We start from the raw sequence: 54,902 nt of genomic DNA, 5'->3' as shown, positions 1-54,902 counted from the left end.
ATCACGGTCGCGCCGGGCTTCACCCAGTCGCCCGGGATCATGCGCGGGCGGCCCACGGCGGCCACGAGGATATCGGCGCCCCGGCAGACATCGGCGAGATCCTTGGTGCGGCTATGCGCGATGGTGACGGTGCAGCTGTCGCGCAGCAGCAATTGTGCCATCGGCTTGCCGACGATGTTGGAGCGCCCCACCACGACGGCGTTCAGCCCCGAGAGGCTGCCCAGCTGGTCGCGCAGCATCATCAGGCAGCCCAGCGGCGTGCAGGGCACCATCGATTTCTGCCCGGTGCCCAGAAGGCCCACATTGAGGATATGGAAGCCGTCGACATCCTTCGCGGGAGTGATCGAGTTGATCACCTTCTCCTCGTCGATGTGATCGGGCAACGGCAGCTGCACGAGGATGCCATGCACCGCCGGATCGGCGTTGAGCTTCTCGACCAGCGCCAGCAGATCGGCCTCGGAGGTCTCCACGGGCAGCTTGTGCTCGTAGGAGTTCATCCCGGCTTCGAGCGTCTGCTTGCCCTTGTTGCGCACATAGACCTGGCTGGCCGGGTCTTCGCCCACCAGCACCACCGCGAGGCCCGGCGTGATACCGTGTTCCTCTTGCAGCCGGGTGACATGCTCGGCCACTTTCTCGCGCACGCTCGCTGCGAAGGCCTTCCCGTCGATGATCGTCGCCGTCATTTCATTCCTCCGTCACTCCGCCGCCGCGAAGGTCGTGCGGTAATGGTCCATCTGCATGCGGGTCGCGCGGACCGCGTTGTTCATCAGCGTCGAGACCGTGACCGGCCCCACCCCGCCCGGCACGGGCGTGATCCAGCCCGCCACCTCGGCGCAGCTGTCGAAATCGGCGTCGCCCACGGTGCGCCCCTCGACCCGGTTGATGCCGATATCGATCAGCGCCGCACCGGGTTTGAGCATCTCTCCATGCACCAGCCCCGGCTTGCCCACCGCGACGAACACGGCATCGGCCGCGCGCGAATGCACCGAGACCTGCCGCGTCATGTGGTGGCACACGGTGACTGTGGCGCCGAGCCCCATCATCAGGAAGGCGATCGGCTTGCCCACGATCTCCGAGTGGCCGATCACGCAGACATTGAGCCCTTCGGTCTGGAGCGGCAGGGATTTCAAGATCTCCACCGCTGCGACGGCGGTGCAGGGGCCCAGCTCCAGCTCGTTATAAACAATGTTGCCGATCGAGGCGGGGTGCATCCCCTCCACGTCCTTGAGCGGATGCACCGCCTTCTGCAGGACCTTGACCGGGATATGGGCGGGCAGCGGGCGCTGGATGATGATGCCGTTGACGCGCGGATCGGCGTTCAGACCGGCCAGCACGCCCTGAAGCTGTTCGAGGCTGATCGTCTCGGGGTAGTTGCGCACCTCGAAGGCCACACCTGCTTTCTCGGCGTATTTCTTCTGATTGCGGACATAGAGTTCGGCCGCCGCGACATCGCCGACAGAGACCGAGACGAGGCACGGCGCCCAGCCTGCCTCCGACAGCCTCTGAGCTTCGGCATAGGTCTCGTCCAGCTTGACCTGCGCAAGCGCCTTTCCGTCAATGATCGTGGCGCTCATCGGGGTCTCCCTTGCCCAGAACCTGTTCTTCCTGCGCGATGAAATGCTCGATCATCTCGCGCCACAGACGGTCGGCGAGATCGGGATCGAGCCCGGCAGGACCGGCGGCGGCGCGCACTTTTGCCACCACGTCCTCGACCCGGTCGGGGATGCGCGCGGGCCAGCCATTTCCCTGTTTGAGTTCCGCCGCACGGGCGATCAGCCGGGTGCGCGCACCGAGCATCTCGACCAGCTCCCGGTCGAGCGCATCAATGGCGACGCGCAGCTCTTCCATCGTGTGCAGGTCTGACGGAGATTTCATCGACAAGGCTCCCGGAACACTCGCGCCCCCTATCGCAGCTTGGCCCAACAAGCTCAAGACCGCGCGCCTAGAACAAACCCGTGATGCGGCCTTCGGCATCGAGGCCGATCGTCTCCGCAGCCGGGTGCCGGGGAAGGCCCGGCATGGTCATGATCTCACCGCAGATCACCACGACGAACCCCGCCCCCGCCGAGAGCCGCACCTCGCGGATCGGCAGCGTATGGCCCGAGGGCGCCCCGCGCAGCGTCGGGTCGGCGCTGAAGGAATACTGCGTCTTGGCCACGCAGATCGGCAGGTTTCCATAGCCCGCCGCCTCCCAGTCACGCAGCTGGTTGAGGATCTTCTGATCGGCATAGACGTCGCTCGCGTGGTAGATGCGCGTGGCGATGGTCTCGATCTTCTCAAACAGCGGCATGTCATCGGGATAGAGCGGCGCGAATTGCGACGGGCTCTCGGTCAGCGCGACGATCTTCTCCGCCAGCGCCTCGGTCCCCGCGCCGCCTTCGGCCCAATGGGTGCACAGAACCGCCTCCACGCCCTGCGCTTCGGCCGCGTCGCGCACCGCTGCGATCTCGTCCTCGGTGTCGGCAGTGAAGCGGTTGATCGCGACCACGACCGGCACGCCGAATTTCTTCATATTCGCGATGTGACGCGCGAGATTGGCGCAGCCCGCCTCGACGGCGGCCACGTTCTCCGCGCCGAGATCCGCTTTCGCGACACCCCCATTCATCTTCAACGCCCGCACCGTCGCCACGACCACCGCAGCATTCGGGCTCAGCCCGGCCTTGCGGCATTTGATGTCGAAGAATTTCTCCGCCCCCAGATCGGCCCCGAAGCCCGCTTCGGTCACGACGTAATCGGCCAGCTTCAGCGCGCTTTGCGTCGCAATCACCGAGTTGCAGCCATGCGCGATATTGGCGAAGGGGCCGCCATGCACGAAGGCGGGCGTGCCCTCCAGCGTCTGCACGAGATTGGGCTGCAGCGCCTCTTTCAGCAGCACGACCATCGCGCCATCAGCCCCGATCTCGGCGCAGGTCACGGGCGAGCGGTCGCGCCGATAGGCAACGACGATCCGACCCAGCCGTTCCTGCAGATCCGTCAGATCGCGGCTGAGGCAGAGGCAGGCCATGACCTCGGAGGCCACGGTGATGTCGAAGCCGGTCTGGCGCGGGAAGCCGTTCGAGACACCGCCAAGGCTGACGACGATGTCGCGCAGCGCCCGGTCGTTCATGTCGAGCACACGCCGCCACGTGATCCGGCGCGCGTCGATCTCGAGCGCGTTGCCCCAATGGATGTGGTTGTCGATCATCGCCGAGAGCAGGTTATGCGCGGCCCCCACGGCGTGGAAATCGCCGGTGAAATGGAGGTTCATCGACTCCATCGGCACGACCTGCGCGTAGCCGCCCCCGGCGGCCCCGCCTTTCATCCCGAAATTGGGCCCCAGCGAGGCTTCGCGCAGGCAGATCGCGGCGCGCTTGCCGATCCGGGACAGCCCGTCGCCCAGACCCACGGTCGTCGTCGTCTTGCCCTCGCCCGCAGGGGTCGGCGAGATCGCGGTGACGAGGATCAGCTTGCCGGTCTCGCGCTCGTCCAGCCCCGCGATGAACTCCGCCTCCAGCTTCGCCTTGTCGCGGCCATAGGGGATCAGCGCGTCTTCGGGAATATCCAGCTTCGCCGCGATTTCCGGCATCGGGCGCAGCGTCGCGGCACGGGCAATCTCTAGATCACTGGTCATCGGGTCCTCCTGCTGAGGGAGGGTAGCCATTCGACGGCGCAGTAGAAGGGAAAGAAGCGACCGTTGCGGGATTAAATCGCCTCAGCGGACCTCGTCCATCAGCTCCCAGGCGCGCTGATCGGGGATATGCAGCCGCAGGGTTTCGTCCACGACCAGACGGCCGGGACGTTCGACCCATGCGGTGACGCCGCGCCGACCTTGGGCTGCGGGTTTGTAGCGTTTGCCCTTCTCGGGATGGTGCTCTTCGATCACCCGTCCCGGCAAGACACAGGGACGGTTCTCCATATCCACCACGAAGGTCAGCCCGGTCTCGTTCTGCAGCCGCGCCGAGGGCGGGATATGGGTCAGGTCCGGCAAGCCGCGCAGCACGATCGTCGCGCCGACCCAGGAAGGGTCGATTTCCGGAACGCCCATCGCGAAGGCGGTCTCGGCCAGTTCCTCCGCCGACAGGATCGTCAGCTGGCGGACATTGGCGATCTCGGTGCCCTTGGGATGCTGATCGGTCACCCGCGAGCAGGAAGGGCGCGTGCGCCCGCCATGCAGCTCTCCCACGGGACCGTCGAAGGTGAAGTCGATCTCTTCGACCGGGGTCGAGGTCAGTTGTCCCTCGGTGGTCACCAGCCCGAGCCAGACGACCTCCCCTTGATATTGCGTGGGTTTCAGCGCGGCCATCAGCCCCTCTTTGACAAGACGACAAACAGACGACGGAACGGGAAAAAGACGCTGCCGTCGTCCCGCAAAGGATAAACCGTCTCGAGCGCGGTTTCATAGCGTTCGATGAGAACCTGCGCTTCAGTGTCGCCTAGGAGCCGCAGGAAAGGACGCATCGCCGTGCTTTCCGTGAAGCGACGCACCGGATGCGCGCCCGGCGTGGGTTCCAATTCCTGCAGATATTCGGTGTGCCAGATGTCGACCTCGCCCAAGGGGCTGAGCATCTTCGCGTAATCGACCGCCGGGGCCACCGGCGGCACCCAGCCCGCGAAGTTGAACCGGTCGGGGAACATCTCCTGCGACAGCTCGCGCAGGATGCGATGCGACGGCGCGCCATGCTGGGCGGGCATCTGCACCGCCAGAACGCCGCCCTCGCGCAGTTCTCCGGCCAGACGCGGGAAGAGCGTGGCGTGGTCGGGCAGCCAATGCAGCGCGGCGTTCGAGAAGATCATCGCGGGCGGCTTGTTGGGCACCCATTCGGAAATGTCGACCAGATCGCAATGGTGATAGGCGCCGGTCGCCGCGGCGCGCTTCAGCATCGCCTCGGAATTGTCGACGCCCACTATCTTGCGCTTGGGGTAGTGGTGGTTCAGCGCCTCGGACACCGCGCCATTGCCGCAGCCCAGATCGATGATCTTGCCGCGTTCGGGCAGTTGCGGCACCCGCGCCAGAAGGTCGAGTGCCGGGCGCAGCCTCAGATTGCGGAACCGCGCATAAGCGTCTGGGTCCCAATCGGCTGCGCCCGGCACTGAAGCGTCACGCGTGACCATTCTCGCGAACCTTCGCGGTCAGGCCGAAGGCTCGGGGGTGGTTTCCGCCCCGCCGTCGCCCTGATCCTTTTTCTTGGACGTTTTGGGCAGCGCGGTCACCGACGGCAGGCTTCCCGAGGAGCTGTCGTCATCGTCACCGCCCAGCGGCTCTCCGGAGAGGACCTTCTTGATCTCGTCGCCGGTGAGGGTCTCGTATTCCAGAAGGCCCTGGGCCAGACGTTCCCAATCCTCGATCCGGTCGGTGAGGATGCGGCGCGCCTCTTGGTAGCCCTCTTCGATCAGGCCGCGCACCTCTTCCTCGATCAACTCTTTCGTCTTGGTCGAGACCGAGAAGCCGGCGGTGTTGCCCTGATAGCCCTCATGCGCCTCGGCATAGTCGATATTGCCGACCTTCTCGGACATGCCCCAGCGCATCACCATCGCGCGGGCAATCGCCGACGCCTGCTGAATGTCGCCGGCCGGGCCGTTCGAGACATGCTCTTCGCCCCATTTCAGGATCTCGGCCGCCTTGCCCGCCATGGTCATGGCGATCTTCTGCTTGGCCTCGTCCTTGTGGTAGTTGAGCTTGTCCATCTCGGGCAGCGAGACGACCATACCCAGCGCCTGACCGCGCGGAATGATCGTGGCCTTGTAGACCGGATCGCATTTCGGCAGCGACAGGCCGACGATGGCGTGACCGGCCTCGTGATAGGCGGTCATTTCCTTCTGCTCGGGGGTGAGGACCATCGAGCGGCGCTCGACGCCCAGCATCACCTTGTCCTTCGCGTTCTCGAAATCTTCCATCGAGACGAAACGGCGCCCGACGCGGGCCGCCATCAGCGCGGCCTCGTTGACGAGGTTCATCAGGTCGGCCCCCGAGAAGCCCGGCGTGCCGCGCGCGATGGTGCGCAGGTCGACATCCGGCCCCACCGGCACTTTGCGCGAGTGAACCGTCAGGATCTTCTCGCGGCCCTTGATGTCGGGGTTCGGGACGTGGATCTGACGGTCGAAGCGGCCCGGACGCAGCAGCGCGGGGTCGAGCACGTCTTTACGGTTCGTCGCCGCGATGATGATGATGCCTTCGTTGGCCTCGAAGCCGTCCATCTCGACCAGAAGCTGGTTGAGGGTCTGTTCGCGCTCGTCATTGCCGCCGCCGATGCCGACACCACGGGCACGGCCCACCGCGTCGATCTCGTCGATGAAGACGATACAGGGCGCGTTCTTCTTGGCCTGCTCGAACATGTCGCGGACACGGGATGCACCGACACCCACGAACATCTCGACGAAGTCGGAGCCCGAGATGGTGAAGAAGGGCACGCCCGCCTCGCCCGCAATGGCGCGGGCCAGAAGCGTCTTACCGGTACCCGGAGGGCCCACCAGCAGCGCGCCTTTCGGGATCTTGCCGCCGAGGCGCGAGAATTTCTGCGGGTTGCGCAGGAATTCCACGATCTCTTCGAGTTCTTCCTTGGCTTCGTCGATGCCCGCCACGTCGTCGAACGTCACGCGGCCATGTTTCTCGGTCAGCAGCTTCGCCTTGGACTTGCCGAAGCCCATCGCGCCGCCTTTGCCGCCGCCCTGCATCCGGTTCATGAAGAAGATCCAGATGCCGATCAGCACGAGGAAGGGAAGCCAGACGCCCAGCAGCGACATGAAGCCCGATTGCTGCTGTTTGACGACGGTCACCGCGATGCCCTTGTCGATCAGCTTCTCTGCGATCTGATCTTCCATCGGCTTGATGGTGGTGAAGCTTGTGCCGTCGGCGAGCTGGTAGCGCACCTCTTCGCCATCGAGTCGGGCGTTCTTCACCTCGCCTTTATCGACGGCGTCCATGAACTCCGAGTAGGTCGCTTGGGACGAGTTCATCGAAGATTGCCCATCACCGAAAAGGTTGAACAGGGCTAAAATCAGCAGGAACAGCACCGCCCAAAAGGCCAGATTGCGCGCATTACCCAAGGAATATCCTCCAATCGTATCGGGCGACTGACCTGCGGTCGCCGCCTCTTCCTCAGTGAAAATAGGCATTACGCGCCGGGGTTCAACGTCGAATTAGCCAAGTGGCGAATGCGTCGCGGGAAATCCACGCCTGCCAGCCCGCGCCAAAGCCCGCGATCGGCGCCGCGACAAGCGCCTCGCCGCGCCAAATGGCGGGGCTTGCGGCAAGCGAGGCACGCGGAAGGCCGGTGTCGCGCCACTCGGGGCATTGGCGCAATCCCGCCTCCCCCAGCGCCGCGACTTCCGCGACGTCCACTGCGGGCCCGGTGATCTCCCAGCGGTCCCAAAGCACGGCGCCAGCTTCGACAGCCACGCGCAGGTCGGCCACGGCCTGCGCCTCGCGGGTGATGCGGATCGCGTCTTTGCCGGAGGTGATCCGGCAGCCATGCAGGGTGCGGTCGCCGGGCAGCGCGATCTCCGACAGCAGGCTCTGCACCTTCGCGGCGCGCGGCGCGTAATCCGCCCCGGAGACCCAGCGCAGCGCAGCCACGATCAGGCGACGTTGCAATTCCGGGTCCATCGCGGCGAAGCCCGTGGCGTCGATCAGCAGATCGCCCGACGGCTCGGAGACGTGGCGTGCGACCTCCGCAATCAGCAACCGGTGCAACGCCGCATTCGCCGCCGAGAGGTTCTCCGTCACCCCGGCGATCGCCTGCGCATCGACACCCAAAGGCGCGAGCGCCCCGAGCGCCTGACGCGCCTTGACCCGGTCGAAGCGGTCATTCGCGTTGGAAGGGTCGTCGATCCACGTGATGCCTTCCGCGCGCAGATGGTCGCGCAACGACTCGCGGGTCTGGCCAAGAAACGGGCGGTGCCATGTCACGCCTTCGGCCTCGAACCGCGGACGCATGCCCGAGAGCCCCTCCAGCCCTGCCTCGCGGGCGAGCCGCATCAGGAAGGTCTCGGCCTGATCGTTGGCGGTATGCCCCAGCGCGACATCGGCAATCCCGTTTTCGCGTGCCCAAGCGCCGATCAGCCGCAACCGCGCCCGGCGCGCGGCATCCATCAGGTTGCCCTCGGCAGAGGCTCCGTCCCAGCGCAGGACGGTATGCGCAATATCGCGATCCGCGCAGAACCGCCCGACAAAGGCAGCTTCCTCGGCGGCCTCGGGGCGCAGCCCGTGATCCACCGTCACCGCAGCGACCTCGAAATGCGCAGCCAGCAGCACCAGCGTCGCCATCGAATCCGACCCCCCGGAAACGGCAACCCCGACGCGCCGGGGCGCATCGGGGTCAAAACCGTGTCTTGCGATGTCGTCCAGCGTCACCGGACCGCGCTCACTGGCATCCCAGCGATTGCTGCGCGCTCTGCGCCTCGCCCGCCGCCGACGAACCCGGGAAGCGTGCGCTCACCTGACCCAGCGTGGTGCAGGCCTCGCTCTGCTGGCCAAGCTGCCCCAGCGCCTTGCCGAGCGACAGCAGGTTGTCCGCCGCCCGCGACCCTTTCGGATCGGCGGAGAACCCGTCGAGCCATGCGCGTGCAGCACCCGCCTCGTCGCCCTGCTTTTGCAGCGCGAGACCGCGATAATACATCGCGTCGCTGGTCAGCGGGGAGCCGGGATAGGTCTGCCGGAAAGTGGTGAGAAGATCGGCCGCCGAGGCGTAATCGCCATCCTCATAAGCTTTCTTGCCCGCTTCGAAATCCGATTTCTCGTTGATCGCGAGATCGGGGCCGGGCGTGGAATCCGGCGCAGGGCCGGTGACCGAGGGCGCATTGGTCGGCGCGTCGCCTCCCAGCGGCTTGGCCATGCCCAGCTTCGAAATGTCGCAGTTCTCTTCCATCTCGCAGACCCGGAAATTCAGATCGCCGATCCGCTTCGTGCCATCGGCGACGACGCGGTTGATCTTGTTTTCCAGCTCTTCGACGCGGTCGGTCATATGCGACAGCGACAGCTCCATCGAGTCCATGCGCTGCAGAGCGGAATCGCCGCCCGCTTTCTGCAGCCCAGCCTGGCCAGAGGCCTGCAGCTCCTGACGCAGGCTCCCGATCTCGGTCTGAAGCTGTCCCAGTTCGGTCTTGATATCCGCCAGCGTCTGGGCGCGGTTCGCGTCCTGAGCCAGCGCGGGCGCGGCTGCCAGAACAGCCGCGCCGAGAAGCAAAGCTCTCAGCATCGCGATCAGCTCCCGACCGCCGATTGCGAGATCACCGTCACGGCGCGACGGTTCTTCTTGTAGCACTCTTCGGTGGAGCAGATCGCCAGCGGGCGTTCCTTGCCGTAGGAGACCGTGCGCAGACGGTTGCCGGCCACGCCCTGGCTGATCAGGTATTCCTGCACGGCCGAGGCACGGCGTGCGCCGAGCGCGAGGTTGTATTCGCGGGTGCCCTGCTCGTCGGCATGGCCTTCGATGATCGCAGTGTAGCTCGGGTGGCTCACCAGCCAGCTTGCCTGCTGGGACAGGATGCCGCGCGCGGTGTCGGTCAGGGTCGACTGGTCAACCTGGAAATGCACCATGTCGCCGATGGTCTGGCTGAAATAGGCCGGCGAGTTCGGATCGTTGATCCCGCCCTGGGTGATGCCGCCCGCACCGCCCGGGCCTAGCGCGCCGCCGGGGCCGGTCGCACCGGAGCCGTATTGATCGGGGTTCGAACAGGCCGCGAGGCCCAGCATCGAGATGGCCAGAACGGCCTTCACTGCAAAATTCATGGTTTCCGCCTTTGTTGATCTGCCCTTTTCGGGCGAGCCTACCAGTTTCTCTAACGCTTGTTAATCCGCTCTCATGGCAGAAGCGGCGACCAGGCCGGGTCCGATGCGGCGCCCGGCGTGGAGACTTTCTTCAGGTTGCGCCCGGAGATATCGACCGAATAGAGCGAGGCCGACCCTTGGGCGCCGGGGCTCTCCCGGGTGAACATGATCACGCGGCCGTTGGGCGACCAGGTCGGGCCCTCGTCGAGGAAGGACGAGGTCAGCAGACGCTCTTCCGAGCCATCGGTGCGCATCACGCCGATATGGAAACGGCCCTGGTTCTGCTTCGTGAAGGCGATCATGTCGCCGCGCGGCGACCACACGGGGGTCGAATAACGCCCGTCGCCAAAGCTGATCCGCGTCGCGTCACCGCCGCCCGCCGGCATGATATAGAGCTGCTGCGTGCCCGAGCGGTCGGATTCGAACACGATCCGCGAGCCGTCGGGCGAGAAGCTGGGCGAGGTTTCGATCGCAGGCGAGGTCGTCAGGCGCTGGGTCTGGCCCGAGCTGATATTCATCATCCACAGATCGGTATTGCCGTTCTGCTCCATCGAATAGACGATCTTCGTGCCATCGGGCGAGAAGCGCGGCGCGAAGGTCATCGTGCCGGGCACTTCCGGCAGAAGCCGCGCCGAGGCGGTGGCCACGTCGAGCATCTTGATGCGCGGGAAACCGGTCTCGAAAGTGGTGTAAAGGACCTTGGTGCCGTCACGCGAGAAGCGCGGCGCAAGCACGATGGTCGAGGCATCGGTGAGATAAGTCACGTTCGCGCCGTCGTAATCCATCACGGCCAGACGCTTCTGGCGGTTGTCCTTCGGCCCGCTTTCCGAGACGAAGACCACGCGGCTGTCGAAATAGGGCCCCTCACCCGTGATGCGCGAATAGATCACGTCCGAGACCTTGTGCGCCAGACGCCGCCAGCTTGCCGGCGAGGCCGCAAGCTGCTGCCCGTCGCCCATCTGCTGACCGGAGAACACGTCGAAGAGGCGGAACTTCACGACCACCTTGCCGCCCTGCATCCCGACCGAGCCCACGACCAGCGCCTGCGCGTTGATCGCCTGCCAGTCGGAATATTTCACCGGCGTATCGAAGCTCGACACGTTCTGGATATAGGCGGATTTCGGGATTTCGCGGAACAGACCCGTGCCCGTCAGATCGCTCGAGATCACCTGCGTGATCTGGCTCGCCATATCGGCGGCCTGAGGGCTCTCGGGGATGAAGCCCGCGATCGCGAACGGCATCGGCTCGATCACGCCATCGGTGATCTCGATATGCAGCGGTTCGGAATCCTGCGCGGTTGCGGCGATGGGTGCCAGCATCACAGCCGCCAGCAAACTGAGAACGAAACGCATCATGTCACACACTCCCTTTCCGGGTCTTGCCCGGTTTGTAACGCGCTGCGGCACGATCGTGCATCACAACCCCATGACACCGCGCGGAAATTCGCCGATACACCATCATTTCATCCTCATTTTTTCGGGATTGAAGTCGATGGTGATCGTTTTCCAGCGGTCGTATTTCTCCGGCGGCAGCGGGAACCCGTCCGAGCCGCACAGAACGATGGCGCGCCGCCCGGCTTCGAAGGCCTGATCGACCGCGTTGCCGGTGCCGCCGGTCGCCCCGACCAGCTTGATCGAGGAGATGATCGGGTGGCCGTCGGGCTGCATGTCGACCGACAGCGTCACTGTGGTGCGCAGCGCATCCGAGCTGAGCGCGCCGGTATTCCAGCATTGCTTGATGTCGACGATCAGCGCGTCTTTCTCGCCCGCGGTGATCGGCGGGCCCGTCGGCGCGGAGCCGGTGCCGCCCGTGCCCTCGCCACCCAAGGCTGCCGCCAGAGCATCGTTCACCGAAGCGCTGTCGACTTTCTTGGGCTCGCTCGGCGCGGGCTTGGTCTCTGCCGGTTTCGGCTCGGCGGGCTTCTTCTCTGCGGGCGCTGCGGCCGTCTGCGTTTCTTTCGGCGCAGGCGGCTTGGGCTTGGCGCTCGGACGCGGCGAAGCCAGCGGCGCAGAGCTTTCCGGCTTGTCTTCGGTCTTGTTCGCTTCGGTCACGATCTCCGTCGAGGCTTCCGGCGGCGCGGTCGCCTCCTTCGGCTTCTCGACTGGCTGATCGGGCGTATCGGCGGGTTTGGGCGCCTCTTGCGGCTGGGCCTGCGGATCGACCTTCGCTTCGGGCGGCGGCTCGGGCGCAGGGGTCGGCGCAACCCGCGGCGCCTGTTTCGGCTTCGGCGCGGGAGAGATGTCGGGCGTAACCATCGGCGAGGGCTCCTCGACCGGCGGCACGATTTCGGGCGGCGTGTCGCTCACCTCGGCGGGCGGCGTCGGCTCTTGCAGCGCCGAGACGTCGGGCTGCGCATCAGGGGCCGGATCGGGCTGCTGCATCGCCTGCGGCTCGGGTTCGGGCTTGGCCTGCGGCTCGAGCGCGGGCGTCTCGGGCGGCGGCGCCGTCTCGTTCGGCGTATCGGGCGCCGTGGGCGCGACCGGGTCCGGCGTCGGCTGCGGCGCGTCCTTCGGGGCCGAGGCCATCATCGTGTTGAAGTCCTGCTCGGACATCACCGCGACCTGGCTGATCACCACCGGCTTGTTCGGCTTCGGGAAGAACCACTGCCCCCCGGCAATGACCCAGAAGAGCACGCCCACATGCAGCGCGCCCGACAGGCCGTAACCGATCTTGTCCGCACGGTTCATGCGATGCCCCCTGGGCTCAGTTCCCCGCAGGCGCCGTCAATTGCGGCCCTCCGGTATCGGTGACGAGCGTGATGTTCGAGAACCCCGCGCCGTTGAGCGCGCCCATCACCTGCACCACCTGAGAATAGGAAATCTTGCCATCCGCGCGCAGGAAGACCTTGTCGCTGTTGCGCTCTGCCGCGATCGCCTTGAGGCGGTCGATCAGCTGATCCTGCGGCACTTCCGAGTTCATCAGCGAGACCTTCCCGTCCGCCTGGATCGAGACCGTCAGCGGCACTTCCTGCTCGGTCGGCACGGCCTTGGCCGCCGTCTTCGGCAGCTCCAGCGGCACGCCCACGGTCATCATAGGCGCAGCGACCATGAAGATCACCAGCAGCACCAGCATCACGTCGACCATCGGCGTGACGTTGATCTCGCTCATCGCGGCGTGACGCCCGCGCCCGCTCCTGCGGCGCCGCGATCCGCCCGATCCGCGTTTTGCAACACCCGCGCCCATGATCAGCTATCCAACTGGCGCGACAGGATGGTCGAGAACTCGTCCGCGAAGGCCTCGTAGTTGCCCGCGATGCGATCGGCATCGGACGACAGCTTGTTGTAGAAGATCACCGCCGGGATTGCCGCGAGCAGACCCAGCGCGGTCGCGACGAGCGCTTCCGAGATGCCGGGCGCCACGACGGCGAGCGAGGTGTTCTGCGAGATCGCGATCTCCTCGAAGGCGACCTTGATCCCCCAGACCGTGCCGAACAGGCCCACGAAGGGCGAAATCGAGCCCACGGTCGCAAGGAAGGTCAGCCCGTAATTGAGGTTCTCGGTGGCTTTCTGGATCGCGACATCCATCGAGCGTTCGATCCGCGCCTGCGCGCCGGTGATCAACGCGCCGTCCTGACGGTGCGACCGACGCCATTCCAGCATGCCGGCGGCGAAGATCTTCTGGCTCGCGCCATCGGGCGCAGGGCCGATCTGGTCGAACAGCTCATCGAGCGGCTCTCCTGACCAGAACGCCCGGTCGAAGGCTTCCGCCTCGGAGCGCGCCGCGCGGTAGGCGATGAATTTGCGGATGATGATCGCCCAGGACCAGAAGCTGGCCACAACAAGGATGATCATCACGAGTTTGACGGTCAGCGATGCGCGCAGAAAGAGCGCCAGCAGGGAGAAATCGATCTCCTGCGCCATCGCAAGCGAAGAATGGTCCATAGGTACTGCTCGCCGGTTGGGGCCACGTTATCGGGCCTCTGATTACCAGCGATTCTATATCAGCAGTAAGGGGAACGCCATAACAACAATGTAACCGGCGAAACCCCGCCGCTTTTCAGTGCAGTTTCGGGGCCAGTTTCCGGCGAATATCGGCGGGAAGCCGCTGAGCCGCCCCCGCTTCGTTGAGACAGACGATGGTGACCTGCGCGGTGAACAGCACTTCGCCGTCGCGCTGCACGGTCTGCTCCATCACGAAACGCGCGCCGGTTTCGGCCACCAGATCGGTCGTGACCACCAGCTCGTCGTCGAATTTCGCGGGGCGCAGATAATCGGCCTCGACCCGGCGCACCGCGAAGACCACGCCGTGATCGGCCTTCAGCGCGACCTGATCCACGCCCAGCGCGCGGACGAATTCGGACCGCCCGCGCTCGATGAACTTCAGGTAATTGGCGTAATAGACGATCCCCGCGAGATCGGTGTCCTCGTAATAGACCCGGATCGGAAACTCATGCGCCATTCTCGTTCTCCTGATCGTCCGGCTCCGCCTCGCCCACTTCGCGCGACAATTCCCGCACCGCCTCTGCGGCCTCTCCCTGACGCAGACCTGCGCGAGCGGCAAGGCGCAGCGCGTGGCTCGGATCTTTCGCAACCGCCGGCATCGTCGGATCGTAGCCTGCCGCGATCACCGCCGCGATCTCGGGGCGCAGCACGGTCACGCCGCGCGCCACAGCCAGCGGCGAGCGCTTCACGAAAGCCTTGTCGGACCACAGCAGGATCATCTGCACCGCCTGGCTCAGCGCGATCACCTCGGCGGGCACCTCGTCGAGCCCCGCATCCATCCGCACGAAGGCGAAACAGGCCCGGATCGCGCCCTCCTTGTCGAAGCGGAAGACGCGATACTGGTTTGCGCCTTGATCGTCGAGCCGGATCACCAGATCCTGCAGACCGTCGATCAAGTGATCGAGATTGGGCACCTCGAGCAATTCCTGCCAGTCGCGGAAGAAGAAGATCATCAGGTTCGCGCCAAGCTCGGGATCGGTCTCGGCCATCTTGTGCCCGGCCAGCGCGACCACCGCCTCGACCGCGCCTTTCACGGTCGCCAGCGTCGCAGCCTCCACCCCGAACACCACCGGCACGACCGGACGCCCCCAGCGTGCGAACAGATACTCGTCGGAGGAACGCCGGAAGAGCTGCTCCACCATTTCGCCCGTGATCTCTGCCTGTTCCGACATGCCGCCTCCCTCGCTTCGCCCTGACCCTAAGAGATCGCGACGGAGGGGGAAAGGGGCCAACCCCTCTGCCGCGCCTCCCCGGCTCTTGCCTGCAGCGGCATTTCGGCTTGGCACAAATATCCCGGGGGAGCGCCCGACAGGGCGTGGGGGCAGCGCCCCCCTCTTCTTCGGCATCTGCGCCCCCACAGTGACGGGCGGCAGCCCTCCCTGATCTGCGCTTGCCGCCCTGCGGTCGCACGCCTATAAGGGCGGCATGTTCTTGCTGGCTGCATATCCGCGAATTACCTGCCCGGCGCTCTGACGCGTCAGGGTAGCCGGGATATTGCGCCAAGCCCCGAGGCGTGCGCGCGCACGCCCTTCCCTTTCCCAAGGACGACAATTCCATGAGTTCCGACCAGACCACCGAGACGACCGCCCCCGATTATCGTGGCACCGTCTTCCTGCCGAAAACCGACTTCCCAATGCGCGCGGGCCTGCCCATGCGCGAGCCCGACTGGCTGGCACGCTGGGAGAAGATCGGCGTCTACGACCGCCTGCGCGAGAAGGCCGCGAAGGACAACCGCCCGAGCTTCGTGCTCCATGACGGCCCTCCCTATGCGAATGGCCATCTCCATATCGGCCACGCGCTCAATAAGATCCTGAAGGATTTCATCACCCGCTCGCAGCAGATGATGGGCCGCGATGCGCGCTACGTGCCGGGCTGGGACTGTCACGGCCTTCCGATCGAGTGGAAGATCGAAGAGCAGTACCGCGCCAAGGGTCTCGACAAGGATAATGTTGACGTGGTGGCCTTCCGCCGCGAATGCCGCGCCTTTGCCGAGAACTGGGTCGACATCCAGCGCGAGGAATTCAAGCGTCTGGGCGTCTATGGCAACTGGGCCGATCCTTACCTCACGATGAACTACCATGCCGAGGCGGTGATCGCCGAGGAGTTCATGAAGTTCCTGATGAACGGCACGCTCTATCAGGGCTCCAAGCCCGTGATGTGGTCGCCGGTCGAGAAGACCGCGCTGGCCGAGGCCGAGGTCGAGTATCACGACCACACCAGCCACACGATCTGGGTGCGCTTCAAGGTCCGCCGGGGCGGCAACGCGGCGATGCCGACCGAGGATGCGGTCGAGTATGACGCGGCCGATCAGGCGCTGCTGGCCGATCAGCTGCATGAGGCGAGCGTCGTGATCTGGACCACGACGCCGTGGACGATCCCGCAAAACCGCGCCGTCTCCTTCCACCCGACGATCGGCTATGGCCTCTACCGGGTCGATACGCTGGACGAGAAATCGACCGCCGAGGAAGGCGAGCTGCTGCTGATGGCCGATGCGCTGGCGCAATCGGTGATGGATCAAGCGAAGGTCGAGAGCTTCACCCGCGTCCGCGACGTGACCGCTGCGGAGCTGGAAGGCCTGACCCTGTCGCACCCCTATGCCGGCGTCGACGGCGCGAATGGCGAATGGGATTTCGACGTGCCGCTCCTGCCGGGCGATCACGTGACCGACGAGGCGGGGACGGGCTTCGTGCACACCGCGCCGTCGCATGGTGACGACGACTATCAGATGGGCCTGAAGTTCGGCCTGCCGATGACCTACAACGTCGAGCCCGACGGCACGTACCGCAAGGATCTGCCGCTGTTCGGCGGCGAGGCGATCGTCGCGGCGGACGGCAAGGACGGCCCCGCAAACGTGTCGAACATCAAGCAGCTCGCTTGGGCCGGTGCGCTTCTCGCCAAGGGCAAGATCAAGCACTCCTACCCGCATAGCTGGCGCTCGAAAGCGCCGCTGATCTATCGCAACACGCCGCAATGGTTCGCCGCGATCGACCACACGCTCGACGATGGCATGGGCACCTATGGCGACACGATCCGCAAGCGCGCGCTGACCTCGATCGAGGAGCTGGTGACCTTCACGCCCGAGAAGGGTAAGAACCGCCTGCATTCGATGATCGAGAACCGTCCCGACTGGGTGCTGAGCCGTCAGCGCGCCTGGGGCGTGCCGCTGACCTGCTTCGTCAAGAAGGGCGCCAAGCCCACCGACGAGGACTTCCTGCTGCGCAATGCCGAAGCCAACGCCCGCGTCATCGCCGCCTTCGAGACCGAGGGCGCGGATGCGTGGTATGAGGACGGGTTCAAAGCGAAGGTTCTCGAAGGTCTGGTGAACCCCGACGAATATGAGCAGGTCTTCGACGTGCTCGACGTGTGGTTCGACAGCGGGTCCACCCACGCTTTCGTGCTGCGCGACCGCGCGGACGGGGCCGAGGACGGCATCGCCGATGTCTACCTCGAAGGCACCGACCAGCACCGCGGCTGGTTCCACTCCTCGCTGCTGCAGGCCTGCGCCACGAAGGGCCGCGCGCCCTATCGCAACGTGGTGACGCACGGGTTCACGCTCGACGAGAAGGGCATGAAGATGTCCAAATCGCTGGGCAACACGATCGTGCCCGAGGAAGTCATCAAGCAATACGGCGCGGATATCCTGCGTCTCTGGGTCGCGCAGACCGACTTCACCGAAGATCAGCGCATCGGCCCGGAGATCCTGAAAGGCGTCGCGGACAGCTACCGCCGCCTGCGCAACACGCTGCGCTTCATGCTGGGCAATCTCGACGGGTTCTCCGACGCCGAGCGCGTCGATCCGGCGGAGATGCCGGAGCTGGAGCGCTGGGTGCTGCATCGTCTGGCGCAGCTCGATGTGGAGGTGCGCAAGGGCTATGACGCATTCGACTTCCAGGGCGTGTTCCAGCAGCTGTTCAACTTCTGCACGGTGGATCTGTCGGCCTTCTATTTCGACATCCGCAAAGATGCGCTCTATTGCGATCCGGAAGACGGCCTGCGCCGCCGCGCGGCGCGCACGGTGCTGGACCTTCTGTTCCACCGCCTGACGACCTGGCTCGCGCCGATCCTCGTCTTCACAATGGAAGATGTGTGGCTGTCGCGCTTCCCGGGCGACGATGCCTCGGTCCACCTGCAGGACATCCCCGAGACGCCCGCGGACTGGGCCGACGCGAGCCTTGCCGCGAAATGGGACGGCATCCGCCGCGCCCGTCGCGTGGTGACGGCGGCGCTCGAAGTGCAGCGCTCGGCCAAGGTGATCGGAGCCTCGCTCGAGGCAGCGCCTGTCGTGCATGTCGAGGATGAGGACGTTCTGGCGGCGCTGAAATCGGTGCCCTTCGAGGATCTCTGCATCACCTCGGATATCGCGCTGACCGCTGATCCGGCTCCGCAGGAAGCTTATCGCCTGCCCGAAGTCTCGGGAATCTCGGTAGTCTTCGAGAAGGCGGATGGAGAGAAATGCGAACGCTGCTGGAAGATCCTGCCCGATGTCGGCACGCATAAGCATCCCGGCACCTGCAAACGGTGCGATGCGGCGCTGGACTGAGCAGACCGCTTCCAACGACAGAATGAAGGGCACCCCGCGCGGGTGCCCTTTTTCATGTCACATCACGACGGCATCTGATGCGGCGGCAGAGCCGGAGGCCCGAATCGGTTGCCGCCCGTGGAGCCGCGCTGGACGGTGAAGAAGAGCAGGACCAGCGTCCCGATCACCGGGATCAGCGTGATCAGGGCCCACCAGCCGGTCCGGTCGATATCGTGCAGTCGCCGCACCAGCACCGCGAGCGCTGGCAGGAACACGACGAGAGAGAAGATCCCGCCGAGCAGCGACGCGTCGTGCCGCATCATCATCGGACCGAAAAGGATACGGTCCAAGATGCCGAAGACGATGTTGCCGAGAAAGATGAACAGAACGAACCACCAGAATTCGGGCCGGGCCGCGCGGCCCGTGAAGGTCACGTAGTTCGAGAAACATTTGCGGATTGCATCGCTGAACTCCATCGGAGCGTCTCCCTCTGTTTATGTGCCGTAGGGAAAGCTTAGCCGCAGGATGGGATGTCAGGCCAGCCCGAATGCGGCGGAGACGGTTCACGCCAATCGAGGCGAGCTTTCGACGTCAGATGGCATCCCTGTCGCGCAGCCAGCGTTGCAGCGTGCGCTCCTCGGCCTGTGCCTGCTCGCGCTTTGCCAGCTCCGCCGCGCGTTCGGCGCGGGCGCTGTCGAGAAGCGTGTCGTAGGTCTTCGCCTCTCGAAACAGCTCTCGCATCCGGTCTTCGAGCGGCACGCGGCGCTCGTTCAGCGTGCCGATTTCCTGATCGAGCCACGAGACCGTCTCGCGCACCGCCTCGCGAAACCCGGCCGCATAGGGCGCGGTCTCGGGCGAGGTGACGTGAAGCTCGGCGCGGGCGCGCTCTGTCAGCGTATCGCGCTCGCCTTCCAGCCGCGCGACCTGCGCATTCAGTTTCGAGAGCTCGCCAGCCTGCTCTTCGAGCTCGCGTCTGCGCAGCCGCCCGATCACCTCCAGAGCCGCGATCCGATTGCGCGCCATCGCCTGTTTACGCCGCCTGCGGCAGTTCTTTCTGCGCCTGTTCGACGGCGTAGAAATCGGGCTGATAGACGGTGGGGATGCTGCCGCGACCGATCTCGATGCAGATATTCGGCGGGTGGTCGCTCACCAACGCCACGAAGATATCGCGGATCACGGCATAGAATGCGGAATCCTCTTCCTCGATCTGGCGCAGGCGGCCGGACATCGGCTGCACGAAGCAATAGGCAAGGAACACGCCGAGGAAAGTCCCGACGAGCGCGCCGCCGATCATGCCGCCCAGAATTTCCGGTGGCTGGTCGATCGCCCCCATCGTTTTGATCACGCCCAGAACGGCCGCGATGATGCCGATGGCAGGAAGCGCGTCAGAGACGGTCTGCAGCGCCGATGCCGGCGCCATGACCTCGCGGTGATGCTTCTTGAGCTTGCGGTTGATGACGTCCTCGGTCTGGTATTTGTCATCGAAGTTCATCGCCAGCATCCGGAAGCTGTCGGTGATCAGCTGGATCGCGAAATGGTCCTTCAGGATACGCGGATAGCGACCGAAGATTTCGCTCTCTTCCGGGGTCTCGATATGCGAGTCGAGCGCGATGATCCCCTTGTTGCGATACAGCCGCGACAGCTCATAGAGCAGGTTCAGGAGGTCGGTGTAGTCCGCCGTCTTCCACTGGCTGCCCTTCATCGCCTTCATGAGCCCGCGCCCTGAACGGCGGATCATGCTGAAAGAGTTCGCGATCAAGAAAGAGCCCAAGGCGGCGCCGCCGATCATCATACCTTCGAAGGGCAGTGCGTGAATGAGAACGTCCATGCTGCCGCCGGAGAGAAGGAAGCCGCCGAACACGAGGCCCACGACGGCCAACAGGCCAAGGATGATCGTCATTGTTCTTTGTCCGTGTGTTTCGCGCCCTGCGGTCTTCGACCGACAGCCGCCGTTTCCTGAAATTCTTGGCCAAATCTCCGGTGACGCCTCCGTTAAGTCAAGTATAAATGCCGATTTCGCCAGCATTATTAAGCATAGATTCCAAATACCGGGCGCTTAACAAGGAAACTTGACCGGCTATTCATGAATAGATAGGCTCATTTCAACACGGATCTTGCATTCAGGGCATTTCATGAGCGCCAGCGCGGAAGCCATAGCCTTTCTGCTCGAAGAGCAGGACCTGCGCCATCTGTTCCAGCAATGGCCGCAGCAGATGTGTCTGGCCGTGGGCCTCGACCCGGAAGGCGGCTGTGCGATGCTGGTCTTTCACGCAAGCGAGGCCGAGCGCGTCCTGCCCCGGCTCGCGCGTTCGATGAACTGGCGCGCGGATGAGTTCAGCGTCATTCCGAAGATCGACGGTTACCGGACCCGGCGGATGCTGTTTTCCGACGAGCAGAAGATCCTCTCGCTCGTGCATGAGACTGACGATCTGCCCGAGATCGCGCGCGATTACGCGATCAATTTCGCCTATGCCGCCGATGAGGGGCTCGACCCGGAAGCGCTGACCGATGCGAAATCGGCCTCGGTCTCGCCCGCGATGCGCGAGGTGGAGCGGCTTCTGTCGGAGCTGAACCCGGAGCAATCCGCAACCACGCCGCCCGCGAGCAAGATCGCCGCGCCCCCGCCACGTGCCAGCACGGAGGCCGCGCGCCCCACCGGCGAGGATGGCGGCCCGCCCGGCTTCCGGCGGTTGAGCGATACGCACCGGGCCGAGGCGCTGATGGCAACTTGCGAAATTAGCCTCAGCGGCGACACCGTGCGCATTTCCATCGAAGATGCTGGTGCCGATGCGCAAAGCTTCGGGGTGCGGGACGTCTATTTCCGTGACGACCTGCACAGCTTCGCCATTCCGGTCGCCGAACTGGCGCGACAGGGCGCGACCGCCATGCCCGGTCAGATTCACACCCCCGCAGACCATTTCCCCGCCTCGCTTCTTGCGACCCTGCGGCGGACCCCGCTTTCGGCGCGACTGACCGCGCTCGACCACTTCATCTTCATCGCCCCCGAAGCCGCGAAGTCGCAGCCTACCCCCCTCGCCGCCCCGCCGCGCGAGGCCACCGGCAAGCTCCCGGCGAAGAGCGCGGGCGCGAAGCCGCAGATGCGCACGATGCTGGGTGGTGCGGCGTTGATCTTCTTCTCGGCGCTGGCCCTGCAACTCGGCCTGACGCCCGCGCTCAGCCACGGCGAGGCGCGGAAGGTCTCGCTCGATACGATCCGCGAATCCGTCTTCCAGTCGCTTGCAGATCAACAAACCGGCGAGGAGCGCTGAGCCATGGATTGCGCCATCATCACCCCGATCGGCCCCGGCCACCGCGCGCTGTTCGAAGAAAGCTGCGCGCCTTCCGTCGAGACCGCGATCGGCTTCTCCAAGGGCCCGTTCGACCAGATCCATCATTACGCGATGGACGACACGCAAGGGCTGCACGGCCGGTCTGCGCGCCGCAACGCCGCGATCCGGCAGGCGCAGGAGGCGGGCGTCGCGTGGATCTTCTTCCTCGATGCGGATGACGTGATGACCCCGAACGCCTTCGAGGCATTCGGCGCGCGTCTTGCGGCGGAACCTGATCTCGACGCGCTTTGGGGTCTGATCTGCGAATTCGACGCGGCTGGCGAGCCGCAACTGCGCGACGGCCAACCCGCCGAGATTTCAGCCTATGCGGAGTTTCTCGCCACGCCGCCCTTCTTCGCGGTTCAGATCGGCGCCTTCATCCGCACCGATTTGGTCGCGCGCTTCGGCTTCGATGAAGCGATGGACACGGGCGAGGACTACAAGCTCTACCTGCAGCTTTGGCAGACCGGGAATTGCGCGAAACGCCCGGAGATTTTCTTCGTCAATCGCCGCGATCAGCACTCCACCGGTCCGCGCTCTGCGACGGGAGCCGATTGGGCCCGGCAGGTCGAACGGATGTGGGCCGACGCGGTTGAGCGCGATCCGGTCTGGGCGCAGCTCGAACATCGGGGCGTGGCTGCGAAGATGCAGATCACCAATCCGCTCGACATCATCCAGAACACCCATCTTCAGGGGCGGTTCTTCGAGGATAGCTCGCTCGAGAAGCTGCGCGATCTGATCGGCGTGGCGCATCCGCATATCGTCGAGGTCGGTGCGAATATCGGCAATCACGTGGTCTGGTATGCGCAACATCTGGACCCGGCGCGGATCTATCCGGTGGAGCCGAACCCCGCGGCGCTGACCCTTCTGGAAGGCAATATCGCCGCGAACGGGATCGGAGACCTGATCGACCGGCGCGGCATGGGCTTCGGCGTCGGACGCGCGGAGGGCAGCTTCCGCGCCGAGACGACGCAGGAAAACAACCTCGGGGCCACAACGCTGATCGCCGATGACGCGGGCGAATTGAAAGTCGTGACGCTGGATGCGCTGATGACCGATGCCCGCGCCGATTTCCTCAAGATCGACGCCGAAGGGATGGAGCTCGATGTGCTCGCCGGGGCCGAGGCGTTGATCGCGCGCGACCGCCCGCTGATCTGGGTCGAGACCCGCCGCGACAATCTCCTCGCCTTCGCGCAGGAGTGGTGCCGCGCGCATGATTACGTGCTGATCGACAGCGTGTTCTACGTCCACTCGATCGACTACTTCGCCATTCCGAGAGAACGCGCATGACCCAGACCACCCTCTCGCGCAGAGACCGGCGCGCCCGGGCCGCGAAAGCCGCGAAGTATTACGGCATCGCTGACGGCGCCGCGGCGCTGACGATGCACGAGGCCTATGAGGCTCTGGCTGAAGCCGATGGCCCGAAGGCCGCACGCTTGGCACATGAGGTCAGTCAGAGCCAACCGGTAAACCGCCACCCGTGGCTCGTGCTGGGCACCGTCGCGCTGGATCGCCGCGAGGCAGAGGCGGCAGCGCAATTCTTCGAGCGCGCGCTGCTGATCGCCCCCACCGATGCGATGGGTCTTGCGGGACTGGGCAAGGCGCGGGTTCTGCAGGCCGATATCTTCGCCGCGGTCGATCTGTTCGCGCGGGCGATCCAGCATGGCAGCGAAGATGTCTCGATGGCGCGTCTCTACTCCGATCTGATGGGGCGGCTCGACCGTTCCACCACCGCGGGGCAAGCCCTGCGCAAGATGGCCGAGCGTGTGAAGACGGCCGAGCTGTGGCTGCTCACCGCTGAAGCCTTTGCGCGCGGCGAGAGCAATGCCGAGGCTGCGCCCGCCTTTGAGGAAGCCGCCCGCCTCGCGCCGAAGCCAATCACTCACCGGATCGGCCTGCTCAAGGCGAAACTCTTCCGGCAGGACTATACAGGCGCGCTCGCCCATGCCGACGCGCTGCGGAGCGACCCCGAGGTGACGCCCGCGCAGTTCGATGAGATCGCGACGCTGCGCATGGCGGCGCTGCGGGCGAGCGGCGCGTCGTCGCGCGCGCTCGACACGCTTTCGCACCGGTTTCAGGATCCGGTCTATTACCAGCGTGCGCTCGGGTTTGCCGCCCAGTGCCATCTCGATCTTGATGAGTTACACGAGGCACGCATCGCCTTCCGCGAGGCGCGCCACATCCTCGACGGGGCCGGGCCTTGGGTCAGCCGCGCCTATGGAACCTTCCTGATGGGCGAGGGCGATTTTGCGACAGGCGCAATCGAATATGCGGGACGCCAGCCCGATGCCAACCGCCGCCGCATCCCCTATGAGAATTCAGCGCCCGAACGGCTGGCTGCGCGCGAGCGCCTCTTTCTGATCGACGAACAGGGGATTGGCGATCAGCTGGCGCTGTTGCCGATCATCGACCGCGCCCCCCTGCCCGCCGGAGCGAAGGTGACCTTCGTGGGCGAGGCGCGGATGAAACCGCTGGTCCAGCGCTGTCGCCTCGATGTCGATTTCGCGGAGACCTCCGTCAGCGACAAGCTGAACCTTGCGCCGGAAGAGATGATCTTCGTGGGCGATCTGGTGCGCTATCTCAGCGTCGAGGCGCTCGCGGAACAGTCGCTGGGTGGCTATCTGCGCGCGGATGCCGCGCGGGTCGAGGCGATCCGCGCACGGTATCGCGAGATGGCGCAGGGCGGCCCGGTCGTGGGCATCGCCTGGCATAGCAGCGATCCGATCACCGGCGCGCATCGTTCCCTCGCGCTCGAGACCCTGCTGACGGCGCTGCCCGAGGGTACGCTGGTGGTGAACCTGCAATATGGCGCGCGGGAGGCGGAGCTTGCACAGGCCGCCCGGACCCGCCCCGATCTGACGCTTTTCGACGATCCAGAGATCGACCAGCTCGCCGATCTCGACGGGTTCTCCGCGCAGATCATGGCGCTCGACCGGGTGGTGAGCATCGACAACACCACCGCCCATGTCTGCGGCGCGCTGGGGCATCCCGACAGCCATGTGCTGATCCCGAAAGGGGCGGCTTGCATGTGGTATTGGGGCCGTCACGGAAGCCCGGATCGCTGGTACGGCAATCTGCAGCTTCATCGCCAGACGCAGCTTGGCGACTGGAGTGGTCCACTCTCCGAGATCGCCAAGCTTTAAGGGCCGCTCAGGACTGAGGACTTAGGCGCCCTCGCCATCCACCTCTTCGGGAAGCGGCACGTCGAACCCCGCCTCCAGAAGCAGCCTGTAGGTTTCCGCGAAGGCCTGCATCGATCCAAGCTGCTCGGCTTTGCGCTGCGAGAAGAACACCGTCGCGCTTTGGTGGAAACGGATCGCCGCATCGGTGTCCGGATCGGCGCCGGAGCGATAGGCGCCCACCCGGATCAGATCCTCCATATCCGCATATTTCCCGAGCGCGCGCCGGGCCGCCTGCATGATGCGATACTCGGCATCGGTGTGGCAGTCAGGCAGCATCCGCGAGATGCTTTTCTGCACGTTCACCGCTGGGTAGCGGTCCTGCTCGGCGATGTGGCGGTCGAGCACGATATGGCCATCCACGATCCCGCGCACGGTGTCGGCAATGGGTTCGTTCATGTCATCGCCATCCACTAGAACCGTGTAGAGCCCGGTGATATCGCCCGTCCCCTCGACGCCGGGCCCGGCCCGTTCCAGCAGATGCGGCAGTTCGGCAAATACGGTCGGCGGGTAGCCCCGGGTGGTTGGCGGCTCGCCCCCGGAGAGGCCGATCTCGCGCTGCGCCATCGCGAAGCGGGTGACGGAATCGATCAGCAGCAACACCTGCTTTCCCTGATCGCGGAAATGCTCGGCCACCGCGGTGGCGGTCCATGCCGCCTGACGGCGCAGCAAGGGCGGCTCGTCGCCCGTCGCCACCACGACGACCGCGCGCGCCATCCCCTCGGGGCCCAGATCGTTCTGGATGAAGTCCTGCACCTCGCGGCCACGCTCGCCTACCAGCCCGATCACGATCACATCCGTATCGGTGTTGCGCGCGAGCATCGCCATCAGCGTCGATTTCCCGACGCCCGAGCCGGCGAAGACGCCCATGCGCTGACCGCGGCAGATCGGGGTGAAGATGTCGAAGACCTTGATCTGCGTCTCCAGCTTCGCGCCGACCCGCTTGCGGTCGAAGGCGCGCGGCGGGGCGGCCTTGAGGTCGCGGGCCGTCTCGCCCGGGGTCCAGCCGGTGCCGCTGCGCACGGGGCGGCCCAGCGCATCCACGACCTGACCGATCCAGCTTTCATCGGGATGGATCAGATCGCCGTGCTGATCGAGCTCGACCCGATCCCCCACCGAGACGCCATCCCAGCTGCCGAACGGCAGAACGCGGGTTCCGGCCTCGTTCAGCCCGACCGCCTCGGCCAGCACCGGGCCGCGCCGCCCGTGCACGATGCACCGCTGACCGATTCCCATCGCGCGTTCGAGCCCGACAACAGTCAGCGACAGGCCCGTGACCGAATGGACATGACCGACAATTCTTGCCTCGTCGGCCTCATCAACCGCATAATTCAAGGAAGAAAAAATCGTATTCACAAGTATAAACCCTACCAATCCATTCTCATACCGATATACTATCCATGAAAACGGAGCGATCCAACGTGAAACTTGATACGATATCCTTTTTTAACCTCGCCTCGGATCGGATGCATTGGCTTGCGGCCCGCCAGAAGGTGCTGGCCGAAAACATCGCCAATGCCGACACGCCGAATTATCGCGCGCGGGATGTGACCGACTTCCAGAGCTTCCTCGAGAAGAGCGACGCGAACCGCTCGGCGGGCGGCCCGCTGCACGAAACCACGGTCGAAACCGTGGGCGGCAGCGGCGCGTGGGACAGCAGCCTCGACGGCAATAACGTGGCGCTGGAGCAGCAATCCGTGATGGCGAGCGAGAATGCCGATCAATACCGGCTGGCGGCGAACCTCTATCGCAAGGCCTTCCAGCTTCTCAATGCCGCCAGCGGCAAGGAATAACCCGGGGAGACGACCATGAGCATGGACCCTCTGAAATCAATCGGTGCGATCGCGGCAAGCGGGCTGCGGGCGCAGGGGGAGCGGCTGAAGGTCGTCTCCGAAAACGTGGCCAACGCGGATTCGACCGGCTCGACGCCGGGCGCGGATCCGTATCGCCGCAAGACCATTTCCTTTGGCGAGATGGTTGACGACGCCTCGGGCGCCTCGATGGTCGATGTCACCGAAGTCGGGCGCGACACGTCGGATTTCGTCCTGAAATACGACCCCGCCCATCCGGCCGCCAACGCCGACGGCTTCGTGAAGATGCCGAACGTCAATCCGATCATCGAGATGAGCAACATGCGCGAAGCGGCGCGCAGCTACGAAGCCAACCTGAACATGCTCGAGACCGGCCGCCAGATGCGCCGCGAGATGATCGACCTCCTCAAATAGGTGAAGCATGAGCGATCCAGTCCTCTCCAATGCAGCGATCCGGGGCGCCTATGGCGCGTCGCGCAGCCTGAGCGGCGGCCCGGCCTCCGCACATGAAGCCAAATCCGCCGGGCAGAGCTTCGGCGACATGCTCAAAGGCGCCGCCGAAGAGGCGGTGCAGACCATGCGCACGGCGGATACGACCGCGCAGGCAGGTTTGACCGGGCAGGCCAGCACGCAGCAGGTCGTCGAGGCGACCATGGCGATGGAATCCACCGTCAAGGTCACGGTGGCGATGCGCGACAAGCTGGTCGAGGCCTATCAGGAAATCATGCGGATGCCGATCTGAGGCAGGCGGGGGCGACATGGAAGAAGCCGATGTCTATGCGATCATGTCGGACACGATCTGGACGATTCTTATGGGGGCCGGCCCTATTCTTGCGCTCGCGCTGCTCGTCGGGCTCGGCATCGCGATCTTTCAGGCGCTGACGCAGGTTCAGGAGATGACGCTGACCTTCGTGCCGAAGATCGTCGCGATCTTCGTCGGGCTCGTCCTCGCCCTGCCCTTCATCTACGCAACGCTCTCGCATCTGTCGGACACCGTCTTCGATCTCATCATGAACGGGCCCGCGTGATGGCGCGGGCGGGGTGGCTTCAGGCCTTGGCGGCACTTGCGGTCGCGAGCCTCGCCGCGACAGGCCCCGCACGGGCCGAAGGATGGGCGGGGTTCTACACCTCCAGCCGCCCGAGCGTGCCCGCGACGACTACCCCCCTTCCCGCCACCCTCGGCAATGACCAGCAATGCCTGCGCCAGATTTTCGCGGCACAGGACCGCTACGGCATCCCCGACAACCTGCTGCTCGCGATCGGGCTGCAGGAGGCGGGGTTTCGCAACAAGGGGCGCCTGACGGTCTGGCCGTGGAGCGTGAATGCCGCGGGTGAGGGCCGGATTTTCGACAGCCGCGAGGCCGCGATGGCGTGGGTCCATCAGAAGCAGGCCGCGGGCGTCTCCTCGATCGATACGGGTTGCATGCAGGTGAACCGCAAATGGCACCCCGACGCCTTCGACTCGCTGGCCCAGTCCTTCGATCCGGCGGCGAATGTGGATTATGCCGCGCGGTTTCTGGTCGATCTGCATCGGCGGACGGGGGATTGGTGGCTCGCGGCGGGCTCCTATCACTCGTTCACCCCGGAGGCGCGCCAGACCTACCTGACCGCGCTCAAGCGCAATCTCGCGGTGGCGCAGAAACGCGGCGATTATTTCGTCCAGCTCGCCGGCGCCGCCCCCGTGGACACGCCCGCGCCGAGTACCTCGCCGCGCCCTGCGCGCCGGAAACTTCCCGTATTCTGGTCGGCCGATCTGACCGCGGATCAGGAGATGCGGCTGTCGATCTATTCGACCAACGACCTGCAACCCGTGCTTCCCAATTTCACGCGAACGAATTGAGCGACGGATGAGCCAAAATCAGACCAGTTTCGGCAAGAACCTCGTAGGGCTTGGCATCAAGAACCGCGATATCGGGTTCGCGATTGGCGTGACGCTGATCCTCGGGATGCTGTTCGTCCCGCTGCCACCGATCATCCTCGATTTCGGCCTCGCGATCTCGCTGTCGTTGTCGGTGCTGATCCTGATGGTGGCGCTGTGGATCCCGAAGCCGCTGGAGTTCAACTCCTTCCCGACGTTGCTGCTCGTGGTGACGATGCTGCGGCTGTCGCTCAACATCTCCTCGACGCGCCTCATTCTCAGCCAGGGCCATACCGGGACCGATGCGGCGGGCGGCGTCATCGAAGGGTTCTCGCGATTCATCGTCGGCGGGGATTTCGTGATCGGGATCGTGATCTTCGCGATCCTCGTGGTGATCAACTTCGTCGTCATCACCAAGGGCTCGACCCGGATCGCCGAGGTCTCCGCGCGGTTCTCGCTCGATGCGATGCCGGGCAAGCAGATGGCAATCGACGCCGATCTCGGCGCGGGGTTGATCGACGAGGTGGAGGCCAAACGCCGCCGCAAGGAGCTGGAGGACGAGAGCGGCTTCTTCGGCGCGATGGACGGTGCCTCGAAATTCGTGCGCGGCGATGCGGTCGCGGGGATCATCATCACGCTGATCAATGTCGTGGGCGGCATCCTAATCGGAGTCGTCCAGCACGGGCTGAGCGTCTCTCAGGCGGCGGGCAATTACACCGTCCTGACGATCGGCGACGGGCTGGTGACGCAGATCCCGGCGCTGGTGGTCTCGCTGGCGGCGGGCCTGATCGTCACGAAAGGCGGCACCGAAGGCGCAGCGAACGAGGCGGTGCTGGGGCAGCTGTCGAACTTCCCCAAGGCGCTCTACATGGCGGCGGTGCTGCTGTTCGGGATCGGTTCGCTGCCCGGCTTCCCGATCGTGGTGTTCTTCGCGCTGGCCGGGCTGCTCGCCGGGCTAGGCTATGTGATGCAGGAGCAGGCCGCGCTACGCGCGAGCGACGAGGCGGCGGCAGAAGCCCGCGCGGCCCAGATGGAAGAGACCTCGGCCGAGACCACGCAGCAGCAACTCAAGCTCGACGAGCTGCGCCTCAGCCTCGGGGCGGGGCTGGTGCCGCTGATCTCGAGCATGGATGCCGCCCTGCCCGGCAAGGTCAAAAGCCTGCGCAACCTCTTCATGAAGGATTATGGTTTCGTCCTGCCCTCGGTCCGCATCAAGGACGACCCGATGCTGCCGACGAACAGCTATTCGATCCTCGTGCAGGGCGTCGAAGCGGCGAAAGGCGAGCTGCGCCCCAATCTGGTGATGGTGATCGACCCGTCCGGCGATCAGGTGAAGCTGCCCGGCGAACGGATCAAGGAGCCCACTTTCGGGCTGAGCGCGGTCTGGATCGACCCGGCGCGCGCCTCCGAGGCCGAACAGCAGGGCCATACGGTCGTGGACCCCGAGAGCGTGATCACCACCCACCTCACCGAGATCATCAAGGAGCATATGTCCGAGCTTCTCACCTATGGCGCGGTGAAGAAGCTTCTGGCCGAACTGGACCGGGACTACCAGAAACTCGCGAGCGATATTTCCAACTCCGCGCCGGAAATCCTGCTGCAGCAGGTGCTGCAATCGCTGCTGGCCGAGCGCATTTCGATCCGCAACCTGCCGCTCATCATCGAGGCGGTGGCCGAAGCCGCGCCGTCCAGCACCAACCCCGCCGTCATCACCGAGCGGGTCCGCGCCCGCCTTGCGAACCAGATCTGCCGCGCGCTGGCGGATGGTTCGGGCTTCGTGCCGGTGCTGACCATGTCGGGGGCGTGGGAGCATGAATTCGGCGAGGCTGTGAAGATCAACGGCAAGGAGCGGACCTTCCTGATGTCGCCGCAGCGCGTGCAGGAATTCGTGCTGGAGGCGCGGCAGGAAATCCAGCGCCACGCGGCGCGCGACGAATGGCCCGCGCTGATGGTCGCGCCGGAAGTGCGTGGCTATGTCCGTTCGATGCTCGAAAGGGTCAGCCCGATGACGCAGGTGATCTCGCATAACGAGGTGCACCGGAAGGCCGCCATGAAGACGGTCGGGACGATCGGGGCCTGAGGGGTGAGCGGGCTCAGCGCATTTCTCGACGGGCAGCTCTTCGGCTATCTCATCGTCTTTGCCCGGCTGGGCAGCGCGCTGATGTTCATGCCGGGCTTCGGCGAAATGCAGGTGCCGACCCGCAGCCGTTTGGCGATGGCGGTGGTGTTCAGCCTCGCTCTTTACCCCGCGACGCCGGTGATGCCGATGCAGCCCGACAATCTCGTGACCTTCGCGGTCTATCTCGGGCTCGAGGTCACGACGGGCCTCTGGATCGGACTGACCGCGCGGGTGCTGTTCAGCGCACTGCAATTCGCGGGCCATCAGGCCGGGCAGGTCTCGGGCCTCGCCAATGCTTTCGCGCCCAGCCTCGGATCGTTCGAGGGCTCCACCATGGTCGCGAGCTTCCTGCTGATCTCGGGCGTTGCGCTGATTTTCGTCACGAATACGCATCACATTATCATCCGTGCGCTGCTCTATTCCTACGACGTCTTCCCGCCGGGCACGCTGCTGCTGGGAGACATGGCGAAGCAGATCGTCAAAGCCGCGTCGGCGAGCCTTTATATCGGGGCGGCCATCGCGGCGCCGTTCTTCGTCATGGGGCTGATCTTCAATCTCGGGATGGGGCTTGCGAACCGGATGATGCCCGCGCTGCCGGTCTTCTTTGTCGCAGCGCCCGCGCTGATCGCGTCGGGCCTGCTGATCCTCGCGGCGGCGTCGCCCAGCATGCTGCATGTCTTCCTCGGCCAGTTCACCGACTGGCTCGGCACTTTCGTCATACCCTAAGGAGCGCGCGGTGGCCGAAGGCGACGAACAGGACAAATCCTCCAAGACCGAAGAGCCGACAGACAAGCGGCTGAAATCGGCGCGCGAGAAAGGCGACGTGCCCTCCTCGCGCGAGACCGGCAACATGATGTCGGTCTTCTCGCTGCTGCTCATCGTGGTGTTCGTCCTTCCGGTCGTCGCGGGCCGGGCAATGACATCGCTCGGTCAGGTCTTCTCCGGGGCGGGCCAGGTGAAGATCGGCCAAGGGTCGGCAGGCGCGCGCGACATCGGCGACATCCTCAGCCTGCTCTTCGGTGAGATCGCGGGCTGGGCCGCCCCGATCTTCGGCGTGATGCTTCTGGCCGCGCTGTTCGGCGTGTTGATCCAGGGCGAAACCGTGGTCTCGTCCGAGCGGATGAAACCGAAACTGTCGAAGCTCTCGCCGCTCGCCGGGCTCAAGAAGATGTTCTCGCCCGGCGCGCTGGTCGAATTCGCGAAAAGCATCACCAAGGTTCTTGTCATCGGGGCGCTCGCGCTCTGGGTGGCGAAACGCGCGGTCACCGGCATTTGGCAGGGCGAGAATTTCCTGCCCGAGCATATCCCGAGCTATGCCGCCCATTGGGCGAGCTGGCTGCTGAGCGCGGCGATGGTGTTTCTCGTGCCGATCACCATCGGCGACATCATCTGGAAGCGGTTCGAGTGGCGGCGCAAGCTGCGCATGTCGCTCAAGGAAATCCGTGACGAGATGAAGGATTCCGAGGGCGATCCGCAGATAAAGGGCCGCCGCACGGAGATCGCACGCCAGCGGGCCCGGCAGCGCATGGTGCAGGCGGTGCCGACCGCGAGCGTGATCGTGACGAACCCGACGCATTACGCCGTCGCGCTGAAATACGAACAGGGCAGCGACGCCGCGCCGGTCTGCGTCGCGAAAGGGGCCGATGCGGTGGCCGCGCGCATCCGCCAGATCGCGCGCGAGAATGAGGTACCGATCGTCGAGAACAAGCCCCTCGCCCGCACGCTTCACGCCACGATCGACGTGGACGACACGGTGCCGGTCGAGCATTGGCAGGCCGTCGCGGAGATCATCGGCTACGTCATGGACCTGCGCCGCAACATCCGGCGCGCGCCCCCGAAGGGCTCGGTGTTGCGGGTCGACGAGGACTAAAAAAGGGGGCTGCGCGCCCCCGTTCCCCAATCAGCAACAACTGCGCCGCGATGCACGTACCATCACGCCCGTGCGGAATTAGTTGAGCTTGACGTTCACCAGCTTCTGGTCGCCCGGCAGCTTCGAGCGCTCGAGAATGATCTTGGAGACCGCCCGCGCGCGCACCGGGTTCATCTCGGCCATGATCGGGGCGACCTCGCGCTCCTTCATCGTGGCCAGAACCATGACCGTCACCTCGATATCGAGATCGTTCATGATCGACGCCGCCGCCGCGGGCTTCATGTTCTTGTAGATCGACACGAGGCGATCGACGTCGTCGCTATGCGATTTGTCGACCTTGTCGAGCAGCTTGGTCACCTTGTCCTTCAACTCGGTCAGATGCTGCGACTGGGTGTCGAGACCCTGCTTGGCAAGCTCGATCTCGGCGCTGCGGGCGTCGAGTTTCTTCTTCTGCTCGGCGAGGAGATCGCGTTCCTGCCGCACGGACATCAACAGCTCTTCCGGCGTCGGACCGCAGCCGCCGGTCGCATCGGCGGAGGCATCGCTCGCCGGCGTCGCGGCGGCATCCTTCTCCGCCCCGCTTGCAAGCGCGGCCTGCAACAGCGAATCCGGAAACGGGATCATGTCGGAGGGAAGGCTGGTCGCGAGCTTCGCAGCGCCCGAAAGCAGCAATACGCCCACGAGAACCTGAAGCGGACGGCCCTTCACCATTGGCCCTGCGCCTCCCGGCGCACGCGGGTTTGCTCGAAGAAGCTTTTGACCAGTTCGGCCTTGCCGGTCACACGGGTCAGCCCCATCGGCGCTTTCGGCGCGGCCCGGCGCGAGTTGAAGGTCAGGGCGGGCGCGGCCTCTTGCGCAGGTGCCGGTTCGGGCGCGGGCGCTTTCTGCGCCTCAGCGACGGCGTCCTTCATCTCCTCGACGGAGAGTTGCGACTTGTCCACGGCCGCGGAGAAGGCCGCGACGAGCGGCTCCATCTCTTCGAGGACGAGCATGAGCTTTTTCACCCGCCGCGTGATCACCACGCCATAGGCCATCAGCCCGACAAGAGACACGAGAATAATCGCGTTAATCAGCATCGACATCATTGCTCCACTCGTCCTTTCCCATGAGGTTCGCGGTCACTTTCAGTGCCATCGACCCGTTTTGCTTCTTGCCCATTTCGCCTTCGAGAACCGGGCTCCCGGCACAAAGCAACAGGACCGGATGGCTGTCGTCGATCCGCAGATCGAGCGTGTCCCCGACTTTCCAATCCAGGATCTCGCGCATCGGCACCACCAGCTCGTGCAGCTGCGCGGTAAGCGCCACCGAAGAGCCTTCGATCTTCTGCTTCAGCTGCGTGCGCCACGAGCTGTCCGCACCGAGCCGATCCCCGAAGAAGATCTTGGTGAGCAGCGGGCGCACCGGCTCGAGCGTGGCATAGGGCAGGATCAGGTGGACCTCGCCATCATAACCCTCGAGACTGACCTTGAGAGGCACGCGGACCGTGGGGCTGTTGGGCTGGGCGATATTGGCGAATTGCGGATTGCTCTCCATCCGGTCGACCTGGAAGGAAACTTCGCAAATCTGCCGGAAACCTACCGCCATATCGGCAAGGATACGTTCGGCGACCTGCTCGCCCATCCGGCGCTCGATCGTGGTGAAACCGTGCTTGGCATCCTTCGCCCGGCCCGACGGCTGGCCGCCCAGCATCAGTTCTAGCGCGGAGAACAGGAAGACCGGATCCTGCGAAAGGATAAACTGGTCGTCCCAGGGATCGGCCTGCGCGACCGCGATCAAACCATGCTTGGGCAGGCTTTTCATCGCGTCGGCAAAGGGCAGGTATTCGACCTCGCCCAGCGTCACGTCCAGCACCGAGCCGGTCAGCGATTTGAGCGAGCTGGAGAAGGACAGAACGAAGCGCTCAAAGATCACGTCCAGCATCGGCAGACGCTCGTAATTGAGCATCGACATGCGGATGATCTCGTCTTCGACCTCCGCGGTCGTTGTCGCCGTCGCCATGTCCGCCTGTTCCGCCATCGTCACTGCACCACCAGGTCGCTGATGAGAATTTCGCTCGGCGTGTCATCGCCCACGACCGCGCGGGCGCGCTTGAGCAGTTCCGCCTTGAGCTTGATGAGACCGATGCTGCCGCGCAGATCCTCGACCGTCATCTGACGCAGGAACCCGGTGAAGGTGTCGCGGATGAAGGGCTTCTTCTCGGTCATCTTGGCCTCGGCATCCGGCGATTCGGGATAGACCAGCGCGAGGTGAATCTTGAGGTAGCGCGCGGCGGGCGTGCCGTCTGCGGTGGTCTCGGTGATGTTCACCACGATGTCGTCGAAATCCAGCAGCGCATCCGCGCCAGCTGCGCCCGAAGCGCCATGCCCGGCCGAATCCGCCGCGCCGCCCCCGGTGAGCGCCGAGACGCCGCCGAAAGCCACGAAGCCACCGCAGAACATGGCCACGACCGCGAGCGCACCCGCCGCCATGACGAGACGCTTATGGTCGCGCAAGGTCCGCCAGCGCGTTTCGGGCGCCTCGGCAACCTCTTCTTCATCAACGGCCGCATCAAACATCGGCTATCACGCCTCTCTTCGTCGAATTTAAAGATAAAATCCGATCTTAACTGGATATCATGAAGTATATACATCCGCACTTTACTTGCAATACAAAGATAGAATAGCCTCTACAGGATCAATTAAGAATAACTGGTGTTCGCCGTGCAGCAATTCTTGCAGAACCTTCAATCCTTGGGACGGCGCAAGCTCCTGATGCTTGGGGCTGTCGGTGTCATCAGCGTTCTCGCGCTGGTCTTCGGCCTCTCGGTCGTGACGGCCCCGAGCTACAAGCTGCTCTACAGCCAGCTTTCGCCCTCCAGCGCCGCGGGAATCGTCGACGCGCTCGATCAGGCGGGGTTCAAGACGCAGCTTTCCGCAGATGGCAGTGCGGTATCGGTTCCCGAGGGCGATATCGCCCGCGCCCGCATGGCGCTGGCCGAGAAGAACCTGCCCGTGGATGGCGAACCCGGCTGGGAGCTGTTCGACAATGCGAGCGGCTTCGGCATGAACACCTTCATGCAGCATGTGAACCGGCTGCGCGCGATGGAGGGCGAGCTGGCGCGCTCGATCCAGACCATCGACGGGGTGCGCAGCGCCCGCGTCCATCTGGTTCTGCCCGAACGCGAAGCCTTCTCGCGCACCAGCCCCGATCCGAGCGCCAGCGTCATCGTGCGCGCCGCCTCCACCCGCGGCATCAGCCGCAAGGAGGCGCTGGCGATCCGCAACCTGATCGCGGCGGCGGTGCCCAATCTCGACGGCAACCGGGTGACGGTGCTCTCGGCCAGCGGCGAGACGATCCTCGCGGAGAATTCCGACGCGGCCGGGCAAGCGACGCTGCAGTCGAACAAGGCCGCGACCGAGGACCGGATGGCGCGCTCGATCGAGCAGATCCTGACGGCGCGTGTCGGTGCGGGCAACGCCCGCGTGCAGGTCAATGTCGATCTGTCCAACCAGCGCGAAGTCGTGGTGCAGCAAAGCTTCGATCCCGATCAGCAGGTTATCCGCTCCACCCAGAACAATGCCGAGCAGCAGAAGGGCGTGAAGAACGGCGATTCCGGCGTGAACACCGGCAACAACATCCCCGGCGCGCTCGGCGGTCCCGGCGCGGGCAACACGACCGACAGCCGCAGCAAGAACGGCGAGTCGGTGCAATACGAGATCGGCAACACCCGGCGCGAGACCACGACCGAAGCCGGTGCGGTCAAGCGCGTCTCGGTCGCCGTGCTGGTGAACGGCATCTACAACGTGCAGGACGACGGGTCGCTGAAATACGAACAGCGCTCGCCGGAAGAGATCGCACGCCTCACTGCGCTGGTAAAATCGGCGATCGGCTATGACCAGAACCGCGGCGACACCGTCTCCGTCGATAGCCTGCGCTTCATCGATTATTCGATGGAGGTCGGCGGCCCGGTTGGCCCGACGCTGATGCAGCGGCTATCGAACAATATCGTCTCGATTCTGCGCTGGGTCTTCGCCCTTCTGATCGTGGTCGCGGTGCTTGTCTTCGGTCTGCGCCCCCTGCTGAACCGGGCCGACCGCGAACGCGCCCGGCTGAGCGAGAAAACCGGCGCCGGGGCGCTCGCAGCCCCGGAAGGCGAGACGGAGGCGGAGGCGCCTGCCGGCAACAACCTGCCCGCCGCGCCCGCCAACGCCGTCGCGCCCCGCACGCAGGAGGCCGCCGAGCCCGAAGCCCCCGTCCAACGTGCCGAGCGCTACGACCCCGCCGGGGATGATGAGCTGATCACCAATTTCGCGATCAGCGGTGCGATCCTGAAGCGCAAGGTCTCCGCGATCCAGAAGATCGCCGAAGACGAGCCGCAAGAGGCCCTCAAGGTCCTGCGCGGCTGGCTGTTGAACGAGGCGTGAGATGACGGTCTTCCAGCGAGACTTCGATGAAGAGATGCAGGCGGAAGATGCCCGCCGCGCCGCCGAACGGCTGAAGGTCTTCACCCAGGCCGACCTCGATGCGGCAGCGGCGGCAGCGCGCGCCGAAGGCTTCGAAGCGGGCCGTGCGCAGGGACGCAACGAGGCCACCACCGAGATCACGGAATCGCTCGAGGCGCGCCAGACCGAGGCGCTGGAGAAATTCTCCCCCGAGATCGCGACGCTTCTGGGCAATCAGCTGGCCCATCAGGCCACGCTGGAGCGGCACCTTTGCGGTTTCGCGCTGCGCGTTTGCGAGAAGGTCTTTCCCGAATTCATCGAGAGCTGCTCGACCGCGCGGGTCGAGACGCAGATCCGGCGGGCGATGGAAATCGCGCTGCGCAAACCGAGCCTCACGATCCGCCTCTCCCCCGCCAATGTCGCGGGACTGACGCCGGTGATCGAGGCCAGCGCCGGGCCGAACAGCCCCGCCCTGAACATCGTCGCGGACCCGGCGCTTGCCGATGGCGACATCCATGCCGACTGGGATGACGGCGTGATGGATTACAGCTTCGAGACGGTCTGCCGCAGCATCCTCATCGCTTTGCGTCAGACCGTCTCGCCCCAAGCCACACCAATCAGGAAAGCCGTGTAAATGTCCGACAACGATACGCCCGAATCCACGCAACCGCCTGAGACGCCGGAAACCGAAGCGGAGCCGACGCAGGACGAAGCCCGCGCGGCTGCGGCGGAGACCCTGCTGCACAGCCTCGCCAGCAAGCAGGCCACAAGCGACGGTGACGGACAGAACGTCAACGCGATGCTCAATGTCGGGCTCTCGGTTCAGATCGTGCTGGGCCAGAGCCGCATCCCGATCTCGCAGCTTCTCAACCTGAGCCGCGGCTCGGTCATCGAGCTGGAGAAGAAGATCGGCGAGCCGGTGGACGTGGTGATCAATGACCGGCTCGTCGCGCGCGGCGATCTGGTGAAGGTGGGCGAGAACCGCCTCGGCGTCACCCTGACCGAGATCGTCAAAGACTACGTCCCGACACGATGACCACCCTCGCGAAGCGTTCCTTGACGGCGAAGGCTGGCTTGCCGCTCTTCGTCCTGACCCTCGCCGCGTCGCTCGCGTTCAGCGGCAGCGCCGAGGCGCAGGAGGCGGGCGGCCTGCTTGGCGATCTGGCGCAGGGGCTCAACAATGCCGCCCCGGGCAGCGACGCCGCGGCCAGCCTGAGCGGGCGGATCATTCAGCTGATCGCGCTGATGACCGTGCTGAGCATCGCGCCGGGCGTCCTCGTCGTGATGACCAGCTTCACCCGCTTCGTGATCGTCTTCTCGATGCTGCGCTCCGCTCTGGGGCTGAACCAGACGCCGCCGAACATGGTGCTGAGCGCGATGGCGCTGTTCATGACCTTCTTCGTGATGCAGCCGGTCTTCGACGATGCCTGGACCGGCGGGCTGCGGCCGCTTCTGAACAACACGGTGACCGAGGAACAGGCGATCGTGCGGATCGGCGCGCCGTTCAAGGCTTTTATGTTCGCCAATACGCGCCCGAAGGATCTGAAGCTGTTCGCCGATCTCGTCCGCAACAACGAAGCAGGGCAAAACGCCGAACCCGCGCCCGAGACGCCCGCGCCTGCCACGGCGGAGGAGGCGAGCTGGCGCACCCTCGTGCCCGCCTTCATGATCTCCGAACTGCGGCGCGCCTTCACGATCGGCTTCCTGATCTACCTGCCCTTCATCGCGATCGACCTCATCGTCGCCTCGGTGCTGATGAGCGCGGGCATGATGATGTTGCCGCCGGTGATGATCTCGCTGCCCTTCAAGGTGATCTTCTTCGTGCTGATCGACGGCTGGTACATGCTCGCAGGGAGCATGATGCAATCCTATGTTGCCTATGGCGGGGGCGGCTAAGCCTCGGCGCCGCCCCTATCCTTAGAAAACGCCTCAAGCCAAAGAATAGCGCGCGATCCTGATTGAGAATACAAAGATAGACTGCTATTCTTGCCGAGACTTCAGAACAGATCGAGCGCCGACGATGAAAACCTCCCGGGATTACAAGAAACTCCGCGGCCCCGAGAAGGCGGCGATCCTTTTCCTCTGCCTTGGGGAGAAGCATGGCGCCGGGCTGATGCAGAGGCTCGACGATTACGACATCCACTCGATCACCCACGCGATCTCGTCTCTCGGCACGATCCCCGCCGATGTCGTGGAAGAGGTGATGAGCGAGTTCATGGAAACCGCAGGCGATGGCGGCGGTATCGTCGGGTCGATGGAAATGGCGCAAAGCATGCTCAAGGGGTTCCTGCCCGAGGATCGTGTGACCGACATCATGCACGAGATCCAGGGCCCGCTGGTGGGGCGCAATATCTGGGAGAACTTCTCTGCGCTCAACGAACAGGTGATCGCCAATTACCTCAAGGATGAGCACGATCAGACGGTCGCGGCGATCCTGAGCAAGGTGAAGCCCGAGGTGGCCTCGAAAGTGCTGCCGCTTCTGGGCGAAGAGCGCATGATGGAGGTGCTGGAGCGGATGATCGGCATCGACACCGTGCCGCGCTACGTCTTCCAGAATATCGAGGAGACGCTGCAGAAAGAGTTCATGAGCTCGGCGACGCGCAACACCGGGCCGGACCCGCAGCAGCGCATGGCCGATCTCTTCAACAAGCTCGACAGCAAGCTGTTCGACGACATCACCCAGCGTCTGGAGACGCGCATTCCCGAGGCGTTCGGCGCGATCAAAGCGAAGATGTTCACCTTCGACGATCTGTGCAAGCTCGACCAGCAGAGCCTCGTCAAAGTCATGCGCGGGGTCGAAGGGCAAACGCTTCCGCTCGCCCTGCGCGGGGCGAAAAAGGACGTGCGCGATTACTTCCTGAGCGCCCTGCCCGCCCGCTCGCGCGACATGCTGAACGAGGAAATGACCGCGATGGGCCCGGTGCGCGGGCGCGAAGTGCAAGAAGCGCAATCCGCGCTGGTGGACTATGCGCTCGAACTGTCGCGCGATGACGAGATCCGCATCCCGCTCGACGATGACGACGTGATTATCGACTGAGACCGGCCGCGATCTGAGGGCCAGTTTACCGGTAGCGCGAGGCCGAGAAGGTCGCGATCGCGGTCAGATCGAAGGTCGCGGGCACGAACTGGCCCGAGCCGCCCTGAACCGCGCCCTGCATCAGCGTCACCGCAGCATTCCCCGCAGCCCCACCGGTCGAGAAATTGTTCGCATCGGACACGGCGACGAAATGGGAGACCAGATTGTCGACCTCCTTCGGGTCCTTGAGCTTCGTGATGTCGAACTTGTCCTCGAAAATCTGTTTCTGCCGTTCGACATCGAGCTTCACCACGTCATTCGGGATGCCCAGAGCCGTGCGCATGAACTGCGCCGTATCCTTGTCTTTCAGGACCGAATACCACGTTTTGAGGCCACCGACCTTTTGGCGGAATTCAAGAACGGACCCGACGGTCGGATTTTGATCATTCTCGCCATTGATGAACTGCTGGCTGATATATTGATCGACGATCTTGTCCTGCCACGCGGTCGAGGAGGTGTTCGTATTCGTCGTTCCGCCATTGGTGAACCCGAGCGCATCGTAGAGCTTGCGAAACCGCGGATCGGTGAGCCTGTTCACCAGAGAGGTCTTGTCGGCGGAATCGCTCGACAGGATTTCGCGCATCATCGCCTTGCCGAACATCTGGTCTTTCAGATCGAAGGCTTTCATCACGAAACTATAGGTGTCGTAATCGCCGACCAGGTCGGCCGCAGTGTGGATATTGGCGATCTTTTCGCGGAAGCGGCTGATCGCGCGGGCGTGCTGCGGCTCTTGCGCCAGTTGGTCCAGCTGCTTGGCCTGCGTCCGGTCGATCAGTTTCAGCGCGAGGCGGCTGCTCATGCCCGAAATCGTCAGCATTCTTCCCCCTCGAGCGCCGCAGCCGGGCTCGCAGTTTCGGACAGGCGGGCGAACAGTTCCTCTTCGCGGCGCATGACCGGGCGCAGCGCGCTCAATGCCTTGTAGTAATCGCCCTGAGACACCCAGTTCGCGGCCTCGAAGACGCCGCCGACAACGGGAGAGCTGAAGATCGTGACAAGATCGGCGAGCTGCTCCTGAATGACCGGCACCAGTGTTTCGCGCGTGTCGGCGCGGATCAGCGCGGTCTGGATCAGGAAATAGGCCTGCTTCACCGGGGTCGGCTCGCAGTTTTCATCCAGCAGATCCTCCGCCCGGATCACGTCGGCGGTGTTCTCGATCTGAAGCGTCTGGCGACGGTTGGCATTCCGGATCACGCATCCATTGACCACGATCCGCTCGTTCGGTTTCAACGTCAGTCGTAATGCCACAGCCCGCGCCCCTTCTTATTCCGCAGCCACCGGCTCACCAGCGTCGCCACTGAGCCCGCGGATGATGTTGCGATTCACCTCGACGAGGGGTGCGACCGTGCCGCCACCGCCCATCACGGTCTGCGTCTCCCGCTCGACCCAGAGCGCGAGCGAGATCAGCGCCGCTTTCAGATCGGCGGGGAACGTGTTCCCGGGCTCGGCAAGATCGTCGCGCAGCGCCATCCAGATGCGCTCGTTTTCCCAAAGCGCGGTGCGCAAGCCCTGCGCCAGAAGCCCCAGCCGCTCGTAACCGGTGGCGCTGTCGAACGCGGCCATATGGGCCTCCAGCTCTCCGGTGACGCGCGACAGGATGCGGCGCTCGATCTGCCTCGGAGACTCGGTTTCTGAAATGGTTCGCTTATAAGCGGCGACACTCATGCAAGCTCTCCTCTCGATATTCTTTTCTTCTCTTTCGCCGAGCTTAGCACGGCGCGGTTAAAGGCGTTTTTAAACTTTGGCGCAAAAGACAATCCGAGCGCGGTAAAAGAAAAGGCCCCGCAATACACGGGGCCTTTCCATTCATTTCATCACCACCGATTAGCGGAACAGGCTCAGAAGGTTCTGAGGACCCTGGTTCGCGATCGAGAGCGACTGCGTCGCGAGCTGCTGTTGGACCTGGTAGGACTGAAGGCGCGCAGCCTCCTTCTCCATGTCCGCATCGACCATGTTGCCGGTGCCGGTGTCCAGCTTGTCGGTCAGTTTGTTGAGGAAGTTCTGCTGGGATTCCAGCGACTTCTCCGCAACACCGAGCGAGGTCGCGTTGTCGATCGCCGTCGAGAGCTGATCTTCGGCGGTCGTCATCGCGTTCGCCAGCGCGTTCGCGGACCCCGTGGCGTCCGAGATGTCGATCGCACCGAGCGTCGACTGGATCGCGGTGAGGTCGACAGCGTTGAAGGTGATCGCGGTGGTCTGGAACGACCCGCTCGCGCGGCTGATACCCGTCACAACCGAGACGGCGCCGGTCGTGTTCACCATGTTGTCGCCGTTGAAGGTGGACTGCTGGATCGTGGTCCCGATCTGGGTCACGATGTTGTCGAGTTCCTTCTGGACCGCGTCGTGGTCAACCGCCGCGCCCTGGGCGAACGAAACACGCTCGACGAACTGCTGGGCGAGGTCTTTCACGGACTCTGCACCAAGACGCGCGGTCGAAACCGAGTTCTTGGTCAGGGTCATACCTTCGTTGATCGACTTGTACATGCCGCTGTCGCTGTTCATCGATTCCGAAATCGAGAAATAGGCGGCATTGTCTTTCGCCGAGTTGATTTTCTTGCCGGTCGAAATGCGGTTCTGCGTGTCCTCGAGACCCTTGTTCACCGAACGCAGGGTCGAAAGAGCATTCATCGCGGAGGTATTGGTAAGAATGGACGACATTTCTGGTCACTCCTCATTCTGAAAGATATTTGTTTTCGTCTTCTGACAGAAAAACGGCGCGAGCCGTGGAGAGGAATTTTGGGCCGAAGATTAAGCGCGGGTTAACGTTTGGGCGAAATCTAGAATTCCCTATCGATATGCATCTGCGGGCCGTCCTGTCCTGTGACCGGTTTGCCACTCTTTCCATAGAGCCCATCGAGACTGTGGCGGTTCCGGATCTTCTCGATCTCGCGCACGATGTCCCGGGTCGCCTCGGACATCCGCGACAGCAGAACGCTGTTATCCTGCACGGCGGTCTTCAACTGGCGGAGCTTTTCGCGCAGTGCGGGCGCGGCATCCTCAGACGCCTCCAGAAACGGCTCGATCACGGGGATCTTCAACTCGATGCGCTTCAGCAGGTCCGCCTTGCGATCATAAAGCTCGGTGACGCGGTCGAGATGCCCCGCTTCGACCGCCGCGATTTCCTCATGCAGCAGATCGAGCGTCGCATCGATATTCGCCTCGAAAGCGGCGAGGTTGGCGTCGTCCTCGTCGGTCAGAACGGGGCCTTCGGCGGCGATATCGCGCCGGGCCTGCATCCGCTTGCGAAAACGCGACGGGGTCTCATCAGCCATGGTCTTCTCCGTTCGAGTTATAGGCGCCGATCATCCGCTCGACGCTTTGCGCGATCCCGGTCCGGCCGGAGGCGGCGATCTCGTCGGCGATGCCGCGTGCGAGGAAGGATTTCCACATCTCCTCGGCGTGGCCACCATCCAGCCCACCCATCTTCACGGTCTTCATCATCTCGCCCACGGCCTGCTGCAGAAAGGTCGCCTCGAAATTCTTGGCGATCTCCTTCGCGTCCTGCGTCTTCGCACCGGAAGCGGCAGGTGCCTTGAGTGATGCGGCCGAGAGCGACGGCTTCGACGGATCGAGCGGGTTCATCAGATGATCTCCAGATCGGCATGAAGCGCGCCGGCGGCCTTGATCGCCTGCAGGATCGAGATCGTCTGCCGCGCGCCCACACCGATTGCGTTCAGACCGTCCACGAGGTCCTGAAGGCTGACATCGCCCCCCTGAAGCACGCTGAACTGGGTGTTTCGCTCTTCGACCTGCACATCCGTTTCGGGCACCACGACCGTCTGCCCGATGGAGATCGGCTTCGGCTGGCTGACCGCGTAGCTTTCCTTGACCTTCACGGTCAGACCGCCCTGACTGATCGCGACCTGATCGATCCGCACATTCGAGCCGATCACGATGGTCCCGGATTTCTCGTCGACCACCACCTTGGCGACGGAGTCGGGCGTGACGGGCAGGTTTTCGATCATCGCCAGCAGCTCCGGCACACCATATTTGCCCTTCGCCTGCACCTCGATGGTGGAGGGGTCGAGCATCTGCGCGGTGTTGTGGCCGAGCTTGTCATTGATCACGCCCGCCACCCGCGAGGCGGTCGTGAAATCGGGCTCGCGCAAGGACAGGCGCACGGATTTCATCGAGTTCAATTCGAAATCGATCTCTTTCTCGACGATCGCGCCATTCTCCATCCGCGCGACGGTCGGCACGCCGTCCACGATGCTCGCCGCGTTGCCTTTCGCGCTATAGCCCGCAACCGAGATCGGCCCCTGCCCTACGGCGTAGATCTCGCCATCGGCCCCGACGAGCGGCGTCACGATCAGCGTACCGCCGCGCAGACTGTCCGCATTGCCGAGCGAGGAGATCGTCACGTCGATCGTCGAGCCGCGGCGGGCGAAGGGCGGCAGTTTTGCCGTCACCATCACCGCAGCGGTATTCTTCGTCTTGATCGCATCGCCGGAGAGATTGCCGACGCCGAGCCGCTCGAGCATCCCCTCGATCGACTTCTTGGTGAAGGGGCTGCCGTTGAGGGTGTCACCGGTCCCGTTCAGGCCGACCACGAGGCCGTAGCCCACGAGCTGGTTCTCGCGCACGCCTTCAAAACTGGCGATATCCTTGATGCGGACCTGTGCGGCGGCCGGGATTGCCAGGAGCGCCCCCGCAATGACGGAGAGCGCGACGAGCGCCCCACGAACCCCGGCGTAAGAAAACGACGCCCAATTACCTTTTCGGCGCAAAGAAGCAAGCATAGTTTCCTCACATCACCAGCACGTTCCGCCAAATTAAAGCAAAACATAAATAGTGTCCAATATAAATCAGCACTATTCTTGACTAATCCTTTGTGGCAACCTAGCGTGACCTTGCCGCTTGTGCGAGAAACTTGCCCGGGATGGAGGCCTGCATGAATATTTACGTCTTTGAGCCTCGCGATGGCCGCGTTCGCGGCCTGCTCAGCGAGCTGGAGAGCGTTGGGCTGCAACCCGTCCTCGTCCCCGCATCCTTCTTCGCGTCCGATCTCAGCACGCTGAACCAGAAGGGCGTCGACACGCGGGCGATCCTGATCGGCGACTGCCCGGAAGTGACCGACTATATCCGGGCTATCCGTAGCTGCGGCTGCCGCAACCCGGTTCTGGTGATGCGCGACTTCAAGAACTCGCGCGATGCCTCGGAAGCGCTCGATGCCGGGGCTGACGATGTCATGGTCAGCCCGATCAAGGGGATCGAGGCGCTGTCGCGGATCAATTCGATCATCCGGCGCTCCTATGGCCACGCCGCCGAGAGCATCAGCGTCGGCGAGATCACCGCCTTCTTCGACGGTCGCGACCCGCTGGTCTCCGGCGCACGGCTGAAGCTGTCGAACCGCGAGCACGCGATCTTCCAGCACCTGGCGCTGAATGCGAACAAGGTGATTGCGAAAGGTGCGATCTACGACGCGGTCTACGGGATGAGCGACGACCAGCCTTTCGACAAGGTCATCGACGTCTATATCTGCAAGCTGCGCAAGAAGATCGCCGATGCGGCCGATAGCGGCCACCAATATATCGAGACGGTCTACGGTCGGGGCTACAAGTTCAGCGAACTGGACAGCACGAGCGACGTGAAGCTCGCAGCTTATGAGAAAACCGACGCGCGGGGCACGGTAGCCGCGCGATAAACGCGCGGCTCAGAGATAATTCAGGATCGACAGCTTCGACATCTGCGCGGCTACGCTGTAGCTCGCGTTGAGCTGTGTCTGGAGCGCGGTCATCCGGGTCGCGGCCTCATAGGGGTCGACCGAGACGTAATCCGACAGACGACTGTTGAGCACCGAATCCATCGATTGCTGCTGTGTCAGCTTCACGTCGAGCCGCTTCTGCTTCGCACCCAGCGCAGTCTCGGAATTGCGCAGCCCCTCAACGCCATCGCTCAGCGCTTTGACCCCGGCGGCCATCCAGCTTTTATACGCGTCCGGGTCCTTGATCTTCGACACGTCGGTCGAGGCGAAGAGCGCGAGTCCCTTGATCAGGCTGCGGAATTCGGGATCGTCGGCCTGCATCCCGTAATCGAGCGTCTCGCCATCCCCGATCAGCGCCGTTTTGCGCGGCGTCCCGGCTGTCGTATCGCCCTGGAAGAAGGTCGAGCTGTAGCGTTTCGTCGGATCGGCATTGGTATCGTCGAACACGCTGTCGATCTGCGACAGCATTGCCGTCGCCTGAGTGGCATCGGCGGGACCGCTGCCCACGATCCCCGACAGAACATCCTTCGGCGACAGCCCCGTCGCGCCGTTCGTTACGTCATAGCCCCGCAGCGCGGCCTTGTCCGAAGCCACGCCGGAGAACAGATGCTCCCCGTCGAGCGAGACATTCAGGCTCGTCATGATGGTGTCGAGGGCGGCGCGTGCGCTTTGCTGCAGGGTCGCCGCCGCGGCACCGGGTTGCTCGAGGTTCCCGACGGCGAGCCCGAGCACATCCTGCGCGGCCCCGCGCGCCGTCGACGCGCTGGAGGCGATCATATCCAGCTTGCTCCCGAGGAGCTTGTTCGAGGTAATGAAATGCGAATTGGTCGTCGCGCGATCTTCCAGTGCGAGCACGAAGGCCGATTTCGCCCCCATATCCGCGTAGACATCGGATTTGCGTCCGGTCGCGACCTCGTCGCTCGTCCGTTGCAACTCTGCCGTGGTGCGGCTGACCGACCGCCGCGAGATCACGCTCATCTGCAAGGTCGACAGCGAATTCCGGATTAGGGGGATCATCGTTCAGTCTCCTCAGACGGCGGCAAGCAGCGTGTCCATCATCTTCATGACGGCGGACATCATTTTCGAATTCGCGGCATAGCTTTGCTGGATCGTTATCAGCTTCTGCATCTCGTCATCGACATTCACGCCCTGGATGCCCTGGCGCGTGCCGTTCACCGTCTCGGCGGCGGTGCGCGCGGCGGCGAACCGCTCCTGCGCGCGGGTGCCCTCGAATTCCTGCGCCGAGATCATGTTGCTGCCGTAATCGCGCAGCGACTGCGACGCCTCCAATCCCGTGCCCGGGTCCGCCGAAAGCGGATCGTCGAACATCGACACGAAGGCTTCGATCTGGGTCGAGTCGCCTGCGGCACCCGGCGTAGTGGCGCCGATCCCGTCGCGCAGACGCGAGAGCTGGCCGCCCTGTGCCGGGTCCACCGCCGCATTGACCGAGATCCGGCCTGCCAACCCTTCGAGCTTGGCCGGGTCGAAAGCCGCGCCCGCATCGGTGAAGAGCCCCGCCTGCCCCGGCGCAAGCGAGGCATCGGCCCCCTCGAACCCCTGCACGAGCCCCCGCGCCATCTCATCGAGCTGAAGCTGGAAGCGCGGCAGAACGTCTTTCTTCACCGCGAACAGACCGGCGAGGCTGCCATTCTGGAAGCCGCGCGCATCGGTGGAGTCCGGGGTGATATTCGTTTTGCCCGCAAACAGCGTTCCGGCCGTCTGGTCGTAGGTGATGTAGCTGGCCTGATCTCCGTCGACGAGCGGCGTGCCCCCGGCGGTGTAGAGCGTGGCCCGCCCATCTGTGGAGCGGCGCACCTGCATGTCGATCAGCTTCGACGCCTTTTCCACCAGCACATCCATCCGGTCCCCCAGATCGGCTGCACCGAGCGAGCCGGGCGGCGCGTCCGAGATTTGCTTGTTGAGCGAGGTGATCTTGTGCAGCGTCTCGTTGAAATCGGAGACGTCGTATTTGATCTCCATATCGACCTCGCCACCGACCCGCGCGAGCATGTCGCTGCTTTGGTTGAGCGAGGTCACCATCTCCTGCGCGGAGGACGCCACGCCGTTCTGCGCAGCGTTACTGCCGGGATTGTTCACAAGCGCGATCATCGAACTGCGCAGGTCCGTCAGCCGATCCGCGGGCGACAGACCGTCGCCCGGCTGACCGAGTGTCGCGGTATATTCGCCCACCGCCTCGTAGATCGCCTGCTCGCGCGCCATCGCCGAGGAATGCTGCCGATACATGCGGTTGAGCGAGGCGTCGACTTCGCGCCGCGCCTCGCCGGTTTGCACGAGGCCGCCCGCGGTCGTGACCTGCGGCAACTCCTTGCGCACATAGCCCTCGGTGCTCGCATTCGCGATGTTGCGCGAGGTCGCTTCCGATTGCATCTGCGCCGTGCGCAGACCGCTCGTGCTCGCCTGGAGGGCGCCCGTCAGGCTCATCGGCTTACTCCGTTCTCAGCGTGACGATCAGCGTTTGAGGCGGGTGGTCTCGTCGAGCATCTCGTCCATCGTGGTGACGATCTTCGCGTTGGTGGAATAGGCCCGCTGGGTGCGGATCAGATCGCTCAATTCCTGCGCGATATCGACATTCGACCCTTCAAGCGTCCCCGAGGAAATCGTGCCCACCGGGCCCTCGTTCGCCTTGTGGATCGTGAAGTCGCCACTGTTGCGGGTCAGCCGATAGGCGTCGCCATCGACCTCCTGCATCCCGTTCGGGTTCGCCACATGGGCGAGCGGAATCTTGTAGAGCGCCTGCCGCTGGCCGTTGTCGAAGATCCCGTACATCGTGCCGGTATCATCGATCTCCATCCGGGTCAGCGCGCCGGCGGACGAGCCGTCGGTGTCGAATTTCTGCGGGGTGAAATCGCCGGCGAACTGGGTCATCCCGTCGAAGCTGTTCAGCGCGCCGAGACCGACGTCGATCGGCTGGGTCGTGCCACCGTCATTCATCGTCAGGCTCATCACGCCCGTGGTCGTGTCCATCGAGAAGGCGCCGGGCGCCGTGGCGAGATTGGTCACGCCGGAATAGCTGACCGGGGCGCCCGCATTGGGCCCGCTGGCGGCGAAATCGACCGTGACCTGACCGTAGGGAACGCCGTCGCCATCGGACACGGTGACGTCCCACTGGTTCTGGGTCGAGGTCGGCTGCCAGGAATATTCGAGCCGCTTCGCCGCACCGAGCGGCGTGAAATATTGCGAGGACGAGGTGAAGGGCGCGCCCGGCGTCGCGTTTCCGGTTTCCTGCGAGGGCAGATTGCCTTGCACACTGACCGTGGTCGTCGCCTTCGCGCTCAGCGTCGCATCGGTCACGTTCACCGTCTTCAGCCCATTGAAGCTGTTACCGTCGATCGAGCCGAGCTTGCCGTCGGTATAGGGGTAGCCCGAGAGGAAATAGCCCGCCGAATTGACAAGATCGCCGTTCTCGTCGGGCTTGAACGACCCGGCGCGCGTCAGGACGTAATCGGACTCGACGCTCGTATTGGCTCTGCCAGACACAACGAAGAACCCGTTCCCGTTCACCGCGAAATCGGTTGCGGAACTGGTGGGGATCACCGCGCCCCCGTTCGTCACGTCGGAGGAAACGACAGCATTGACGCCCGAGGGTGCATCGAGCCCGCCGCTCGGCGTCATGGTCACCATCTGGGCGAAGCTGCGCTTGTAGCCCGTGGTATTCGCATTCGCGATATTCTCGGAAATTTCGCCAACGGCGACGGAGTTTGCGTTCAGGCCGCTCACGCCGGTCTGCATCGCGCTCGAAATACTCATGGTTTTATCCTCTCATGTCCGAAGAGAAGGGGTTCCTATCTAGGAGATATGCGACTGATGTTTAACTGGAGTTAAAAATATCTGCGTTTTGTCTTTGCCGATGCTGGCGAGGGGCAATGCATAGCAAAGATATCTACCCGCCAGCCTGCTTCGCCTCCGACCCAACCATCTCAAGCGCGTCATCCGCCTTGCGCAGCCGATCCCGCGCGGCCGCGTCCATCAGCGGGCTGAGCTTGGCGGGCTCCGCCAGAAGGCTTGCGACGAGCTTGTTCAGATCTTCGCGCCCCGCCAGACGCGGGAAGACCTCGGCGACGCTGCGGGCGGTGGTCAGATCGCCCGACCGGTAGGCGGCCAGCAGCAATTCGACCGCGTCGGTCTCGGAGAAATCGTCCGGGGCCTTCTTCCACAGCTCGCGATAGGACCGGGTCGCCGCCTTCCAATCGCCCTTCTTCCAATGGAGCCGCGCCTGAAGCCGCAGATGATCGACCGAGTGCGAGGTCACCTTGGCCTGCAAAGCCGCATCGGTCTTCCCGGCCTCCGCCAGAACACGGGCCTGCAGCGCGTTGAACTGGTTCAGCTCCTGCGCATCGGCGGGACGCTCGGAAGCCTCCAACACCTTGGTGGCACGGGAAAATTGCCCCCCGCGCGCAAGCGCTTCCGCCTCGCGCAGCGCCAGATAGGCCATCCGATCTTGCGACACCGCCTCGGGGTTGTCCTTGCGCTGTGCGCTCAGAGCTTCCCGGATTTTGCGATATTCCGTGGCGGCCTGGGTCGTAGCCCCCAACTCCAGCAGGCGATCCGCGAATTGCTCGGCATAGGTCTGAAAATCGGGACGGACCTGGTAATAGGCCTCCAACCGCTGATGCCCCTCGGCGAAATCCGTGAGCGAAATCTTCCCCGCCGCGCCCTTCGCATAAAACGCCTTGAGCAGCTTGTCGGCAGCCTGCGCCGCCGCGCGCGCCTGAGGACGCTCGGGGAACCGGGTGAGGATCTCGCCATAAGCGATCAGCGCATCCACGTCATGGCCGGACGTCTCGCCCAGATGCGCGCGCTGTTCGAGCGCCTGAAGGTCGAACCTGTCGCCGCGCCACGCAAGATTAGCCTCGGCGAGCATCGACAAACCTTGGTCGGGCGTCAGCGCTCCATGCTCGAGCCCCAAACTGACCAATGCAAGCCGCGCCCGCTGCGCGTACCGATCCTGCCCCTTCGCCGCTTCGCGATAGGCGGCATAGGCCTTGTCGGGATGATGCGATTGCTCCGCCACACGGCCGAGAAGGAAGCTATAGACCGGCTGCGATTTAAGCTCGGGATAGTCGTCGAAATCCCGGCTCAGCCGCTGGGCCAGCGACCATTTCCTGACTGCGATCGCGCCTTCCAGAAGCGCGGGCAGACAGGCCTCCACGAAAACGGGCGGATAGGCCGGAAGCCGGTCAGCCGCACCCGCGAGATTGCCGTCAAGCTCCACCGCGTCGCCCTGCGTGATCGCGTTCAGCGCCGCCCAGAGGTGATAGTCCTGCCAGTTCGCCCAGTCGGCATTCGGCAGGAGCGTGCCAGTCGGCACCCCCGCCCCTTCCATGATGCTGAACCCGGCCGCAATCGCACGCCAGCGAGCCTGCTCTGCGGGGATCAAGCCGTCGGGCATTTGGTCGCCCAGCACCGAGCGCCCCTCGGGCAGCATGACATGGGCGAGATAGAATTCCGCGAGATCGAGCCGCGCAATGGCGCGCGACGGCCCCGGCTCGGCTGCGGCGAAACCAGCGGCCAGCGCATCGCGATCCGCGAGGAACCCCGCCTGCGTGTATTGCGCGAAATCGAAAGGGGGAGGCGCGGGCAGCGTCTCCGCCGCAGCGCCGCCGCACAGAAGACAGAGCGCCAAAACGCCGCCCATGAAGGGGAAACCGCCTCGCAACTCCATCACCTCTTGCCCAAACGCACCAGAATTCCTTCGCGCTATAAAGAATAGTATTGATTATTCCAAGAAGAGCAAACATTATTGAATAGAAATTGGCAGCGATCCAAGCACAAAGCCACAAGATACATTCTCGCGGACGGAAATTCATGGATAGCTCAAATTACGTCTCTCTATCCCTCGTCTCGACGCTGTGGCGCTGCCTCGACATTTCGGCCAACAACATGGCCAACGCCAACACGGCTGGCTTCAAAGCCGAACGCTCGCTGACCGAGAGCTACAACTCGAAGGGCAATGCGGGCCCCGAGGATGACGTGAGCTACGTGCTCGACAAGGGCTCCTATCTCGATGACCGACAGGGCTCGCTTACCAAGACGTCCAATCCGCTCGATGTCGCGCTGAACGGGGACGGCTGGCTCGCCTATACGACGCCCGAGGGGCAGACGGCTTTCGGGCGCGACGGGCGGCTGGCCGTCGACCCGCAGGGCAATCTCGTGACGCTGACGGGCAACAAGGTTCTCGACCGGGGCGGCGCGCCGATCGCGATCCCGCCGGGCGAGAAGATCACGATCTCCCGTGATGGCACGATCTCGGGGCCCAATAGCGGCACCATCGGCACGCTGGGCATGTTCACCGTGCCCGACATCCAGAGCTTCAACCGACTGGGCGGCGGCCTATTTGCCGCGCCCGGAGGGGCCGCCCCCGCCTTCACCCCGTCTGACACGACGCAGGTCGCTCAGGGCTTCGTCGAGGAGAGCAATGTCCAGCCGGTGGTCGAGATGACCCGGATGATGGACATCCAGCGCTCCTACGAGCGGGCGGTGAAGTTGATGGATGAACAGAACACCCTTCGTCAGGAAACACTGCGCAGGCTTGGCAAAGTCTGACCGGCGCGAAAAGGAGCTGAACCATGAGAGCACTTGGAATTGCCGCGACGGGGATGCTGGCCCAGCAGACCAATGTGGACGTGATCTCGAACAACATCGCGAACGCGAACACCACCGGCTATAAAAGCAGCCGCGCCGCCTTTCAGGATCTGGTCTACCAGTCGCTGCAACGCGAAGGCTCGCTGACCTCGGCCGACGGGACCGCGCGCCCTGTAGGCGTCGATATCGGCCTCGGCGTGCAAAGCGCGGGCGTTGTGCGGCTCAACACGCAAGGCGGTCTGGTGCAGACCGAAAACCAGCTCGATCTCGCGATCGACGGCGGCGGGTACTTCACCCTCAACATGCCCGATGGCAGCCAGGCCTATACCCGGGCCGGCACTTTCCAGCTGAGCCCCGAGGGCCAGATCGTGTCGATGGACGGCTATGAGGTCGCGCCCGGCATCAACGTCCCGGCCAACACCACGAATGTCGAGATCAACCAGCAGGGCCTCGTGATGGCCTATGTCGGCAAGGACCCGACCCCGGTTCAGATCGGCCAGATCACGATGTCGACCTTCGTCAACGAGGCGGGGATGAAACCGCTGGGCAACAACCTTCTGCAGGCGACGACCGCCTCGGGCGAGCCCACCGAGGCGCTGCCGGGCGATCCGGGCGTCGGCATCCTGCGTCAGGGCTATCTTGAGAGCTCCAACGTCAACATCATCCAGCAGATCACCGACCTGATCTCGGCGCAGCGCGCCTATGAGATGAACTCCAAGGCGATCGAGACAGCCGACCAGATGATGTCCACCTCGAACCAGATCAAGTGATGCCATGATCCCGAAATTCGCCTCTGCGACTGCCGTTCTCGCCACGCTCGTCACCGCGCTTCTCGCCGGTCCCGCGAGCGCGGAATCCGTGCGGGTGCTGATTGCCGAGAAGGCGGAGCAGTCCTGGGGCCTCGAGATGCCGCCGAGCGGTCATTTCGAGATCACGCTGCAAGACAGCGATCCGGGCGACGCGGAGATGATCAGCGATTTCTGGATGGACCGCTCCACGGGACAGTTTCTCGCGAATGCGGTCGAGGCGTCGGGCGATGTGCGCCGCCTCGGGGGGCTTGCCCTGCTGAACGTGCCCGTTCCGGTGCCGACGCAGCAGATCCTCCCCGGCGCCATCCTGTCGGGCGATGATTTTCAGATGGTCGACCTGCCCTATGGCCAAGTCGGCGCCTATGCCGTGACACAGCTCGACCATCTGGCCGGGATGCAGGTGCGCCGGGTTCTAGCGCGCGGGCGTCCGGTGATGAGCCAGTCGATCATCGAGCCGGTCATCATCTCGCGCGGCGACCCGGTCTCGATCGAATATTCGAAAGGCGCGATGTCGCTGACCGCGCCCGGCAAGGCGATCTCCGACGCCCATGCGGATCAGTCGGTGCGCGTGGTCAATCTCGTGAGCAACAAGATTGTCGAAGGTATCGCCAAGCCCGACGGCAAAGTGGAGATTCAGAAGTGAGACATCCGTTCTACATCCTGCCGATGCTCGCGCTGGCCGCCTGCGGACCCGGCTCGGCCTTCGAGCGCGACCCGAAGGTGAGCGACATGGTCGTCGATGGCGACACGATCCCCGAGGTGAACCGCGTCAGCGTCCCGATGCCGCCGCTGGAGCCTGCGCGCGTTCCGCAGCGCGCCGAGGCGGCCTCGCTCTGGCAGACCGGCTCGACCGGTTTCTTCGGCGATCAGCGCGCCGACAAGGTGGGCGATCTGCTGACCGTCGATATCGACATCAACGACGAGGCGCAGCTTCAGAACGCCTCCCAGCGCAGCCGCGACGGCAGCCAGAGCGTCGGCTTCCCGACCTTCCTCGGCTATGGCGGCAAGATCGCGAAGATCCTGCCCGGCGTCAGCGAGAAAGACCTGCCCACGGGCAGCAATATCGTCGATCTCAGCTCGCAATCGAGCGCCAGCGGCACCGGCTCGATCAAGCGCAACGAGACGATCAGCCTCAAGGTCGCAGCCCTCGTGATCCGGAAACTGCAGAACGGGAATTTCGTGATCGCCGGACGCCAGGAGGTGAAGGTCAATCACGAGCTGCGCGAATTGCGCGTGGCCGGTATCATCCGTCCCGAGGACATCCGGATGGACAACACCATCCCCTACGAGAAGATCGCCGAGGCGCGCATCTCCTATGGCGGGCGCGGCCAGATCAGCAAGGTGCAACAGCCCCGCTACGGGGAAGACGCGCTCGACGTCGTCCTGCCCTACTGAGCACGACGATGCCGCGCTGGAGAACACTTGTGCTGCTCATCGTGGTGGTGCCGATCGTCGCGGCGGGCCTGGGCTATCTTGGCGGCAGCCAGATCGCGCCGGGGCCCAAAGCGCCCGAAGCGCCGCCCGTGCCTGCCCCGCGCGACGTCGCGCTGGGGCCGATCACTGTCCCGATCTTCCGGGCGCGCGCGGTCAGCTATCTGACGGTCGATGTGACGCTGGTGCTGAAGGGTAAAGAGCTTTCCGATGGTCCGGCGCTCGTGCCGAAACTGCGCGACGAGACGATCGATCTGCTGACGAAGCTCGCGGATAATCGCATCTTCGACCCCGATACTGTCACGCCCGACGACCTCGTCCCGCTGCTCGAGCGCGGCCTCAAGGACCGTGTGCCCGGCTTACAAGCGGCGAAGGTGAACAGCGCGGCGCCATTCAAGCAAGGGTAGGAAAGCCCCCGCCGCGCACCGCGCCGGGGGACACTCGCGTCAGCCCGACACCGCAACGATGAGCGAGCTGGGCACTTCCTCGC

At 64.4% G+C, this 54,902-nt stretch carries 59 protein-coding genes (2 of these 59 running past the window's edge); 23 read left to right on the top strand and 36 right to left on the bottom strand.

Annotated elements, in window-relative coordinates; all coding sequences use genetic code 11:
* The 16 genes from folD to AC2TZ7_RS05350 form a co-directional block, all read right to left on the bottom strand.
* Positions 1-683, bottom strand: the 5' portion of a protein-coding gene (folD, locus tag AC2TZ7_RS05425) for a bifunctional methylenetetrahydrofolate dehydrogenase/methenyltetrahydrofolate cyclohydrolase FolD (RefSeq protein ID WP_078545214.1). The gene continues 220 nt to the left of window position 1, outside the view; the window shows 683 of its 903 coding nt (coding positions 1-683); the start codon lies at positions 681-683; the stop codon falls past the left edge of the window.
* 12 nt (positions 684-695) lie between these two features.
* Positions 696-1,574: a bifunctional 5,10-methylenetetrahydrofolate dehydrogenase/5,10-methenyltetrahydrofolate cyclohydrolase gene (locus AC2TZ7_RS05420; protein WP_489866160.1), complete on the bottom strand. Its 879-nt coding sequence runs from the start codon at positions 1,572-1,574 to the stop codon at positions 696-698.
* Positions 1,555-1,875 carry a chorismate mutase gene (locus tag AC2TZ7_RS05415; protein ID WP_078521910.1) on the bottom strand — a complete coding sequence of 107 codons (321 nt, stop codon included), beginning with the start codon at positions 1,873-1,875 and terminating at the stop codon, positions 1,555-1,557. Before AC2TZ7_RS05415 ends, AC2TZ7_RS05420 begins: the two co-directional genes overlap by 20 nt.
* 67 nt (positions 1,876-1,942) lie before the next feature.
* Positions 1,943-3,610, bottom strand: a complete 1,668-nt coding sequence (locus AC2TZ7_RS05410) for a formate--tetrahydrofolate ligase (protein ID WP_134330289.1) — start codon at positions 3,608-3,610, stop codon at positions 1,943-1,945.
* Positions 3,611-3,691: 81 nt separating this feature from the next.
* Entirely contained in the window at positions 3,692-4,282 is a 591-nt protein-coding gene (locus AC2TZ7_RS05405) for an MOSC domain-containing protein (protein ID WP_489866159.1), read from the bottom strand.
* Positions 4,282-5,091, bottom strand: a complete 810-nt coding sequence (locus AC2TZ7_RS05400) for a methyltransferase domain-containing protein (RefSeq protein ID WP_489866158.1) — start codon at positions 5,089-5,091, stop codon at positions 4,282-4,284. Before AC2TZ7_RS05400 ends, AC2TZ7_RS05405 begins: the two co-directional genes overlap by 1 nt.
* An 18-nt stretch (positions 5,092-5,109) precedes the next feature.
* On the bottom strand, positions 5,110-7,023 hold the full coding sequence (ftsH, locus tag AC2TZ7_RS05395; protein ID WP_098409889.1) for an ATP-dependent zinc metalloprotease FtsH: 1,914 nt from the start codon (positions 7,021-7,023) through the stop codon (positions 5,110-5,112).
* An 82-nt stretch (positions 7,024-7,105) separates the two neighbouring features.
* The gene (gene tilS / locus AC2TZ7_RS05390; protein ID WP_489866157.1) at positions 7,106-8,329 is read right to left on the bottom strand and encodes a tRNA lysidine(34) synthetase TilS; all 1,224 of its coding nucleotides are present in this window, start codon (positions 8,327-8,329) and stop codon (positions 7,106-7,108) included.
* A gap of 10 nt (positions 8,330-8,339) precedes the next feature.
* Positions 8,340-9,173, bottom strand: a complete 834-nt coding sequence (gene ybgF / locus AC2TZ7_RS05385; RefSeq protein ID WP_332836460.1) for a tol-pal system protein YbgF — start codon at positions 9,171-9,173, stop codon at positions 8,340-8,342.
* Between the two features lie 5 nt (positions 9,174-9,178).
* On the bottom strand, positions 9,179-9,706 hold the full coding sequence (pal, locus tag AC2TZ7_RS05380; protein ID WP_083077738.1) for a peptidoglycan-associated lipoprotein Pal: 528 nt from the start codon (positions 9,704-9,706) through the stop codon (positions 9,179-9,181).
* A 71-nt stretch (positions 9,707-9,777) separates the two neighbouring features.
* Entirely contained in the window at positions 9,778-11,100 is a 1,323-nt protein-coding gene (gene tolB / locus AC2TZ7_RS05375; protein WP_098409886.1) for a Tol-Pal system beta propeller repeat protein TolB, read from the bottom strand.
* A 102-nt stretch (positions 11,101-11,202) separates the two neighbouring features.
* Entirely contained in the window at positions 11,203-12,432 is a 1,230-nt protein-coding gene (locus tag AC2TZ7_RS05370) for a cell envelope biogenesis protein TolA (protein WP_489866156.1), read from the bottom strand.
* 16 nt (positions 12,433-12,448) lie between these two features.
* The gene (tolR, locus tag AC2TZ7_RS05365) at positions 12,449-12,928 is read right to left on the bottom strand and encodes a protein TolR (protein ID WP_098409884.1); all 480 of its coding nucleotides are present in this window, start codon (positions 12,926-12,928) and stop codon (positions 12,449-12,451) included.
* A 2-nt stretch (positions 12,929-12,930) separates the two neighbouring features.
* Positions 12,931-13,626 carry a protein TolQ gene (gene tolQ, locus AC2TZ7_RS05360; protein WP_098409883.1) on the bottom strand — a complete coding sequence of 232 codons (696 nt, stop codon included), beginning with the start codon at positions 13,624-13,626 and terminating at the stop codon, positions 12,931-12,933.
* Between the two features lie 115 nt (positions 13,627-13,741).
* A complete protein-coding gene (gene ybgC / locus AC2TZ7_RS05355) occupies positions 13,742-14,143 on the bottom strand; it encodes a tol-pal system-associated acyl-CoA thioesterase (RefSeq protein ID WP_078521933.1) in 402 nt (133 codons plus the stop codon).
* Positions 14,133-14,858 carry a hypothetical protein gene (locus AC2TZ7_RS05350; RefSeq protein WP_489866155.1) on the bottom strand — a complete coding sequence of 242 codons (726 nt, stop codon included), beginning with the start codon at positions 14,856-14,858 and terminating at the stop codon, positions 14,133-14,135. The genes ybgC and AC2TZ7_RS05350 overlap by 11 nt, the downstream gene beginning before the upstream one ends.
* Before the next feature lie 383 nt (positions 14,859-15,241).
* Here AC2TZ7_RS05350 and ileS point away from each other — a divergent pair, with 383 nt between their 5' ends.
* A complete protein-coding gene (gene ileS, locus AC2TZ7_RS05345) occupies positions 15,242-18,226 on the top strand; it encodes an isoleucine--tRNA ligase (RefSeq protein WP_489866154.1) in 2,985 nt (994 codons plus the stop codon).
* A gap of 62 nt (positions 18,227-18,288) precedes the next feature.
* On the opposite strand, the gene AC2TZ7_RS05340 is transcribed toward ileS, so the two are convergent.
* From AC2TZ7_RS05340 to motA, 3 genes are all read right to left on the bottom strand, one after another.
* Positions 18,289-18,681, bottom strand: a complete 393-nt coding sequence (locus AC2TZ7_RS05340; RefSeq protein ID WP_078521936.1) for a DUF805 domain-containing protein — start codon at positions 18,679-18,681, stop codon at positions 18,289-18,291.
* A 115-nt stretch (positions 18,682-18,796) separates the two neighbouring features.
* Positions 18,797-19,228, bottom strand: a complete 432-nt coding sequence (locus AC2TZ7_RS05335) for a flagellar FliJ family protein (protein ID WP_489866153.1) — start codon at positions 19,226-19,228, stop codon at positions 18,797-18,799.
* Positions 19,229-19,235: 7 nt separating this feature from the next.
* Positions 19,236-20,105: a flagellar motor stator protein MotA gene (motA, locus tag AC2TZ7_RS05330; RefSeq protein ID WP_489866152.1), complete on the bottom strand. Its 870-nt coding sequence runs from the start codon at positions 20,103-20,105 to the stop codon at positions 19,236-19,238.
* Positions 20,106-20,337: 232 nt separating this feature from the next.
* On the opposite strand from motA, the gene AC2TZ7_RS05325 reads away from it, so the two are divergent.
* Genes AC2TZ7_RS05325 through AC2TZ7_RS05315 form a run of 3 tightly spaced genes read left to right on the top strand, consistent with a single transcriptional unit; the run spans position 20,338 to position 24,677 of the window.
* On the top strand, positions 20,338-21,474 hold the full coding sequence (locus tag AC2TZ7_RS05325; protein WP_489866151.1) for a hypothetical protein: 1,137 nt from the start codon (positions 20,338-20,340) through the stop codon (positions 21,472-21,474).
* A gap of 3 nt (positions 21,475-21,477) precedes the next feature.
* Positions 21,478-22,824: an FkbM family methyltransferase gene (locus AC2TZ7_RS05320; RefSeq protein WP_489866150.1), complete on the top strand. Its 1,347-nt coding sequence runs from the start codon at positions 21,478-21,480 to the stop codon at positions 22,822-22,824.
* On the top strand, positions 22,821-24,677 hold the full coding sequence (locus tag AC2TZ7_RS05315) for a hypothetical protein (RefSeq protein WP_489866149.1): 1,857 nt from the start codon (positions 22,821-22,823) through the stop codon (positions 24,675-24,677). Before AC2TZ7_RS05320 ends, AC2TZ7_RS05315 begins: the two co-directional genes overlap by 4 nt.
* A 21-nt stretch (positions 24,678-24,698) precedes the next feature.
* On the opposite strand, the gene AC2TZ7_RS05310 is transcribed toward AC2TZ7_RS05315, so the two are convergent.
* Complete coding sequence (locus AC2TZ7_RS05310) at positions 24,699-26,048, bottom strand: FliI/YscN family ATPase (protein WP_489866148.1); 1,350 nt, start codon at positions 26,046-26,048, stop codon at positions 24,699-24,701.
* An 86-nt stretch (positions 26,049-26,134) separates the two neighbouring features.
* Here AC2TZ7_RS05310 and AC2TZ7_RS05305 point away from each other — a divergent pair, with 86 nt between their 5' ends.
* From AC2TZ7_RS05305 to flhB, 8 genes are read left to right on the top strand one after another with little or no spacing between them, the layout of a single operon-like run.
* Positions 26,135-26,506: a flagellar basal body rod protein FlgB gene (locus AC2TZ7_RS05305; RefSeq protein ID WP_489866147.1), complete on the top strand. Its 372-nt coding sequence runs from the start codon at positions 26,135-26,137 to the stop codon at positions 26,504-26,506.
* A gap of 21 nt (positions 26,507-26,527) precedes the next feature.
* A complete protein-coding gene (flgC, locus tag AC2TZ7_RS05300) occupies positions 26,528-26,938 on the top strand; it encodes a flagellar basal body rod protein FlgC (RefSeq protein WP_489866786.1) in 411 nt (136 codons plus the stop codon).
* A gap of 7 nt (positions 26,939-26,945) precedes the next feature.
* Positions 26,946-27,266 carry a flagellar hook-basal body complex protein FliE gene (gene fliE, locus AC2TZ7_RS05295; protein WP_078604329.1) on the top strand — a complete coding sequence of 107 codons (321 nt, stop codon included), beginning with the start codon at positions 26,946-26,948 and terminating at the stop codon, positions 27,264-27,266.
* Between the two features lie 16 nt (positions 27,267-27,282).
* On the top strand, positions 27,283-27,552 hold the full coding sequence (fliQ, locus tag AC2TZ7_RS05290) for a flagellar biosynthesis protein FliQ (protein ID WP_078540262.1): 270 nt from the start codon (positions 27,283-27,285) through the stop codon (positions 27,550-27,552).
* Positions 27,552-28,364, top strand: coding sequence for a lytic transglycosylase domain-containing protein (locus AC2TZ7_RS05285; RefSeq protein WP_489866146.1), 813 nt, complete (start codon positions 27,552-27,554; stop codon positions 28,362-28,364). Before fliQ ends, AC2TZ7_RS05285 begins: the two co-directional genes overlap by 1 nt.
* 7 nt (positions 28,365-28,371) lie before the next feature.
* Positions 28,372-30,462 (top strand): flagellar biosynthesis protein FlhA, encoded by a 2,091-nt coding sequence (gene flhA, locus AC2TZ7_RS05280; protein WP_489866145.1) that lies wholly within the window; start codon positions 28,372-28,374, stop codon positions 30,460-30,462.
* A gap of 3 nt (positions 30,463-30,465) precedes the next feature.
* Complete coding sequence (locus AC2TZ7_RS05275) at positions 30,466-31,227, top strand: flagellar biosynthetic protein FliR (RefSeq protein WP_489866144.1); 762 nt, start codon at positions 30,466-30,468, stop codon at positions 31,225-31,227.
* 10 nt (positions 31,228-31,237) lie between these two features.
* Positions 31,238-32,371, top strand: a complete 1,134-nt coding sequence (gene flhB, locus AC2TZ7_RS05270; protein ID WP_489866143.1) for a flagellar biosynthesis protein FlhB — start codon at positions 31,238-31,240, stop codon at positions 32,369-32,371.
* 78 nt (positions 32,372-32,449) lie between these two features.
* Here the strand turns inward: flhB and AC2TZ7_RS05265 are convergent, their stop codons facing one another.
* Genes AC2TZ7_RS05265 through AC2TZ7_RS05250 form a run of 4 tightly spaced genes read right to left on the bottom strand, consistent with a single transcriptional unit; the run spans position 32,450 to position 34,926 of the window.
* Positions 32,450-33,082 carry a MotE family protein gene (locus AC2TZ7_RS05265; protein WP_489866142.1) on the bottom strand — a complete coding sequence of 211 codons (633 nt, stop codon included), beginning with the start codon at positions 33,080-33,082 and terminating at the stop codon, positions 32,450-32,452.
* Positions 33,076-33,453: a hypothetical protein gene (locus AC2TZ7_RS05260; protein WP_077701087.1), complete on the bottom strand. Its 378-nt coding sequence runs from the start codon at positions 33,451-33,453 to the stop codon at positions 33,076-33,078. The genes AC2TZ7_RS05265 and AC2TZ7_RS05260 overlap by 7 nt, the downstream gene beginning before the upstream one ends.
* Complete coding sequence (locus AC2TZ7_RS05255) at positions 33,437-34,369, bottom strand: flagellar motor switch protein FliM (protein WP_489866141.1); 933 nt, start codon at positions 34,367-34,369, stop codon at positions 33,437-33,439. The genes AC2TZ7_RS05260 and AC2TZ7_RS05255 overlap by 17 nt, the downstream gene beginning before the upstream one ends.
* 20 nt (positions 34,370-34,389) lie before the next feature.
* Positions 34,390-34,926: a flagellar basal body-associated FliL family protein gene (locus AC2TZ7_RS05250; RefSeq protein WP_489866140.1), complete on the bottom strand. Its 537-nt coding sequence runs from the start codon at positions 34,924-34,926 to the stop codon at positions 34,390-34,392.
* Positions 34,927-35,082: 156 nt separating this feature from the next.
* Between AC2TZ7_RS05250 and fliF the strand changes: the two genes are divergently transcribed.
* From fliF to AC2TZ7_RS05225, 5 genes are all read left to right on the top strand, one after another.
* Entirely contained in the window at positions 35,083-36,774 is a 1,692-nt protein-coding gene (gene fliF, locus AC2TZ7_RS05245) for a flagellar basal-body MS-ring/collar protein FliF (protein ID WP_489866139.1), read from the top strand.
* 1 nt (position 36,775) lies between these two features.
* Positions 36,776-37,426 (top strand): FliH/SctL family protein, encoded by a 651-nt coding sequence (locus tag AC2TZ7_RS05240; protein WP_489866138.1) that lies wholly within the window; start codon positions 36,776-36,778, stop codon positions 37,424-37,426.
* A complete protein-coding gene (locus AC2TZ7_RS05235) occupies positions 37,427-37,828 on the top strand; it encodes a FliM/FliN family flagellar motor switch protein (protein WP_489866137.1) in 402 nt (133 codons plus the stop codon).
* Positions 37,825-38,688 carry a flagellar type III secretion system pore protein FliP gene (gene fliP / locus AC2TZ7_RS05230; RefSeq protein WP_489866136.1) on the top strand — a complete coding sequence of 288 codons (864 nt, stop codon included), beginning with the start codon at positions 37,825-37,827 and terminating at the stop codon, positions 38,686-38,688. Before AC2TZ7_RS05235 ends, fliP begins: the two co-directional genes overlap by 4 nt.
* Positions 38,689-38,812: 124 nt before the next feature.
* Positions 38,813-39,829, top strand: coding sequence for a flagellar motor switch protein FliG (locus AC2TZ7_RS05225; RefSeq protein ID WP_489866135.1), 1,017 nt, complete (start codon positions 38,813-38,815; stop codon positions 39,827-39,829).
* 25 nt (positions 39,830-39,854) lie between these two features.
* Here the strand turns inward: AC2TZ7_RS05225 and AC2TZ7_RS05220 are convergent, their stop codons facing one another.
* From AC2TZ7_RS05220 to AC2TZ7_RS05190, 7 genes are all read right to left on the bottom strand, one after another.
* Positions 39,855-40,685 (bottom strand): DUF1217 domain-containing protein, encoded by an 831-nt coding sequence (locus AC2TZ7_RS05220; RefSeq protein ID WP_489866134.1) that lies wholly within the window; start codon positions 40,683-40,685, stop codon positions 39,855-39,857.
* Positions 40,679-41,113, bottom strand: coding sequence for a flagellar biosynthesis repressor FlbT (locus AC2TZ7_RS05215; RefSeq protein ID WP_489866133.1), 435 nt, complete (start codon positions 41,111-41,113; stop codon positions 40,679-40,681). The genes AC2TZ7_RS05220 and AC2TZ7_RS05215 overlap by 7 nt, the downstream gene beginning before the upstream one ends.
* A gap of 15 nt (positions 41,114-41,128) precedes the next feature.
* On the bottom strand, positions 41,129-41,530 hold the full coding sequence (locus AC2TZ7_RS05210; protein ID WP_489866132.1) for a flagellar biosynthesis regulator FlaF: 402 nt from the start codon (positions 41,528-41,530) through the stop codon (positions 41,129-41,131).
* A gap of 159 nt (positions 41,531-41,689) precedes the next feature.
* Positions 41,690-42,523, bottom strand: coding sequence for a flagellin N-terminal helical domain-containing protein (locus AC2TZ7_RS05205; protein ID WP_489866131.1), 834 nt, complete (start codon positions 42,521-42,523; stop codon positions 41,690-41,692).
* Positions 42,524-42,642: 119 nt separating this feature from the next.
* Complete coding sequence (locus AC2TZ7_RS05200; protein WP_098409862.1) at positions 42,643-43,137, bottom strand: flagellar biosynthesis protein FlgI; 495 nt, start codon at positions 43,135-43,137, stop codon at positions 42,643-42,645.
* Positions 43,130-43,447 carry a rod-binding protein gene (locus tag AC2TZ7_RS05195; RefSeq protein ID WP_489866130.1) on the bottom strand — a complete coding sequence of 106 codons (318 nt, stop codon included), beginning with the start codon at positions 43,445-43,447 and terminating at the stop codon, positions 43,130-43,132. The genes AC2TZ7_RS05200 and AC2TZ7_RS05195 overlap by 8 nt, the downstream gene beginning before the upstream one ends.
* The gene (locus tag AC2TZ7_RS05190) at positions 43,447-44,604 is read right to left on the bottom strand and encodes a flagellar basal body P-ring protein FlgI (RefSeq protein ID WP_489866129.1); all 1,158 of its coding nucleotides are present in this window, start codon (positions 44,602-44,604) and stop codon (positions 43,447-43,449) included. Before AC2TZ7_RS05190 ends, AC2TZ7_RS05195 begins: the two co-directional genes overlap by 1 nt.
* Positions 44,605-44,756: 152 nt before the next feature.
* Here AC2TZ7_RS05190 and AC2TZ7_RS05185 point away from each other — a divergent pair, with 152 nt between their 5' ends.
* The gene (locus AC2TZ7_RS05185) at positions 44,757-45,509 is read left to right on the top strand and encodes a response regulator transcription factor (RefSeq protein WP_134330258.1); all 753 of its coding nucleotides are present in this window, start codon (positions 44,757-44,759) and stop codon (positions 45,507-45,509) included.
* A 9-nt stretch (positions 45,510-45,518) separates the two neighbouring features.
* Here AC2TZ7_RS05185 and AC2TZ7_RS05180 read toward each other — a convergent pair whose 3' ends face one another.
* The 4 genes from AC2TZ7_RS05180 to AC2TZ7_RS05165 all read right to left on the bottom strand — a co-directional run bounded on the left by AC2TZ7_RS05180 (position 45,519) and on the right by AC2TZ7_RS05165 (position 51,252).
* Positions 45,519-46,586 carry a flagellin gene (locus AC2TZ7_RS05180; protein WP_489866128.1) on the bottom strand — a complete coding sequence of 356 codons (1,068 nt, stop codon included), beginning with the start codon at positions 46,584-46,586 and terminating at the stop codon, positions 45,519-45,521.
* A gap of 12 nt (positions 46,587-46,598) precedes the next feature.
* Positions 46,599-48,011 (bottom strand): flagellar hook-associated protein FlgK, encoded by a 1,413-nt coding sequence (gene flgK, locus AC2TZ7_RS05175; RefSeq protein WP_098409858.1) that lies wholly within the window; start codon positions 48,009-48,011, stop codon positions 46,599-46,601.
* Positions 48,012-48,038: 27 nt separating this feature from the next.
* Positions 48,039-49,337: a flagellar hook protein FlgE gene (locus AC2TZ7_RS05170; RefSeq protein ID WP_489866127.1), complete on the bottom strand. Its 1,299-nt coding sequence runs from the start codon at positions 49,335-49,337 to the stop codon at positions 48,039-48,041.
* A gap of 133 nt (positions 49,338-49,470) precedes the next feature.
* Positions 49,471-51,252: a tetratricopeptide repeat protein gene (locus AC2TZ7_RS05165; protein ID WP_489866126.1), complete on the bottom strand. Its 1,782-nt coding sequence runs from the start codon at positions 51,250-51,252 to the stop codon at positions 49,471-49,473.
* A 143-nt stretch (positions 51,253-51,395) separates the two neighbouring features.
* Here AC2TZ7_RS05165 and flgF point away from each other — a divergent pair, with 143 nt between their 5' ends.
* The 5 genes from flgF to AC2TZ7_RS05140 are packed head-to-tail and all read left to right on the top strand — an operon-like array spanning position 51,396 to position 54,819.
* Entirely contained in the window at positions 51,396-52,133 is a 738-nt protein-coding gene (gene flgF / locus AC2TZ7_RS05160; RefSeq protein ID WP_489866125.1) for a flagellar basal-body rod protein FlgF, read from the top strand.
* A gap of 23 nt (positions 52,134-52,156) precedes the next feature.
* Positions 52,157-52,942, top strand: a complete 786-nt coding sequence (flgG, locus tag AC2TZ7_RS05155; RefSeq protein ID WP_078522000.1) for a flagellar basal-body rod protein FlgG — start codon at positions 52,157-52,159, stop codon at positions 52,940-52,942.
* Positions 52,943-52,946: 4 nt separating this feature from the next.
* Positions 52,947-53,624: a flagellar basal body P-ring formation chaperone FlgA gene (flgA, locus tag AC2TZ7_RS05150; RefSeq protein ID WP_489866124.1), complete on the top strand. Its 678-nt coding sequence runs from the start codon at positions 52,947-52,949 to the stop codon at positions 53,622-53,624.
* Complete coding sequence (flgH, locus tag AC2TZ7_RS05145; RefSeq protein WP_369679765.1) at positions 53,621-54,376, top strand: flagellar basal body L-ring protein FlgH; 756 nt, start codon at positions 53,621-53,623, stop codon at positions 54,374-54,376. Before flgA ends, flgH begins: the two co-directional genes overlap by 4 nt.
* A gap of 29 nt (positions 54,377-54,405) precedes the next feature.
* Positions 54,406-54,819, top strand: coding sequence for a hypothetical protein (locus AC2TZ7_RS05140; RefSeq protein ID WP_489866123.1), 414 nt, complete (start codon positions 54,406-54,408; stop codon positions 54,817-54,819).
* Positions 54,820-54,858: 39 nt separating this feature from the next.
* On the opposite strand, the gene AC2TZ7_RS05135 is transcribed toward AC2TZ7_RS05140, so the two are convergent.
* Positions 54,859-54,902 carry the 3' portion of a flagellar hook assembly protein FlgD gene (locus AC2TZ7_RS05135; RefSeq protein ID WP_489866122.1) on the bottom strand. Its footprint extends 637 nt past the window's final position, so the window shows 44 of its 681 coding nt (coding positions 638-681); its start codon lies beyond the right edge, outside the window; the stop codon is at positions 54,859-54,861.

The sequence above is a fragment of the Thioclava sp. ISO4 genome (assembly GCF_058105145.1).
This window is presented reverse-complemented; position numbering and strand designations above follow the sequence as displayed.

What these genes read in the sequence shown, in the direction of transcription:
- AC2TZ7_RS05420 (WP_489866160.1), bottom strand. Translation starts at nt 1,574, where the DNA reads ATGAGCGCCACGATCATTGACGGAAAGGCGCTTGCGCAGGTCAAGCTG.
- AC2TZ7_RS05415 (WP_078521910.1), bottom strand. Translation starts at nt 1,875, where the DNA reads ATGAAATCTCCGTCAGACCTGCACACGATGGAAGAGCTGCGCGTCGCC.
- AC2TZ7_RS05410 (WP_134330289.1), bottom strand. Translation starts at nt 3,610, where the DNA reads ATGACCAGTGATCTAGAGATTGCCCGTGCCGCGACGCTGCGCCCGATG.
- AC2TZ7_RS05405 (WP_489866159.1), bottom strand. Translation starts at nt 4,282, where the DNA reads ATGGCCGCGCTGAAACCCACGCAATATCAAGGGGAGGTCGTCTGGCTC.
- AC2TZ7_RS05400 (WP_489866158.1), bottom strand. Translation starts at nt 5,091, where the DNA reads ATGGTCACGCGTGACGCTTCAGTGCCGGGCGCAGCCGATTGGGACCCA.
- ybgF (WP_332836460.1), bottom strand. Translation starts at nt 9,173, where the DNA reads ATGCTGAGAGCTTTGCTTCTCGGCGCGGCTGTTCTGGCAGCCGCGCCC.
- pal (WP_083077738.1), bottom strand. Translation starts at nt 9,706, where the DNA reads ATGAATTTTGCAGTGAAGGCCGTTCTGGCCATCTCGATGCTGGGCCTC.
- tolB (WP_098409886.1), bottom strand. Translation starts at nt 11,100, where the DNA reads ATGATGCGTTTCGTTCTCAGTTTGCTGGCGGCTGTGATGCTGGCACCC.
- AC2TZ7_RS05370 (WP_489866156.1), bottom strand. Translation starts at nt 12,432, where the DNA reads ATGAACCGTGCGGACAAGATCGGTTACGGCCTGTCGGGCGCGCTGCAT.
- tolR (WP_098409884.1), bottom strand. Translation starts at nt 12,928, where the DNA reads ATGGGCGCGGGTGTTGCAAAACGCGGATCGGGCGGATCGCGGCGCCGC.
- tolQ (WP_098409883.1), bottom strand. Translation starts at nt 13,626, where the DNA reads ATGGACCATTCTTCGCTTGCGATGGCGCAGGAGATCGATTTCTCCCTG.
- ybgC (WP_078521933.1), bottom strand. Translation starts at nt 14,143, where the DNA reads ATGGCGCATGAGTTTCCGATCCGGGTCTATTACGAGGACACCGATCTC.
- AC2TZ7_RS05350 (WP_489866155.1), bottom strand. Translation starts at nt 14,858, where the DNA reads ATGTCGGAACAGGCAGAGATCACGGGCGAAATGGTGGAGCAGCTCTTC.
- ileS (WP_489866154.1), top strand. Translation starts at nt 15,242, where the DNA reads ATGAGTTCCGACCAGACCACCGAGACGACCGCCCCCGATTATCGTGGC.
- AC2TZ7_RS05340 (WP_078521936.1), bottom strand. Translation starts at nt 18,681, where the DNA reads ATGGAGTTCAGCGATGCAATCCGCAAATGTTTCTCGAACTACGTGACC.
- AC2TZ7_RS05335 (WP_489866153.1), bottom strand. Translation starts at nt 19,228, where the DNA reads ATGGCGCGCAATCGGATCGCGGCTCTGGAGGTGATCGGGCGGCTGCGC.
- motA (WP_489866152.1), bottom strand. Translation starts at nt 20,105, where the DNA reads ATGACGATCATCCTTGGCCTGTTGGCCGTCGTGGGCCTCGTGTTCGGC.
- AC2TZ7_RS05325 (WP_489866151.1), top strand. Translation starts at nt 20,338, where the DNA reads ATGAGCGCCAGCGCGGAAGCCATAGCCTTTCTGCTCGAAGAGCAGGAC.
- AC2TZ7_RS05320 (WP_489866150.1), top strand. Translation starts at nt 21,478, where the DNA reads ATGGATTGCGCCATCATCACCCCGATCGGCCCCGGCCACCGCGCGCTG.
- AC2TZ7_RS05315 (WP_489866149.1), top strand. Translation starts at nt 22,821, where the DNA reads ATGACCCAGACCACCCTCTCGCGCAGAGACCGGCGCGCCCGGGCCGCG.
- flgC (WP_489866786.1), top strand. Translation starts at nt 26,528, where the DNA reads ATGGACCCTCTGAAATCAATCGGTGCGATCGCGGCAAGCGGGCTGCGG.
- fliE (WP_078604329.1), top strand. Translation starts at nt 26,946, where the DNA reads ATGAGCGATCCAGTCCTCTCCAATGCAGCGATCCGGGGCGCCTATGGC.
- fliQ (WP_078540262.1), top strand. Translation starts at nt 27,283, where the DNA reads ATGGAAGAAGCCGATGTCTATGCGATCATGTCGGACACGATCTGGACG.
- AC2TZ7_RS05285 (WP_489866146.1), top strand. Translation starts at nt 27,552, where the DNA reads ATGGCGCGGGCGGGGTGGCTTCAGGCCTTGGCGGCACTTGCGGTCGCG.
- flhA (WP_489866145.1), top strand. Translation starts at nt 28,372, where the DNA reads ATGAGCCAAAATCAGACCAGTTTCGGCAAGAACCTCGTAGGGCTTGGC.
- AC2TZ7_RS05265 (WP_489866142.1), bottom strand. Translation starts at nt 33,082, where the DNA reads ATGGTGAAGGGCCGTCCGCTTCAGGTTCTCGTGGGCGTATTGCTGCTT.
- AC2TZ7_RS05260 (WP_077701087.1), bottom strand. Translation starts at nt 33,453, where the DNA reads ATGTCGATGCTGATTAACGCGATTATTCTCGTGTCTCTTGTCGGGCTG.
- AC2TZ7_RS05255 (WP_489866141.1), bottom strand. Translation starts at nt 34,369, where the DNA reads ATGGCGACGGCGACAACGACCGCGGAGGTCGAAGACGAGATCATCCGC.
- AC2TZ7_RS05250 (WP_489866140.1), bottom strand. Translation starts at nt 34,926, where the DNA reads ATGTTTGATGCGGCCGTTGATGAAGAAGAGGTTGCCGAGGCGCCCGAA.
- AC2TZ7_RS05240 (WP_489866138.1), top strand. Translation starts at nt 36,776, where the DNA reads ATGACGGTCTTCCAGCGAGACTTCGATGAAGAGATGCAGGCGGAAGAT.
- AC2TZ7_RS05235 (WP_489866137.1), top strand. Translation starts at nt 37,427, where the DNA reads ATGTCCGACAACGATACGCCCGAATCCACGCAACCGCCTGAGACGCCG.
- fliP (WP_489866136.1), top strand. Translation starts at nt 37,825, where the DNA reads ATGACCACCCTCGCGAAGCGTTCCTTGACGGCGAAGGCTGGCTTGCCG.
- AC2TZ7_RS05225 (WP_489866135.1), top strand. Translation starts at nt 38,813, where the DNA reads ATGAAAACCTCCCGGGATTACAAGAAACTCCGCGGCCCCGAGAAGGCG.
- AC2TZ7_RS05220 (WP_489866134.1), bottom strand. Translation starts at nt 40,685, where the DNA reads ATGCTGACGATTTCGGGCATGAGCAGCCGCCTCGCGCTGAAACTGATC.
- AC2TZ7_RS05210 (WP_489866132.1), bottom strand. Translation starts at nt 41,530, where the DNA reads ATGAGTGTCGCCGCTTATAAGCGAACCATTTCAGAAACCGAGTCTCCG.
- AC2TZ7_RS05205 (WP_489866131.1), bottom strand. Translation starts at nt 42,523, where the DNA reads ATGTCGTCCATTCTTACCAATACCTCCGCGATGAATGCTCTTTCGACC.
- AC2TZ7_RS05200 (WP_098409862.1), bottom strand. Translation starts at nt 43,137, where the DNA reads ATGGCTGATGAGACCCCGTCGCGTTTTCGCAAGCGGATGCAGGCCCGG.
- AC2TZ7_RS05195 (WP_489866130.1), bottom strand. Translation starts at nt 43,447, where the DNA reads ATGAACCCGCTCGATCCGTCGAAGCCGTCGCTCTCGGCCGCATCACTC.
- AC2TZ7_RS05190 (WP_489866129.1), bottom strand. Translation starts at nt 44,604, where the DNA reads ATGCTTGCTTCTTTGCGCCGAAAAGGTAATTGGGCGTCGTTTTCTTAC.
- AC2TZ7_RS05185 (WP_134330258.1), top strand. Translation starts at nt 44,757, where the DNA reads ATGAATATTTACGTCTTTGAGCCTCGCGATGGCCGCGTTCGCGGCCTG.
- AC2TZ7_RS05180 (WP_489866128.1), bottom strand. Translation starts at nt 46,586, where the DNA reads ATGATCCCCCTAATCCGGAATTCGCTGTCGACCTTGCAGATGAGCGTG.
- flgK (WP_098409858.1), bottom strand. Translation starts at nt 48,011, where the DNA reads ATGAGCCTGACGGGCGCCCTCCAGGCGAGCACGAGCGGTCTGCGCACG.
- AC2TZ7_RS05170 (WP_489866127.1), bottom strand. Translation starts at nt 49,337, where the DNA reads ATGAGTATTTCGAGCGCGATGCAGACCGGCGTGAGCGGCCTGAACGCA.
- AC2TZ7_RS05165 (WP_489866126.1), bottom strand. Translation starts at nt 51,252, where the DNA reads ATGGAGTTGCGAGGCGGTTTCCCCTTCATGGGCGGCGTTTTGGCGCTC.
- flgF (WP_489866125.1), top strand. Translation starts at nt 51,396, where the DNA reads ATGGATAGCTCAAATTACGTCTCTCTATCCCTCGTCTCGACGCTGTGG.
- flgG (WP_078522000.1), top strand. Translation starts at nt 52,157, where the DNA reads ATGAGAGCACTTGGAATTGCCGCGACGGGGATGCTGGCCCAGCAGACC.
- flgA (WP_489866124.1), top strand. Translation starts at nt 52,947, where the DNA reads ATGATCCCGAAATTCGCCTCTGCGACTGCCGTTCTCGCCACGCTCGTC.